Source organism: Sinosporangium siamense (genome assembly GCF_016863435.1).
Taxonomy (GTDB): domain Bacteria; phylum Actinomycetota; class Actinomycetes; order Streptosporangiales; family Streptosporangiaceae; genus Sinosporangium; species Sinosporangium siamense.
The window spans coordinates 57,672-111,702 of the sequence record NZ_BOOW01000049.1; the positions used below are offsets into that span (position 1 = coordinate 57,672).

A 54,031-nucleotide genomic window follows, 5' to 3' on the forward strand; every position below is an offset into this window, starting at 1 on the left:
ACGGCGCTCTTCTGGTGGGACGGATGTCGTCATCCACGGCTGCCCCCGGTCGCTGGCAGCTTCCCGGTGGCTCGCTCGAGCCGCCGGACGCCGGTGAACAACTTGATGAGGCGGCCCTGCGCGATCAGGCCGCCCGGGAGCTGGCCGAGGAGACCGGCAGCGACCTGGAGCCCGCGGAGCTGACCCTGTGGGCGGTCACGCGCGGCGAGAACGGCAGCATCGGCGTGTTCTTCCGTGCCGAGGCTCGGCCGGAGCCGCTACTGCGAGAGCGGTTCACGGCCCTGCTGGCTGCCGAGGCGGCGCGAGGGCGTGACCCTAAACTGGAGGAGATCACACTTGTCCGCTCCGTCATCGAGGTGGCACACCTTGCCGGCCCTCAGGTGGACTACCTGGAGCCGATCCTCCGCCGGCACAGCCGGGCATAGCTGCAGGCGGCGCGCTCTAGTCGGCTCGCTGACTTCGCGCCGGGCTCACCGGACCTTACTACGGTCGTCGGCGTCCTCAACCGAATCGCGGTCCCACTCTGCACGAGGTCGCCGGGAGTGGCGGGAGACACGGTGGGACCGCTTCGCCGACGGAGAGGACGCCACCCTGTTGCAGGGCGGGTGCTGCTCTACACCGCCGTCAATCCCGGCAACCTGCTGGTCGGAGAGCTGGCGCGTGGGCGGTGGATTCGTCATGGCCGGCCCGGGGCGCGGCGTGGATCGGCCCGGCATGTCTAGTTGGGCAGTTGGTGGTCGCCGGGCATAGCGCCAAGTCGGCCGACTCATAGGCGGCCCGCTGCACGGTCTGGCAGGCAGCAGAACGCAAGGCGGTTATGCACGTTCTACCGGGTGGCGGAGGCCGCTCATGAGCGTCGTTCCGTGGTGGTGACGAGCAACATCCATCTGTCGACATCGCACATGTTCGCGAGCCTGTGTCGGGCGCTGCCTGAAACGCACGGGGTTCAGCGTTGGTCGTCGCTGAGCAAGTTGGTGGCATCGGGGAGAGTCACGACGAGGTGGGGGTTCCAGCAGTCCGATTCCTGGGTGCCGATCTCGGCTCCGCACCCGGAGCAGACGAGGTTGGGACCGTCCAGCCCGGAGGGGCCGCAGCATCCGACGAGACGCTGGAGATCCGGATGCCGACGTGCGCCCGTGACGTCATCGGGATGCAGGACGAAGCCGTGGTTCCAGCTCGACGCATAGGTGCCTTTGGCTATGCAGGCTTGGCCAGGAACGTTTCGGATGGCTGGCGGAGTGTCCTCCTGGCTGATCTCTGAGGTCAGGGGCTGGCCGCAGCGGGCGCAGGCGAGGAATGACATGAACACCACCCTCCTGATCGGGGTCGGGGGCTTGGTCAGCGGGTCTTGAGGCCATCGTGTCGGACAGAAGAAGTCCAGGGGCGATCCGGTCGGTGGGATAGATCTTAATGCTCACGGCGGTCATTCCGAAGGCAGCAGCGACGACCTTGGGTCCAGGTGGTCGACCAGCTCGACCAGGCAGGTGCTGGGCAGCCTGCGGGGGCGGGACGCCGCAGGGGGCGAGGACGTGGCTGATATGGGCGCTCGACGCTGATGCCGTCCCTGCTTTGGTGCCGTCCTGCGGGGGCAGGGGTGACGATGACGTGAGGGCTGGTGGTGCGCAGCCCATCGCGGTGGTCCAGGCAGCGTTCCCGGATCTCCAAGCTCGCGGTAGTGGCCGCGAAGTGGCAACGCTTTGGCGTACCGGTGCCACGAAGCGTGCGTCATGGTGGGCCGAGGCCGATATCGGTCCGCGCCGAGGCATCAGTGCAAGGAGATGACCGTGCCCCCGACAACCGCTGAGTTGATCCGCGACTACGACCTGGGAGACCTGGTCGACCATACCGACGTTGCTCTCAGCGGGGGCGCCGCTTTTCAATTGCTCGCCCGACAGCGAGTGTCCATGGCATTAACCCATCGTGCCAGCGCAGAGCAGATCGGTGACGCGGTACTCCTAACCAACGAACTGGTTGGCAACGCCATCAAGCACAGCCGTGGGGTCGTCTGGATGATCTTGGAGGTCTACGAGAAGGGCGTCGTGGTGAGCGCCCTCGACCGTAAAGCCGACGTCAGCTCCATCCCAACGGCTTCGGCGGTGAATCAAAAGGGCGAAGCCGGAAGTGAAAGCGGGCGCGGCCTGTACCTGGTTGCGCAGTTCTCGACCGCTTGGGCGGCCCAGGCGATCGAGAGGGAAAAGACGTTCGATCTGACCGGTGGCGCCCTGCGACGCAGGTATGGACCACGTAGTCACGCTCAGGGGGCAGAAGCCTGTCTAGGACCTGCAGGGACACCCAGCTAATCGGCCCTTGGCAACTCCTCGCCCAGAACCTCAAATCCCCATGTTCCTGCCGACCCGAGGGGAACTACGCCTGAATGAGATGGCGTCTCCTCGGCCCGATGCGACCTGGAGAACCCATGAACATGCAGACCAGAGCCGTCATCCCACCGCGGGAAGGCAACTTGATAGTGGCGGAGCTGTTCGGCCCCACCTTGCAGGGCGAAGGGCCCAGCCTCGGCACACACGCGGCCTTCCTACGCCTGTCCCGGTGCAACCTGACCTGCAGTGAACGGATGCCGTGCGATTCCCCCTACACCTGGGACACCACCCGGTTCGATTTACGAAGAGAGTCGTCCCGGCGCAGTATCACTGGAGTGGGGGACGAACTGCTGCTCCTGGACACCGCCCTCGTAGTGATCACTGGCGGGGAGCCGCTGATCCAGCAAAAGCAGCTTGTTCCGCTGGTACGCCGCCTGGTTGACGCCAACCGCCGAGTTGAGTTCGAAACCAACGGCACATTCACGCCGCTCCCCGAACTTCTCATCGAGGGCGTCCGGTTTAACGTTTCGCCCAAGCTGTCCAACGCCGGCATGTCGGAGAGCTTGCGTATCGTCCCTGAGGCGCTGACCGCCCTGGTCGGCAGTGGCAGGGCAGTTTTTAAGTTCGTCGCCAGCGAGAGGTCGGACCTGGACGAGATCGAGGATCTCGTTCAGCGCTACGGACTGTCCCCGGTGTACGTGATGCCGGAGGGCAGGACTCCCGATGCTGTGATCACCCGGGCCCGCGAACTGGCCGACGACGTAATCGCCCGCGGCTGGTCCATGACTCAGCGCCTCCATGTCCTGCTGTGGAGCGACGAGCGCGGCCGCTGATCCCGCGAATCCCTTCAAGACACCTTATCTGAACAGTCACGTGGACCAAGCCCCTGTCAAGTTATCCACCGCTCCGTGCTTCCCGCCGTTCCTCCACCGCCTCAAAGGATCAGCAACCAGCCCAGTGCACTAAAGACGAAGCGTGGGAGTACATCGCTGTCGTACGGCCTTCCTCGCTCGCATCACCGAATCCCCGTCACACAGGAGGAGTCCATGGACCTCAGTACGGTGCCACTCCCGTCCGGCAAGCACACCATCGGCAAGCTATTCGACTTCGAGGCCGGACACCAGCTACCCAGCCTCGCGCCTGACCACAAGTGCTCGCGGCAACACGGACACAGCTACGTAGTCGAGGTGATTCTCACCGCCCCTGTCCTGGCAGACCCGGGCTTCGTCACCGACTTCGGAGACCTCGTGCCATTCAAGAAGTTCCTGGACACCGAATTCGACCACCGCAACCTCCACGAGGTCATGCCCTGTGAGCCGACCTCAGAGCGCCTGGCTCACTTCCTGGCCGGATGGTTCATCCAGAACGTCGAACCTGGCATTGCCGGTCGGCTCATCGCCGTCCGGGTTCGTGAAACTGGGCGTAGTTGGGCTCGTTTCGACATAGGGGATCGATGACCCGGTCCTTAGCTTGATAGGTAGATAGATCGACATCGGGTTCCGGCTGATCACCGCCTTGTGCATTCCCAGCCGAGTTTCAGCACGGCAGGCCCAAGTGGCCGTGATGCTAGAGGGCTCTACGGCAAAAGCTAGAGACCGAGGCCGCCCCCGCTCACAGGCGCCAAACTCAGCCGGCCGCTGACTAATGGCACATCACTGAGCCCCTGCACCTCGCGGCGTTCGCACTTCTCGGACGCTGGCACACCCCCTTGATCAGCCCTCTGTCCCAGCTCTTGGAGGCGAAATCCATGACGAAGGCCGTCTACTGTCCGGCGTCCGGCCAGGGTCCGGTCGTGCGACCCCAACCCGACCCGGTGGCTCCAGGACCGGTCGACATCGAGCGCGTCACCGAACTGATCGGCCAGCTCTTGGTCGCGTTCGGCGAGGACCCTGGGCGGGAGGGACTGGCTGAAACGCCGCCACGGGTCGCAGCCTGGTGGAACTCGTTTCTGTCGGCGGAGCTGTCGGCGAGGGGCGCGTGTTTCACCGAGGCCCGCCTGAGCAACCAGCTCGTCGTGGTCAGCGGCATGAGCGTGTGGTCCCTCTGCGAGCATCACCTGCTGCCCATGAACCTGGAGGTCGCGATTGGCTACCTGCCTGACGGCGAGATGATGGGGCTGTCGAAGTTCGGGCGGATCGCTCTGCGTTACGCCGGACGGCTCCAAGTGCAGGAGCGCTTCACCCGGCAGGTCACCGAGGAGATCGGCGGCCTGATCGGCAGCAAGGACGTGGCGGTAGCCGTACGCGGCACCCACTTATGCATGAGCATGCGTGGGGTGCGGATGGAGGCTGCCCGTACCACCACGCTGCAGGCGAGCGGCCGGTTCCAGGACGATCCGGTGCTCTCCCAACAGTTCCTCGTCCTCGCCATGGGGCAGCGGGGGGCGGCGTGATGGTCAAGAGCATCGACTTCTCCGTGATCGCCCCGCCCAGATATCTGGAGGCGTTCGTCGCCCAGGAACCCGCCCGCGTGCACCACGTGGCCGCTCAGCATGTCCTGTCCGACTCCGCCTACCGGAAGTTCTTCCGTCGCGAGGCCGAACGCGGCGCGGAGATCATCGTCGATAACGGCGTCTTCGACCTCGGCCATGCTCTGCCGGCCGCCGACCTGGTCTTGGCCGCTCGTGCGGTTGACGCTCGCGAGATCATCCTCCCGGACGTATTAGGACACGGCATCGCGACGATCAAGGCCGGCGACGAAGCCGCCCGCGAGATCCGTGAGCTGAGCGATGAGTTCCACCTGTGTGCCGTGCTGCACGCCGCAGACGACCAGGAATGGCTGCGATGCTACGACCACTTCGCCTCCAGTCACTACGTGGGCGCGATCGCACTGCCCGCCTCCAGGCGGCCCGCCCCTGAGGAACAGTTGTGCCGTACTCGCTGGGCGGCTACCCGTTATCTGGAGGACCACGGCATGGTCGAGGAGCGGATCGTCTACCGGCTACTGGGCCTCGGCCGTACCGGACATCTGGAGTTGGTCGAGCAGCGCGAGCATGAGTGGATCGCCTCTGTTGACGGCGCCGCCCCGGTCAGCCTCGGCGCGATGGGCATCGCGATGCTGCCTGACGGACCGTACGACAAGCCCAAGACCGTTCGCGTCGAACACATGGACCCTATCCCCGAGAAGCGGTTCGACCTGATCAGGCAGAACATCGCCGTCGTTCGACGGGCGGCAGGCAGCAACGTGCGGATCCCGGAGGGTCCTTCATGAGCCCCCTGCCCGACCAACTGTTCGCCGACGGTGCCGGTGCCGTGGTGCCCGTCTCGCCGATCGAGGTAGATGGGCACACGATGAGCCCGGACAGGCTGCTTCGCTATCTGCGGATTAAGGTTCACCACCTCATTCAGGAGCAGCCCTGGGACAGCATCCACGTCGTCGGCGACTACGATCGCCTAGCCGTGATCTCTCGATACGAGAAGCACGGCAAGCTGTTCAACTGGGAGCGTCCCACCGTGGAAGTCCGTGGCCGCGACCTAGCGGTCAAGGCGTTTCCCGGCGCCGACTATGTTCACCACTACGGGCTGATCATCTCCACGTATCTCGCTATGACTGGCCGCTCCGCTGACAACGTCGCCTACCAACTGCCCGATCCCGTCCTGTGCCGAGCGGCCGTCGAACAACTCGACCTCGCGCTCGACGGTGACCTGGTGATCGTCGGCTGGGCGCTGGAACATCTGGCACCCACCGGCGCGGTTTGGACGCACGGACCGGGCTACGCCTGGCACGCCGCGAGACTGCATGGCCAGCGAGTGGTCTACCTCGGCTTCAGGCACAGCATCTGGGGCGACGTCGCCGGCTGGGTTGTCGGCCGGCTGGCCGAACTCGGTGCTCGCGCTGTTGTCTACGTCGGCAAGGTGGGCGCTTTGACGGCCCAGACGGAGCCCAACGCGATGCTCGCGACCGGCGGGGAGAGCCTGATCGACGGCTCCCTGATCGCGTGGAACGACTTCTTCGGCGGCTTCGCCGCTGCCCAGCCCGGTGTGCAAAGAGGTGTCCATGTGACCTCGCCATCAATATTGCTGGAGAACCGTGACTGGCTGGCCAGGCACGCTGAGCACGCCTTCGTCGATCCCGAGATCGGCCCCATGGGGGCGGCCGCGTGCCGGGCGGGGATCAGCTTCGGCTACCTCCACGTCGTTTCCAACAATCTCGCTCACCACTACGCCGCAGACCTGTCCAATGAACGTCACCGCGACGTTGTACAGCGGCGCACTGTCTTGGTCGGCCGGATCCGCGACATCATCGCGGGCCGCCTGGCAGTCCGCCCCAACTGAGGCCTCCATGGAGGAACACGACCATGACGATCGCAACAAAGCTCACTGGCCCTGCTCGCGGGCGGGAGACCACGGTCACCGGTATTGACGGCGCGGGCAAGTCCACTCTCGCCGCTCGCCTGCGTCAGGCCCTGGTCGGCGCTGGCCACCCGGCGATCCTGGTCGGCAAGCACACCACGGACGTCCCCATGAATCCTGAGCTGTCCGCCTACCTGGCTCGGCTCAACGAGGTCGTCTACCGCCGCGATGCCCGCGTCGCCCAGGCTTGTGGCGACCACTACTGGCTCCTGGCTTTGGCCGCCTGGTACTCCCTCCATGACGAACTCGTGATCCGGCCTGCCCTCGCGTCCGGTACCCACGTCATCCTCGACAATGCGCACCACAAGATCCTCGCCCGCTACGCGGCCAACCCCGAGGTCTCCACTCACCTCGCCAAACAGGTCTTCGCCTACCTCACTGACCCCGACCTGGTGATCTTCCTGCGTATCGGCGCTCGCGAAGCCCTGCGTCGTAAGGGTGAGTTCACCTCCCTGGAGACCGGCCACTCCGGCAGCAGTGAGGAGAACTTCATCCGCTACCAGGACACTGTCCTGGCCAAACTGCGCCAACAGGAGCAGAACGACGGTTGGCTGGCCCTGGACGTTACCGGCATGGACCGCGACGCCGTTTTGAAGACCGCCGCCGACGCCATTGCCGACCGGCTCCAGCTCACGCTCTGACTCATCCCACTACAGGAACCGCCATGCCAGTGCCCATCCCCATGCCCAAAGACACTGAGTACGTGTGCCACGGCGTCACCTGGGCGACCGGGGACCCCCGGCTGCTGCTCGCTCCGCTACCCGGCGGGCCACTGGCGTACGCCGAAATCATGCACCAGCGACTCGGCTTCCAGGTGACCGGTATCGGCCGATGGTGCACTGGCCGGTACCGGTTCGCTGACACGGTCTGCGTCGAGGCCCTCGCCTGCCCCGATCGTGCGCCTGCGGAGCAGAGCGGACAATGCGCCCGATGCGCCAGCCGCGACGACTTTCGTTTCGCCCACCAGTTCCAGCACGGAGGCCACGCTCCTGAGGCCCTCATCCGATATATGGCCCAGCCGCACTGGCTGTACGTGGCGACCTTCGCTGACGGAACGACCAAGGTCGGCACTGCGGCTGAGCCGCGCAAACGCTCCCGCCTAGATGAACAAGGAGCGCTGTTTGCCACCTATCTGACGAAAATGCCCGACGGTCGCGCCGTGCGCCAGCTCGAAGACGCTCTCACCCGCCGTCTTCAACTGTCCCAGGCGATACGGGCTGCGGCCAAGCTCAAAGCCCTAGCCTGTCTGACCGACTTGGCTACCGCCCGTGCTGCTCATGAGCACCACGTCGCCCGCGTCACCGACGCGCTCGACGACATGGGCGTCCCCTCGATGCTGGAGGCATGGACACCACCAGCAGAAGGCAGCCTGCTCTGTACCGCTGGCCGCGAGCGGATTCTTTACCCGCACGATCTGCGGGAAGGCCGGCACGGCTTCACCCTCGTCTCCTGCATCGGCTCTCAGTTCCTCGCCGTCTTGGACCACGACGACGCGATGGGTTACCTCCTCGATCTCGGCATGCTCGCGGGTCGCCGCATCACTCTTGGCCGATTCTCCTCTCCGGGCGTCGAAGTCCAGACAACCCTGTTCTGAACCCCAGGCCCACCCTTCAGTGCTCCGCCTACCGATGGGCTCGGGCCGTCATCACGAAGCGAGGCATGCCATGTCCCCCCACGACGCTCTCGAAGGTTGGGATGAGGACGCCACTGCCGAGGCATATGCTGCCTTCACCCGCGACTTCCCCATGTATAGCGCCACCAGCCGCGACCTTGCCGACCGTGCCCACCTGACCGGCAGCCGACTGGTTATCGACCTGTGCGGCGGGGCCGGCGCAACTGCCAAGGCGATCCTCGCCCTGGTCCCGGCCGAGGCCCGAGTCATCTCACTGGACAGCGCCGCCGCGATGCAGCGGGTCGGGCGCCGTACTGTGACCGACCCGCGCCTGTCCTGGATCACCGCCCGGGCCGAGGACCTGGCCGAGCACGTTTCCGGTACGGCAGACGCCGTGGTATGCAATTCGGCGATCTGGAAGACCGACGTCCCGGCCGTGTTCGCTGCGGTCCGCAGCGCACTGCGGCCCGGCGGGCGGTTCGTGTTCAACATCGGCGGCGGCTTCGCGGGGATTGCCCACCTGGACGAACAGTCCGTCCGCACCGGCCCTTCGCTCAACACACTGATCCACAAGATCGCCGCCCGAGAGTACGGCCATACGCCATCCTTGGCCTCCCACAACCATCTCAAGCTGCCACCGGAGACCGTCACCGAACACCTGAACGCCGCCGGGTTGGCCATTCTGGGCACTGAGGTCACCATTCAGCACAGCACCATGGCGGAGAAGAAGGCATGGCTGTCCATCCCCGTGTTCGCCCGCCCCCACGGCGACTTCACCAATGACGAGCGGATGGCGATCCTGGAACAGGCGTACGCTCTGACCACGCCAGAAACTCCGACCGTGACCAGCTGGCTCATCGTCGTTGCGGAACGGTCCGAGGAGAAGTCCTGAACGCTCCGCTGCCCTCCCACTGGCGACGTTCTTCGGACCCGCGCAAGAGTTGAAGCGGCCATAACGCCACTGGGCGCGCTTTCGCAGTACGGCTCAGCACACCTCATCCGAGCGCTCGGACGCCAGACGACGCACGTGTGCTCGGATTCGGCCGCGGTCCTCGGGGAAGACGCTCTCCCACTTCTCGCCGAGGCCGAACCACCTCGGCGGCTGGTCGCTCTGCCCACCGAGCGAGACATCGAGGCTGATGATCGCGCTGTAGGACAGGCCGAGCGTCGGGGCCCAGTCGGCGCGGTAGGAGCGGACGGACACCGCCGCCGGAACAGGCAGCAAATCGGCGCGTACGCCGGTCTCCTCGGCAAGCTCACGGGAGGCGGCAGTTCGCGGCGTCTCACCCGGCTCGACCTTGCCTCCTGGCGGTACCCATCCACGCCAGCGATGCCTCACCAGCAGGACGCGTCTGAAAGCAGGATCAGTCACCCAGACTTCGGCCGCCAGTGGCTCCATTGGCCTGTGACGGGCACGCTCCAGCCAGCCCCGCGCGTCATCGAACTCCAGCTCCGCGAGACGGGCATCCAGGATCGCCGCATCCAAGGTCACTTGTCCAACCGCACCGTGAATCACCTGCCACACCCTATGCCGCTGCAAGGTATAGCCGACGGATGCGACCCGCTGGTGCCCGCGTACGCAGTCTGGCTGACAGTCATGCAGTGGGAAAGGTTGCAGATGCGCCAGGCCACGTTGCACCATCTTGTGGGCCCGGCGCTCCGCACTACTCAGCCCGCTCAGCGCTGCTCGTCAAAGGTGAGCAGTGGAACGTCGAACAGACTCGGCTGCCGAGGCCGGGTCAGGCTGGGGCTCGTGATCTCCACGATGACGAGTTCCGCAATGAACTGCACCTGAGCAGCGAGCAAGTGGCTGGTCCGTCCGTCGGCGGAGTCGGCCTTTAAGCCAGTGGACACATGGATGTGTGGTGACAGGCAGTCCCTGTCGGGGTCCCAGGCCAAGGTTCCGGTGCCGAGTGCCTCGAGCGTTTCCAGCTCTATGTGGTCCCACAAGGGTGCCTCGGGATTCTCCAGCGGACCACAGGTACCCACCAGCTTGGCGGAGCTGAACCCACCGACAAAGGCGGGGATATAGCCCGCGCGGATCGCATGCTCGGCGCAGACTTTCTCCAGTGAGGCGAAGAAGTCCTCCCCGTGATCGAAGGCGACGACGAACTCCCGTCCTCGGACGAACTGTGTAGCGCGCCATTCGGATCTCCTGCCCGTGGTTCGACTAGCGACGTTCGCTGAAGGCGGCTTCGACCCTCGCGCGGTCTGCCCCCGCGCCCAACTGGGCCAAGAGCAGCAGCCGCGCCTTGTAGGGATCCAGCGAGCCGGCGCTGATCAGCCCGCGGGCCAGCAGGTCGCTTTCGGAGCCGGGGAAAGCGTAGGTGGCAGCAAGGACGCTGCCGGCCCCGGTGCGAGATGCCAGCACGACCGGGATGCGCTCCGCCAATTTCTGCAGGGGTTCAACCCAGGTCTCCGGCACGTGGCCGACACCGAATGCGGCAACGACAACTCCATCCGCGCGCCGGTCGAGGTCGTCTAGCCCTGAGGCGTCGCCCCCCAGGGTCGTCGACACGAGCTCGACCACGGCCGGCTGCAACGGCAGCGGCAACGCGCGGTGACGTTGCAGCCTGAAGTGCAGCCGCGGAACTCCTTCGATCACGTGACCGATCGGACCGGCGCTGGGTGAGGAGAAGGCCGCGACACTCGTGGAGTGGAGTTTCCGGACATGGCGTGCCGCGTGGATTTCATCGGCGAAGACCACTAGCGCACCCATGCCGCAAGCATCAGCGCTGGCGGCCGTGCGTGTCGCCGCCAGCAGGTTCGCCGGGCCGTCGGCCCCGGGCATGGCGGCATTGCGCATCGCTCCAGTCAGCACCAGGGGAGCGTCCGCGTCATGGAACAGATCCAGAAGGTAGGCGGTCTCCTCGAGTGTGTCGGTCCCCTGCGTGACAACGAATCCGTCTGTGCCAGACGCTGCTGCCTTTTGGAGCAGCTCGATGAGCTCGGCGATGTCGTCGACGGTGAGCGAGGCGCCCGGGATCCGGCGGAAGTCCTCGACCTTGATCGTGGCTCCCTGGTCCAGGCCGGGCACCGCGGCCACGAGGTCAGCGCCGGTCAAACGCGGCGACACCCCACCCGCCTCGCCGGAGGCCCTGCTCATCGCGATGGTGCCGCCGAGGGTGACCACCATGATTCGGCGGTTCTGCCCTGAGGTGTCAGGAGACACGGAATAGCCCTTCTGAGAGAACGGTTGGCTGCTTGTTATAGGGATCAGCTTCTCGGGCCTATCAGACGACGGCAAGGCTGCCCAGGAAGCGCAGCACCTGGTCGACGGCCTCGATGCTGACCAGTCTGCTGCGCGGGCGCACCAGGTTTGATAGCCCGCAATCGCCCAGGTCACGGCACCTGCGGGTGACCCATCGCCAATCAAGGTCGAGATATCCGGCCATGGCACGTAACCGAGCCTCGGGGTTGGGGCCCGTCATAACGCTCTGATCGGTAACCTCTCTGAGGGCCTCGTGATAGCCGCGCAGGGCTGCCCGGGCTGTGGTGGTGTCCGCTTGCCAGAGCGCCTCGGTGCGCACCCAGGTCGCCACGATCGCGCGCTGGCCTGGCACCAGCGCAAACCCATCGACAGCGGAGTAATCAGGACACGCCGTCACCTGGACGCGGATGCCAAACATCTCCATCAAGGCGATGGCCAGGAAGAGCAGAACACGCTCGTACTGGCTGCTGCGGGCGACTTCAGCCTCAGGAACACAGAACGTCCGCGACAGCGTGCCCGCCGAACCGCCGAATCGCTGCCCCAGGGCCTGGAGGTAGGCGATCTTGTGTCGGAAGAACAGCCAGGCGGCGGCCTCCTCGCCCGTTTACTCCCTGGTCCAGAACAGCGGTATTTCCGACGCTCCGTCGAGTCGACGCTGAATGTGCTGTGCGCAGAATGCTGACCCGAGCCAGGATGCTCCAACCGTCGTGAGCATGGGAAGCGCCATCCGGCTGGGGGCCGAACGCGGAAGCTGCAGATAGGTCTCAAGCACCTGCTGCTCGTCATCAAGGGTCTGGTCATCGGCTAGGAGCCCGTCATCGAGCTGTATCAGGGACCACAGAATGCCGTACGTGAGGTCGTCCAGTTCGTAGGCAGTTGGAATCGTGAGTCTTTTGTCGCGGGTTGTGAAGGCGGCCAGGTTCTTGCGGACATTCGCAGAGTCGATGACATAGAGGCGCAGGTCGTCTTGCTCCTCTACCCCGACAAGCAGGCCACGGCGGGCCGGTCGGAGGAATCTCTCCAAGCCTGAGGGATCCGAGGGGCAGAGGCGGACCTCCTCACCGTGCCTCGCCACTGGAAGGAAGAGGACGGCCGAGGTAGTGCCGTCCAAAACGTTGCGGCCCATCAATTCCCAGGAGTCCGCCATGTTATTGTCCGCAGAGAGGAACAGGCGCGAGGTGGACCACCGCTCACCGATGACAAGGGACGCCTGTAAACCGTCACGATCGTGGACGGTCTTGCGGGCATGGAATACATCGGGAGCCGGCGAGAACAGTTCCGTCCAGGGAAAGCCTAAAAGGCGCTCCAACACCCGAGCGGCATCGTTGTGTGGACGTCCGTACCAGTAACCGGTGTACCAGCGGTCGAACGTGCGCCGAGCGACCGTGGCGTTGGCGAGCCGAGGGGCGCCAGCCTCTTTGGCGAGCGTGCGCGCCGTATCCTCGAAGTGACCGGAGAACACTACCCAGTTATCCCAGTGACGCTCCTGGACCAAGAGGCGGAACAATGAGGGGCGAGGCATTGCGGCGGCGCTCCTGCGGTCGAAGGTCGGCGGGTGTCGACTGACGTAACCAGTGGATAGGCCATGAGAGGTGATGAGCTCCCTGTTCCATGTCCCTGGTCAGCCTATACGGCGTCCTCAAGCTATTTGCTCGTACTTTGACGTGATTCGCTCCGCGGCGTATATCCAAATGAGTTTAGCAGGATCCGGCTGATTGAAGGCGAGAGTACTTTCACTTATTGTGCGAATTGTCCGAAACGGGCTCTCGTCGGTTCTTGAAGACTTACCGTTAGGAGGCCAATAGCCTTCTGAGAGGTGCGTCCGCCCGTGAACGAGAGCGCTGTCGACATTCTTCTTTCCCCGCTCCTCGCCCTCGATGAGATCGGATCGCTCGCGGAGATCCACATCACCTACGAGGTCAAACAGAACGGCCGTTCGCACAGCCCGTCCTGCCGACAACGAGGCAAGCGCACCAACAGCCCGATGACCACCAGCGTGCGGGAGTTCCGAGCTCAAGGCCACCATGAACAGGCCTGCCGGACGTGTGGCGGGGGAGATCTGCCCGTGCTGACTCCCGACCAGGAAACCAGCGTGCGTCAGCTGGCAACCCTTCTACCCGAACGTGAGAAGGCAGCCCGTCGCGAGCGGGAGGCCCAACGTGCGGCCGCAGTTCGCCTACAAGTCGCAGAGGTTATCGACCGGCGGGCACATGAGGTCCTCCGCGGCTGGGCTTCACGACTGGCCGATGAACGACGCCGTATCCAGGGACAGCCCGTGCAGGTCCTGACCGCTACGACAGCGTGCTCCCAGGAGGGCGAATGCGTCGCCGAAGCCGAACTTTCGATCAACACGCAGACACTTGAGATGCGTTTCCGATGCCCTGACCACCCAGGGCATGGCCGGTACGAACTGGGCGGCGAACCGAAGGAAGTGTGGATGTTCAGCGCCCCTGCCAAGTACGACGCGCTCGCCCTCATTGTCGCCGTAATCGCTGAGGATGCCGGCGTATGGAACGAGGTGTATGCCACTCGCGCCCACGACTACCGTGTGACCGTTGCCGCTCTTCAGGCTTTCGACGAGGCGAACCCGCAGCCGTTGGATCTCGGCCTGAAAGTCACATGCGGGCTGTGCGAGCGGCGGATGTCCTTCCACGACGAAGAGCTGAATTCGAGACTCCCGCCGACGTACTACTGCGACCACAAGCATGACGATGGCCGCTACCACCACGTCAGCAAAGAGGACGTCGACGACGCGATCGACCGGCACCTCCGCTCTCGTCTGAGAGGGCGGCGCCATTGGCTTATGGCGCCGGAACTGTCCCCGGCGCCCGAGCTGGTGGCCGCATACGCCGACCACCTGAAAGCGAAGATCAAGACGTATGACGACCATATCGGTGCCGCCAAGGCGGACCGGTTCCTCGCGCACGAACGAGCCCGGATCGCGACGCGACTGGAGGAGGTTCGAAGGATTCAGGAGCACGGCGTCTTCGTGGTCGCCGGCTTGGACACGTTTGCGGACGGTCATTGGCGCAGCACCCCCGCATCTGACCGCGCAACAGAGCTGGGACGTGCTCTACTGGTCGACCGTGTCGTATGCGGCCGATCCAACATTCGAATCGTGACCCACTTCGACGACCACACCGCCCTCTACCGCAGATTACGAAGTGAAGAGCTCCAGCGCGAGATCGCCACTGCCCGTGTGCATCTGTCGGAGTTGGAGGAAGAGCTGGCCGAATTGAGCGGTCCATTGGCCTGAACCCATCAGGAGGCCACGGTGTGAGTGCAGGGTGTTCAAGCCGATTCTATGCCAAGTGATGTTGGTAGTTCATGCGCGGGATCCCGGTCCGGCACGGCTTCTTTGATCGCGAGGGCTTGGCGGGAAAACTGCATGCCATTGGCAGCCGCAGCCTGCGGCCTCGGGGAAGTGAGCGGTCTCCATCCCCGAGGCCGAGGCCGGGGCCGAAACGGCTTCGCCGTACGCAGGTGCGCTTCCTCCGCCCCCGCGCAAGGGAGCGCACCCGGGCAGGGGTAGGGCCTACTTGAGCCCGGGGGTGTCCACCACCTTGGTCTCCACCCGTGACGTGAGGACGACCGGTGTGCCGGGCCGGTAGACGGTCGGCGGGTTGCCGGCCCCGTTTTCCACCCTCCGCTCGCTGGTGATCTCGCCGTACTTACCGAGGTACTGGAAGTCGACAGGGTCCAGGATGAGGTCGTAGCGGGCCCACCCGGTGTGGCTGAACGCGATGCCGACCCTGCCGGAGGCGTCGGTCACGTCTCTCCGGATGCTCACGCCGGGAATGGTGGGCAGGGCGCGGAAGAGGGCCGCGCGCACCTCGGGCGGGAGGGCCTGGGTGCTCATTAGCTGGCTGACGGCGCTGAAGAGTTCCTCATCCAGGCTGAGCTCCTCGCTCCCCATTCCGATCACTCTGCGCTCCCGGAACTTCTCCACCTCTCGCCGGACCTTCGCGAGGACACCTTCCGGTGTGACGGGCTGCTCGCTCAGCTCGGCCGTGCCGATTCCCGGGGAGTTGCCCTGGACGAGCAGTTCGCCGTTGGGCTGCCGCCAGGCGATCTGCCGCCCGTCCACGCTGGTCCACTGCTCGAAGTTCTCGCGCTTGGACAGGTCGACGCCGTTGCCGGCTTCTCCCGCCGCGGGTGCCTGGACTTCCTTGATGTAGAGCCATTTGCCGCTGATCGGCACCATGCCGGTGTTGGCGTATGCGGCCTGGGCGGCGCGTTCGCCCAGCTCCTCCACGCTTGACACGGTGACCACCCGTGGCTGGTCGCGCACCACGACCACGCCGACGCCGAGGGCCACCGCCAGTGTGCCGGCGGCGGCGAGGCGCAGGCCTAGCCGCATCGTACGGCGGGGCCGCGGCTGCGGTTCCCGCATGGCGGCCAGCAGCCGCGCCCGGGCGGCGGCTTCGGCCTCCGCTTTCATCGGGGGGGTGTCGCGGCGAAGGTTTCCGAGTGTGTTCATGCGAGCTCCTCCTCGTCTCCCAGCACGACGCGGGATTTCTTCCGCGCCCGGTGCAATCGCGACCGCACGGTCCCCAGTGGTATGCCGAGGGCCTGTGAGACCTCCTCATAGCTGAGGTCCCCCCACGCCACGAGCAGCAGCACGTCGCGGTCGCCGCGCGACAACGACGCCAGTGCCGCCGCCAGCTCGCGCTCCTTGTCGCTCGCCGCGACCCGGGACACCACCGTGTGGTCCATCGCCTCCGGCAGTGGGTCCACGCCGGTACGGCTGAGCGCCCGCAAAAGGCGTTCCTCACGGCGCCGGTGCCGGGCGACGAATGTCGTGGCGATGCCGTACAACCAGGGGCGGGCCAGCGGCACCGACAGGTCGTAGGACCCGCGCCGCCGGAACGCCGCGAGGAAGGTCTCGCCCACGACGTCGTCGGCGGCCTGCTCTCCGATCCGGCGTGCGGCATAACGATGGATCTGCCGGGCATAGCGGTCAAACAGCGTGGCGAACTGTTCGGGGTCGCCGACGGATCGCCGGATCAGTTCGGCGTCGTCGAGCTCGGCCGTCTCAATGATCAACGGCACTCCTTCGTGATGTCGGTCGGTCACCCCCTTGTCTCCCGCAGGCCGCGATCGAGTTCTCGGTTTTCAGGGGCGTTCGCCGGGTTCGTCGACGATGGCGGTCTTGAGCAGGCCGTCCCAGTCGAGGATTTCGCCCTTCGTCCAGCTCGCGTCGTGGAACTCGTCCTTCTCCCGGTGGTCCTTGACGACGACGAGCCGGTAGCCGAGGTACTGGTAGGTCTTGGGATCGATGAAGATCTCCTCGCGCTTATAGCCCTCCTGCACGAGGTAGAGCGTCACCCCCTTCCTGCGTGCGATGTCGGAGGCCCGCGCCTCGTAGCGCACGCCGGGGATCTTCGCCATCGCACCGTAAAGGGCGGCCCGGACCTTGGACGGCAGCGCCGCATCGCCCATGCCCTGCGCGATGTGCTGGAAAGCGTACATATCGCGCCGATCGCCGACGAGGGGCGGGAACTCCGAGTCGGTGTTCTCGCGCACCTGCTCGGGCGTGCGCCCCCGCTGCTCCAGTCTCTTCGCGAAGTTCTCCCGGGACCGGTTGTATTCCTCCTCGACCGTCGCATACACGCGGGCGAGCGTGTCCGCGGGATCGTGGGGCATGGACAACAGGTAAGGGTAGGCCACCTCGAACTGCGAGGCCCCGACCTGCAACTTTCCCCCCTCGAAGTAGGCGAAGCCCTTGTCGTCCGCGCGGCGCCACTGCTCGTGGGTGCTGGTGCGCTTCGGCCTGCCGTACAGCGGTTCCCCGCCGCCGACCTGCCGGGTCTGGGCCGTGACGGACTTCATATAGACCCACTCGGTCGGCTGAGGCGCGCGTTCGCCTTCGCGTGTCGCCGTCACCGCCGCGTTGTGGGCGAGGTCCTCGGCGTCGGCGACCGGCCGCATGCGCTCCGCCGCGACCGTCGCCTGCGCCTGCGGCGGCGCCTCCGGGACTACGGGGGGCGGGGGCGCCGTGCTCGTGGTCACCGCGAAGACGGTGACCCCCGCCACCCCCGCCAGCGCCCCCCACAGGGCGGGAGTACGGCGAAGCCAGGTGAACCGCGGCCCGGAATGCCGGGGTGCGCCGCGCATGCGGGAGTTCAGCCGGGCGCGGGCGGCGGCCGTGCTCTCGGGGGTGGGGGCCGGGAGCGCGTCGTGGTGGTCGCGCAGCTGTCGCAGCTCATCCATGGTTCATGACCTCCTGTCCCGTCGTGCCGAGGGTCTTCCTGAGGCTGCGCCGGGCTCTGCTGATGCGGGAGCCGACGGTGCCCACGGGGATGCCGAGCGCCTGCGCCGTCTCCGCGTAGCTGAGTTGCGCGCAGGCCACCAGCAGCAGCGCGTCGCGGTCGCCTTTGGCGAGTTTCGCGAGTCCCTGTGCCAATGCGGGACTGAGCCGCTGGGCGGCCACCCGATCGGTCACCTCGGTGTCGTGGCCGCCCGTCTCCTCAGGGGAGGTCGAACGTCCGAGGGCGCGGTAAAGGCGGACCTCGCCGCGCCGGTGGCGCCCGACCAGGTTGGTGGCTATGCCGTACAACCACGCCTTCGCCTCGGGGTATGCCTGGTCGTACCGGTGCCGCTGGTCGAACGCGGCGAGAAAGGTCTCCGCGGCGACGTCGTCGGCCGCGGCGGGCCCGAGCCGGGCGGACACGTAGCGGTGGATGGCGGCGTAGTAGCGATCGAAGATCGATGAGAAGAGTTCGGGCTCGTGGAGTGAGCCCTCGATGATTGACGCGTCGGGCGGCGCGCCGGGCACGTCAGGCATCGGCGGGCGGATTGTCCGCACGGGATGAGGCTGGGCCAAGGACATGCATCCGGTGCCTTTCTTCGGGCGCGTCTCCACTGTGGAGTGTGCACGGCGGAGTGTGTACGGCGCTGATTGCCCGAAGCCGGATTTCTTCTTCACACCGCCCTCTCCGTCCTGATGCCGCCAAAGCCAGAGCAGTGCGCCGCCCACTGGGGCGGCGCACTGCTCTAACGGTTGCGTGGGCGCCGGCGTGCTCAGCCGGGCTCGCTCAGCGGATGTGGAAGGCGGGGTTGCGGGCCTTGAAGGTGCACTCGCCCACGAACTTCACCGTCTTGCCGGGGGCGACCTTCTTCCAGCCGGTGCTGTGCTGCTTGGAGCCGTTGCCGATCATGTTCTTGCACCAGTAGACAAGGCGCGCCTTGCCGGTGCGATTGCCGTTGTTCCAGCATTTGCCCCACACGGTGGTGTTTCCGGTGCCGGGGTTGTTGCAGACGACCCTTGGCCCCCGCAGCTCCGCGGCCGATCCCGCGGCCTGAGCGACACCGCCCCCGAAGACCGCCACCATGGAAATCGTGCCCGCCACGACGGCGAGCGGGCGAAGAACCTTGGACACAGTCGATTACCCTTCGTAGACGGAATGCGGCACAGCGCGAAAAGCACGGCCCCCGAGTGCGTGTGCCGCGAGACTTATTGCGCCAGGGGCGCTGCGGCCTCACTCAGCATCGCGCGCCTCCTGCCACACCGCCAAGCGATCTTTATCCAGAGGTTGTCCAATCGTCCCTTGGACAATGAGCGCCGCAGGTCAGCGGCTGTCGCTGGGCGTGCCGTACGCGCCGTCCCCGGTGAGCCGTTCGGCGCGGCTGCCGAGCGGGGGAGTGGGACGGCGGGGTTCCCGGACGCCGCCGGGGTCGACGACCGAAATTCGGCCGATGGTTTCACGGGAGCCTTTTCAAGTCGGTGTGAATTCATTTCGGTCCTAATGAGGTCGTGGAATCCGCCTGTGGTCAATGCTGGTTTCGGGGGGCCTGTTTTCTCATTCCCCGGCGTGGGAGCGCTGCTCCGGGCAAGTCTGCGGGTCAAGGTCGTGCGGGCACGTCCTGCCTCGCAGTAACGGTGGATCGCTCCACCTCGCGGAGTGTCACCGAACAACTTCACCAAAAGGCAACAATCACCTACGCAGGATATTTATCCGCATATTCGGCCGTGAGAGAACGGCATCCCGCAGGTCGGCGCGGTGGATGTGTACTGCCGGGCATCTCCGCCGGTCGTTAGCAACGATCCCAATCCCGTTATCCGGTCGAGAGGTTATCTCGCGTGGTAAACAGAAATGCCGACGCTGTCAAGGCATTGATACCCGTGTTGATTCATGACATACCAAGGGCGACTCGAAATCGACCACGGCGCAGGAGGAGCAGTGCCAGTCGCCTTACGCACCAACCGCCCGAGGTACGTCCGTTTCCTAGCGGTCGTTCTAGGGTTCGCGCTCACCGCCACGGCGTTCACCAGTGCGCAGGCGGTCGCCCGCGACCCGGGCAAGGAGATCACGTCAGGGACCATCGACCAAGGGCCCGTGCCCGGTGGCTTCGCCACGTGGGAGGAGCTGCTGAAGGTACAGGATGCGCTGGTCAAGGCCGCCGAACGCATAACCAGGGCGGCGCAGGCGGAGGCCGGCGCCGGGTTCGCCGGCGTGGAGCTGAAGTCGGAGCAGCGTGAGCTGCATGTCTACTGGAAGGGGAACGTCAGCCAGACCGTCGACTCCCTGATCGCCGGCCTCCGCAAGGATGTGCGGATAAGTGTGCTGCCGGCGCGCCACTCGGAGGCGGAGCTCGCCGCCGAGACGCGCAGGCTCGCCGCGAAGACCAGCGGAGAGCTGACGTCGATCACCGCGCAGGTCGACGGCTCGGGGCTCGTGGTGACCACCGCGTCCGAGAACCTCGCCAAGGCCAACGCGGCCGTCGCCGGCGCCAAGGTCGCGGTGACCGTTGAGACCGGCGTGTCGCCCAAGCTGGCGGTCCGCTGGAACGACTCACCGCCATGGTGGGGCGGGGCCGCGTGGCGCAACTCCGCCACCGGGGGTGGCTGCTCGACGGGCTTCGCCGTACGGGTCGGCACCGTGACCGGCATCGCGACGGCCGGCCACTGCGGCGCGCTGGGTCAGGTCGCCACAGACCCGACGGGCGAGGTCATCGGGCCCTTCGCCGGTGACAACGACAGCCAGGACTCGGCGTGGATCCGGACAAACGCCGCCGGGCGCGTCTACAACAATCCCACGCCCGCTACCAGTCCTGAGTTCAGCAACCCCGTGATCGGCCCGCTCTCGAGTTTTGTCGGGCTGTGGATCTGCACTTCCGGTGCCTACTCCGGAACCCGGTGCGGCATCCAGGTCCGGCAGGTCAGTGTGGCGATCTGGGTGGGTTACTGGATCAACAACACTGTGCGTGCCGAGAAGGTCGACCTGACCAACGCCATCGGGCAGGGTGACAGCGGCGGCACCGTAGAGGTCGTCGACCCGGTCAGCAGCCCCGCCTATCCGGTGCCCGCCTCGCGGGTCCACGTCGCCGGTGTCAATACCGCCATCGACACCAGCACCGCTGTGCCCTGCACCGGCTATGTGCTCACCGGACGGACCTGTGCATGGCGCATGTACTACGCCCCGTGGAAGAACTTCCTGAAGTATGCGGGAATCACCGTGATCCCCGGCTAGTCCCAGGTTAGGGGGACGGTGGGGCCGGTACGCGAGTGCCGGCCCCACTCACGGCCGAGATGGGGGACGACCACAGGTCAACCGTCCCCTATCTCGGCCAGCACCCGCTGGGCGACCGCGAACCCCGCGTTGGCGGCAGGCACCCCGCAGTAGATCGCGTTGTGCAGCAGCACCTCCCCGATCTCCGCGGGCGTGAGCCCGTTCCGTACGGCGGCGCGCACATGCATGGCCAGCTCCTCCATGTGGCCGTGGGCGAGCAGGGCCGTGAGCGTGATGCAGCTCCGCGTGCGGCGGGACAGGCCGGGACGGGTCCAGATCTCACCCCATGCGTAGCGAGTGATCAGATCCTGGAAGTCGCGGGTCAGGTCCGTGGTGCCGGCGACCGCCCGGTCCACGTGGGCGTCTCCAAGCACCTCCCGCCGCACCCGCATGCCGGCGGCCACGGGCAGGTGGGCGAGCAGGGCGGCGGTGACCGCCTCAGGCCGGTCGACGCCGGCCAGGTGGGCGGCGCCGGGCACCTCCGTGAGGGTGGCCGCGGGGATGCCGTCGGCCAGCTCCCTGGCGTGGGCGGGCGGCGTCGCCGGATCGTCGCGTCCTGCCAGCACCAGCGTCGGCACCGCGATCTCGCCGAGGCGCGCCCGCAGGTCGTAGCCGGCGAGCGCATCACAACAACCCGCATAACCCGCCGGATCGGCGTTCGCCAAGTCTTCCAGGAGCCTCGTCTCGACCGGCCCCGCGAACCAGCGCCCGGCCGCCGAGGGCACCAGCGGCGCGGTGCCCTCGGCACGCACGAGCTCCGCCCGGTCACGCCAATCCCGGGGCTCGCCGAAACGTGCCGACGAGCAGATCATCGCCAAAGAGCGCAGCCGCCCCGGCCGGTGCACCGCGAGCGTCGCGCCGACGGCGCCGCCGATCGAGATGCCCGCGTAGTGGAAACTCTCCCACTCCTGCGCGTCCGCCAGCTCCAGCACCAGCCCCGCCAGCTCCTCCATGGTGCGTGCGGGGAGCGGGGCGGAGCCGCCGTGTCCGGGCAGGTCGAACCTCAGCACCCGGAACGCACGGGTCAGCGCGGGGAGCTGCGGCTCCCACACCGCGAGGGAGGTGCCGAGCGAGGGCCCGAGGATCAGCGGGACCGCCCCCTCCGGTCCGTCCAGCCGGTGGTGCAACATGGTCACTCCTCTTTCAACGCCCGGTCGACGAGAGCGCCCGCCGCTCCCGTGCCCCCGTGCACGGTCAGGTTCGCGTGCATACGCTCGGCATGCACCCGCAGGTCTCCCGCCAGTTCGACGGCGTCCCTCGCGGCACCCGCCACCAGGCGCAATGCCGTACGCAGCGGTTGCCACTCGGCGTGCCAGGCCCCCGCGGGCCGCTCGTCCTCGGCGGCGAGCGAGCCGTAGAGGACGGCGGCGAGCGCGGGCACCTGCCGGGCCGCTGCGGCGATCATGGTGGCGCGCACCGGGTTGTGCTTGTGCGGCATGGACGACGAGCCGCCGCCCACCCCCTCCGACAGCTCCCCGATCTCGGTGCGCGACAACACCAGCACGTCGGCCGCGAACTTCCCGAGCGCCCCCGCCGCGAACGCCAGCGCATTCGCCAGGTCGGCCACCGGGGTGCGCAGCACATGCCACGGCAGAACCGGCTCGGCCAGCCCGAGCGCGGCACAGAACCTTGCCGCCACCGCGAGGCCGTGCGGCTCCTCCAGGGTGCCGGCGGGCCCGCCGAGCTGCCCGGGAAGCGCGAGCCGTACGGCATGAGCCCGCGCGTGGGCGTCGAGCGTGAGTTTGCGCCATCCCGCGGCCTTGAGGCCGAAGGTGGTGGGGACGGCCTGCTGGGTGAGGGTTCTGGCGGCCATGGGGGTGTCGCGGTGCTCGGCCGCCAGGCCGGCGAACATGGTGGCCAGCGTGCGCAGGTCCGTGAGGACCGGGCCCAGGGCGCGGTGGCTCACCAGCATGAGCGCACTGTCCAGGATGTCCTGGCTTGTCGCGCCGCGGTGGACGTGGGAGGCGTGTTCGCCCACCGCCACCGCCGCCCGGAGATCCTCGACGAGGGGGATCACCGGGTTGCCGCCCGAGCGCGACCTGCGGATCAGGTCCGGCAGGTCGAAGAGCTCCACCAGCGCCGCCCGCTCCACCGCCGCGGCGGCCTCGGGCGGCGCCAGGCCGAGTGTGGCCCGCGCCCGGATCAGCGCGACCTCGGCGTCGAGCATGGCCCGAAGCACGGCCAGGTCGCCGGTGTCCTCCCAGGCGCTGCCCATGGGGGACAGCAGCCCAAGATCGGCACCCCGGGTGAGATCGTCATCCGAAGTCAAGGAAAGCCGTCTCCTTCTCCCCTTGCAGGTGAATGTCGAAGCGGTAGATGTCTCTTCCCTCCGCCACGGGGGTCAGCGTCCGGCTCCGCTCCGGCGGCAGAGAGTCGAGGAAGCTGTCGCGGCCCAGGTAGATCCGTGTGTAGAGATGGTGGAGCAGGCCGCGTGCGAAGAGGCAGACGCTGATGTAGCCGTTGCCGGGGACGACGGTGCGCAGCGTCCAGTGCCCGTCCGCGTCGGTCGCCACCCTGCCGAAGCCGGTGAAGGACGCCGGATCCCTGCCGGCGACGGCGCCGGTCACGGGATCGCGGCGCATCGAGCCCGGCGCCCCGCCGAGGCCGCCTGCGGCGTCGGCCTGCCAGAACTCCAGCAGCGCGTCGGACACCGGCACCCCGGCGCCGTCGTAGACGTGACCGTGCACGACGATGCCGCCACCGGCGATGTCGCCGCCGCCGGTGAAGGGCAGGGCGTAGCCGTAGAAGGGGCCGATGGTCTGCGCGGGTGTGGGGGTCAACGTCCCTCCTCCGTCCAGGTGGCGGCGGGCCCGTCGAGGACGATGTCCCACCGATAGCCGAGCGACCACTCGGGGACCGACAGGTCGTGCTCGTAGGCGGCGACGAGGCGCTGCCTGGCCCGTTCGTCGGTGACCGCGTGAAGCACGGGGTCGTGGGCGAGCAGGGGGTCGCCGGGGAAGTACATCTGGGTGACCAGGCGCTGGGTGAACGCCGTGCCGAACAGGGAGAAGTGGATGTGCGCGGGCCGCCACGCGTTGACGTGGTTGCGCCACGGATAGGCACCGGGCCTGATCGTCGTGAAGGCGTAGCGCCCCTCGTCGTCGGTGAGGCAGCGGCCCGCGCCGGTGAAGCCCGGGTCGAGGGGCGCGGAGTGGTCGTCGCCCTGGTGGCGGTAGCGTCCGGCGGCGTTGGCCTGCCAGATCTCTACGAGCTGACGGCGCACGGGGCGGCCGTCGCGGTCGGTCACCCTGCCCTGCACGGTGATGCGCTCGCCGAGCGGCTCGTGCAGGTGCCGGCGGGTCAGGTCGGCGTCCAGCGGGGTGACGTCGGTGACGCCGAAGACCGGGCCGGTCAGTTCGGCCGCGTCCGGGTCCCGCACCGCGACAAGTGCCCGGCGGGGGTGGCGCAGGCGGCTGCTGCGGTAAGGGGGGAAGTCGCGCAGCGGGTGGACACCGCTTTCCGGGTGGGCGGCGTGCAGGCCGGCGATCTCCCGGTCGATGTCGGCCTGGGTGACGGTTCCGGCCGGGGGCCGGTCCGGGGCGCCCTTGAGGCCGGCGTCGGCCTGGGTATGCGGCAGGTCGGGGGTGGTCGCGCGTGGGGGCATGACGTCTACCTTTCGAGGACGACGGCCAGGCCCTGGCCGACGCCGATGCACAGGGCGGCCAGGCCGGTGCCGGAGCCGTTTCCGGCCAGCCGGTGGGCGGTTGAGCCGACGATGCGGGCGCCGGAGGCGCCGAGGGGGTGGCCGAGGGCGATGGCGCCGCCGTCCGGGTTGACGAGGGCGGGGTTGAGCTCGGGGAGTTCGGCCAGGCAGCCCAGTGCCTGGGCGGCGAATGCCTCGTTGAGCTCGATCGTCGTGAGGTCCTCGCCGCGCACGCCGGCCTTGGCCAGGGCCCTCCGCACGGCCTGGACGGGGCCGAGGCCGAACAGGCGTGGTTCGAGGGCGCCGGCGGCGCTCGCGGTGATCCTGGCCAGGGGTTCGCGGCCGCGCAGCCCGGCCTCGTCGGTGAGCAGCAGCGCGGCGGCGCCGTCGCTGAGCTGGGAGGAGTTGCCTGCGGTCACCGTGCCGCCGGGGCGGAAGGCGGGCTTCAACCGGGCGAGCGCCTCCGGCGAGCTGTCCGGGCGGATGCCTTCGTCGCGGGACAGGTCGCCGATCGGCACGATCTCCCGGTCGAACCGGGCCTTGGCCGCCTTGTGGTGGCTGGCGAGTGCGAACGTGTCCTGTTCCTCGCGAGTGAGACTGTGGAGGTCGGCGATCACCTCGGCGCCCTCGCCGAGGGATGCCGTGTGCTCGGCGGGCATGCGGGGGTTGACCATGCGCCAGCCGATGGTGGTGGACAGGAGCTCCGCGTTGCCCGCGGGGTGGGCGCGCTCCGGTTTCCGCAGCACCCAGGGGGCGCGGGTCATGGACTCGACGCCTCCCGCGATGACGGTGGAGGCGTCGCCGAGGGCGATCGCCCGGTAGGCCTGGATGACCGCCTCCATACCTGAACCGCACAGCCGGTTCACGGTCACGCCGGGGACGGTGGCGGGCAGTCCGGCCAGCAGCACGGCCATGCGTGCCACGTTGCGGTTCTCCTCGCCGGCTCCGTTGGCGTTGCCGAGCACGACCTCGTCGATCTCGCCTGGGCCGTGCCGTTCTGCCAGGGCGCGGACGACGTGCGCGGCCAGGTCGTCGGGGCGGACGGCGGCGAGTGCTCCGCCGTACTTGCCGAAGGGGGTGCGAAGGGCGTCGACGATGTAGACGGTTTTCAAAAGGGAGCCTCCACGTCGGGGAGATGGTGCGGTCTGTCCGGGGCCTATATGAGGATGTCGGCGTCGGTGCGGGCGCGCAGTTCGGCCTGGGTGACGCCGGGGGCGATGTCGAGCGGGGCCAGGCCGTGCGGGGTGATGTCGAAGACGCCCAGCTCGGTGACGATGCGGTGCACGCACGCCCGGCCGGTGAGGGGCAGGGTGCACTCGCGCACGATCTTCGGGGAGCCGTCCTTGGCCGTGTGGCTCATGATCACCATGACGGTGCGGGCGCCGTGGATCAGGTCCATCGCCCCGCCCATGCCCTTGACGAGTTTGCCGGGGACCATCCAGTTGGCGAGGTCGCCTCGGGCGGAGACCTGCATGGCGCCGAGCACGGCCACGTCGATGCGGCCGCCGCGGATCATGCCGAACGACAGGGAGGAGTCGAAGAACGACGCCCCGGGCAGCACGGTCACGGTCTCCTTGCCGGCGTTGATGAGTTCGGGGTCCACCTCGGCCTCACGAGGGTAGGGGCCGACGCCGAGGATGCCGTTCTCCGAGTGGAGGGTCACCGCGACGCCGGGCGGCAGGAAGGAGGGGATGCGGGTGGGGAGCCCGACGCCGAGGTTCACGTAGTCGCCGTCGCGCAGCTCCGCCGCGGCCCGCGCGATCATCTGCTCACGGGTCCAGCTCATGGGATGACGGTCCTCTTCTCGACGTATTTGGCGGCGGCCTGCTTGGGGGTGAGGGGCACGACCCGGTCGACGAACACGCCGGGCAGGTGGATGTGGTCGGGGTCGAGGGCGCCGGGCTCGACCAGCCGCTCGACCTCGGCGACGGTGATGCGGCCGGCCATCGCGGCGAGCGGGTTGAAGTTCCTGGCCGCCCTTCTGAAGACGAGGTTGCCCTCGCGGTCGCCTGCGGCCGCTCTGACCAGTGCGTAGTCGGTGGTGATGGCGCGTTCCAGGATGTACGGCACGCCGTCGAACTCGCGCACCTCCTTGGGAGGGGAGGCCACGGCCACCGTGCCGTCGGGGGCGTGGCGCCACGGCAGCCCGCCGTTTGCGACCGCGGTGCCGACGCCTGCGGGGGTGTAGAAGGCGGGGATGCCGGTGCCCCCGGCGCGCAGCCGTTCGGCGAGGCTGCCCTGCGGGGTCAGCTCGACCTCCAGCTCGCCGGCGAGATATTGGCGGGCGAACTCCTTGTTCTCCCCGATGTAGGACGCGATGACGCGGCCGATGCGCCGGTCGGCCAGCAGCACGCCGAGGCCGCCGCCGTCCACTCCGCAGTTGTTCGACACCACGCTGATGCCGCTCACGCCCGAGGCGTGGAGCGCCTCGATCAACACGGCGGGGATGCCGCTGAGGCCGAAGCCGCCGACCGCGAACGACGCGCCGTCGCGCACGTCGGCCAGCGCCTCCCCGGCAGTGGCGATCACTTTGTCTCTGGGCACGACGCTCCACTTCGGTGTTCGCTGAGTGAACTAAAGTTCACTATTCTGGTTCGAGTATGTGGAGCGGAACGACTCCTGTCAAAGTGCTTGCAGCCGATTTCGAGGAGGACGCCGATGGAGCAGGCCGGCACAGTCGAGCGCGGCCTGGCCGTGCTGCGCGCGACGGCAGCCGCGTCGGGGCGGCGGATGCGCGCGACCGACCTGGTGCGCGACACCGGCCTGGCGCGCTCGACCGTCGACCGGGTGCTGGCGACCCTCGCCCACCTCGGCTATGTGCGCGCGGAGGGGCGCGACGTGCTGCTCACCCCGCGCCTGATGGAGTTCGGCGAGGCGTACCTCGCCTGCGGCGGCCTGCGCGACCTCCTCGCCCCGCAGGCCGAGGAGCTGGCAGGGAAGCTCGACGAGTCGGTGTCGCTGGCCGTGCCCGACGGCGACGGGGTGCGTTTCATCGCGCAGTTCACCCGGCGGCGCGCCATGTCGGTGGCGTTCCGGGTGGGAGACCTGCTGCCGGCCCGCCGCTGCGCCGCCGGTCTGGCGCTGCTCGACCCGGACGCGCCGTTCGCCGTCGACGACCAGCTCGTCGAGCCGGGCCTGATCGCGGTCGCCGCCCCCGTCCGGGACCCCGCCGGTCGGCCGGTCTGCGCGCTCAGCGTGGTCAGCCACACAAGCAGGCACACCGTCGCCGGCCTGCGCGACCACGCCCTGCCCCGGCTCCGGCAGACGGTCGAGGCGATGGAGGCGGCGCTGCGCCGTCCCGCGCCGCCGCCTCGCCTCGCCGCCGCCGTGGACACCTCGCGGTCCGTCAAGGAGGAGCTCGGGGCGGGCTATCTACAGTCGCTGGCCCGCGGCCTGGCCGTGCTGGTGTCGCTCGGCGCGGCGCGCGGCGGTCTCACCCAGGCCGACGCCGCGAAGGTCACCGGTCTGCCGCGAGCCACCGTACGGCGGGCGATCCAGAGCCTGGAACAGGTCGGATACGTAGGTCCCGGGGAGCAGGCTCGCTATGTCCTGCTGCCGCGCGTGCTTGAGCTGGGATATGCCCATCTGTCCGGCCTGTCCTTCGCCGAGGTCGTGCAGCCGCACCTCGCCGACCTGGTCGCCCGCATCGGCGAGTCCGCCTCGATGGCCGTGCTCTCCGGCCAGGACGTCGTCTACGTGGCGCGGGTGCCGGTGGCCCGCATCATGAGCGTCGACATCACCGTCGGCACCCGCTTCCCGGCCCACGCCACCTCGATGGGCCGGGTCCTGCTGTCGGAGTGGCCCGCCGACCGCCTCGCCGCGCTCCCGCTGCGGCGGCTGACCCGGCACACGATCATCACCCACGACGAGCTGGCGGCAGCCGTACGCCGGGCGGCGCGCGACGGCCACGCCCTCGTCGACCAGGAGCTGGAGGAGGGGGTGCGCTCCCTAGCGGTGCCGGTCCGCGACGGTGGCGGCACGATCGTCGCGGCGCTCAACGTCGGCGTGCACGCCGGGCGCGTCAGCGTGGAGGAGCTGCACGACCGCGTCCTGCCGGCCCTCACCGCGACCGCCGCCGCCATCGAGGCCGATCTGGCCCTCACCCGCGCACTGCCGTGACGCGTGGCCTGTCAGGTGGCGAACGGCAGGCCCGTGTAGTTCTCGGCCGGCTCGGCCGCCGCGTGCGGTGAATCCGCCAGCCGCTCCAGTTGCGAGAGCTGAAGCCGGGTGTCGAACGGCGACTGGCCCGGATCGGTGTGCATCGTGGTGGTCATGGAGTAGGAGAAGTGCTCGGCCCGCCAGACGCGCCGCAGACAGGTGCCGGAGTAGGCGTCGAGCAGTTCGGCCGAGCCCGTGTCGCGGTGGAGGATGAGGGCGCGGGCGAAGACCGTCACGTCGGACACGGCCAGGTTGAGGCCCTTGGCCCCGGTCGGGGGGACGATGTGGGCGGCGTCGCCCGCGAGGAACAGCCGGCCGAACCGCATCGGCTCGGTGACCTGGCTGCGCATCGGGAGGACGGCCTTGCCGCTGATCGGGCCGCGCTTCAGCCGCCATTCCGGGTGGGAGGTCAGGGCGAGACGGGTGTCGAGTTCGTCCCAGACGCGTTCGTCCGGCCAGCCGGCCGGGTCGGTGCCGGCCGGGACCTGGAGATAGAGGCGGCTGACCTCGGGTGAGCGCATGCTGGCGAGGGCGAAACCACGCGGCGAGTGGGCGTAGACGAGCTCGCCGTAGACCGGCGGCGCCTGGGCGAGGATGCCCAGCCACGAGTATGGCTAGGTCCGCTTGAAGGTCGTGCGCACCCGCTCGGGCACGGCGCGGCGGGCCACGCCGTGGAAGCCGTCGCACCCGACGACATAGTCGCAGCTGCGAGTGTGTTCCCTGCCCTCGTGGAGATAGCGGATCACCGGGCGCTCGGTGCCGGCTCCCTCCACCGCGCGCACCTCGGCCTCGAAGGCGAGCGGACCGCCGTCGCGCAGTTGGAGCGCCACGAGGTCCTTGACGACCTCGGTCTGGGCGTAGACCATCACGCGCCTGCCGCCGGTGAGCGCGGGGAAGTCGAGGTGGTGCGCCCGGCCGGCGAACCGGAGGTCGATGCCGTCGTGGACCAGCCCCTCGCGGTCCATGCGCTCACCCGCTCCGGCCGCGCGCAGGATGTCGACCGTGCCCTGTTCGAGGATGCCCGCGCGCTGGCGGCGCTCCACGTAGGCGCGGTCGCGGGCTTCCAGGGTCACCGAGTCGATGCCCGCGTTGTGCAGCAGCCGGGCCAGCAGCAGCCCGGCGGGCCCGCGCCGACGATGCCGACCGTGGTGTGGGGTGTCATGAGGGGAATCCGCGTTCGCTCAGTGAACTAGAGTTCATTTTTATCCGGAGTGTGGATTCCCGCACCATGTCGTGTCAATGGCCGCAGGGGGAGGCGGCATGCTCGGGGGATTTATCTGTTCTCGGTGGCGGTGCGGGCCGGCAAGCCGATGTGACGGAGGCTCGACCTGCGCGGCACCGGCACCGGGGTCTGCGTCGCGGGGCGACTCCGCCTGGGTCTCAGGCGCGCGGGCCGAAGGGTCTCCGAGCCGCGCACCTTCGAGGGCAGGCAGCCTGGCTCTCAGGCGCGCGGGCCGAAGGCGCGGAGGACGGCCTCGACCAGGCCGTCGGCGAATTCGGGGGTGAGCGGGCCGGAGCGCAGGAGCCACCGCTGGTAGAGGGGCCCGTAGAGCATCTCGGCCATGAGGTCGAGATCGGCGTCGGGGGAGAGCTGCCCGGCATGCCGTGCGCTGCGGAGCCGGGCCCGCATGACCTCGTCGGTGGGGGCCGCCAGCTTTTCGTTGTAGGCCTCGGCGAGGGCCGGATCGTTGATGATCTCGGTGTTGAGGGCGCGGATGGGCGCCTCGAAAGCGGGTGTGGCGAACTCCTCCATGGTCTCGCGCATCACGAGCTTGAGGTCCGCCTCGATGTCACCGGTGTCGGGCAGCTCGACGGCCCCCTCCTCGGTCTCGATCAGGGCGACGAACGATTCCAGGACCACGAACCCCTTCGACGGCCACCAGCGGTAGATCGTCTGCTTGCCCACACCGGCCCGGGAGGCGATGGCCTCGATGGTCACCTTGGCGTAGCCGACCTCCGCGATCAGCTCGCGGGTGGCGGTGAGGATCGCCTGCCGGGACTGCTCGTTGCGGCGGGCGGAGTTTGGGGCCTTGTGCGCTTTCATGGCGCACACGCTACGACAAAGACGAGGCGAGACGACTCGTCTTTACAGCGGGCCGGGGGCGGGTCAAAGGCATCTGACGACGCCGACCCCGCCAAGGCGGCCGATGAAGGTGGTCGGCATGGAGACCCCGCCGAATCGACTGATCGTCGGCGGCGTCGCCTACGGCAAGGTCCGCCGGCTCATCCGGGACCGCGAGGCGGAACATGCGGACTGGGAGGAGCTGAGCCGCGAAGGCGACTAGCCCAGCACGCCGAACCACGACAACACCAGCAGGCTGAGGCCGAGCATCACCGACGCCGACATCATGAAGGTGACGGCGGCGAGGCTTCGCCGTACGACGACATAGCCCAGTGGAGCACTGCCCTCGGGGCGGGGTCTGGCGGTCCACGGGGCGGCATGGGGGCCGCCGGTGGTCAGCTCGGGAGGACGGGAGGCGGCGTCGTTCAGGGGGAGCCCGGTCAGCCAGCCGATGAGACGGGAGATCTGCCCCGGCTCCGGAGGAAACCCCGACAGGTGGTAGCGCGCCTCGACCCCCCGGTTGGCGAGTTCACGCACGATGTTGCCGAGCCCCATGGCGGTCAGCCAGCCCGCCAGGTCGTCGTCCACGCCCGCGCCGAGGCTCGTCTGGCGCAGCAGGTCGGCCTTGGAGAGCACGACCGCCACCCGCCGCTGGCCGCCGCCGTCGGCGCGGCCGGACAACTCGTTGTGCAGCCGGTTGAAGGTGTCGGAGGGGTGCTCGGGGGACAGGCTCACCCCCTTGGCGGTGAGGGCGCGGCGTTCGTCGTCGAGCAGCCGCTCCTGGATGTCGGGGAGGGCGAAAGGGTCGATCACCATGATGAGGGCCTCGCCGTGCGCTAGGTAGCGCAACTCCTCGACCTTGCTCGCCCCGGTGTAATGCTCGCCTGAGGGGTCGAACAGGTAGATGATCCTGTCGTTCCGCTTCAACGTCACATCCAGGATCACCGCTCTCGGCAGGTCGGGCGGGGTCTTGGTGACCCTGCCGGTGGCGAGTTCGCGGCGGAGCTGCCGATAGGCCCGTTCGTCGCCCTCGTCGGCGAGGCGCACCCGCCCGCCGGCGGCGTCGACCGCGCTGTGCAGGGCGTCGACCGCCATGGCGAGGAAGGTGGTCTTGCCCGCGTCGGGCCCGCCGACCAGCGGCATCGGTTCGACGCGGACCCGGCCGATGCGGCCGGGCAGCCGCCGGTCGCAGTCGGGGCAGTAGGCGTGGAGGCGGTGCCTGCCGAGCACGACGGAGGTGGGCAGGCGGGTGCCGCACCGGCAGACGTGCCACAACGCGCCGTCGAGGTTGGCGGTCAGGCGCCGGTGCCTGGCGTCGCAGGTGGGGCACGCGTAGACGGGAAGCGCGAACCTCGCGTAGCACCGGGGGTAGGGGCACGCCTGCAGGATGCGCCTGACCAGCATGTGGCCCTGTTCGACGAGGCGGAGCACCCCGGCGCAGGGCAGCCAGACGAGCAGCCCGCAGGCGACCGCGACGCCCGAGCCGGCCGCGGCGAGGAGCGCGGTGGCGGCCACCGGCAGGGCCGAGGCCACGATGCCGCCGCTGACCCCGGCCCAGACGGGCAGCAGCAGCCACGCGGTCTTCTCCCGGGGCAGAATCCGGCCTGCCGCCGCGAGCGCCTGCGCGGCCTTGCCCGACAGCACGGGGCGCGCCTGCCGCACGATCGACCGCCAGTCCCGCCAGACCTGGGCGGTCAGATAGTGGCGGTAGGCGGGATCCCGGTCCTGCTCCTGCGGCACAGGAGACAGGCCCGACGCCGTGCCGGGCAGCAGCACCATCGCGACCTGCCGGCAGTAGAGCACGATCAGTGTGGCCGTGGCGGCGAGCAGAGAGAGCGGAAACAGCACCAGTCCCGCCATGACGGACAGGCCCATGACGAGCACCCAGAAGAAGATCAGAGGCCCGTACCCCATCAGCGCCGGCCCCACTTCGGCCACCGCGACCTGGTGAACTCCTTCAACCCGGCCGCGAGGTCCGGGTCCTTCTTGAAGCGGCCCTCCAGCGAGGTGAACGCCGTCCAGCCGTTCACCAGGTCGTGCGCCCACCCGGCCAGCCGGGGGATGTCGGCGCCGGCGCGGCGGAGCCGGATCGCGATCTCCAGCAGCGCCGCCTGCTCGTCCCGGTTGTGCTTGGCGGCCAGCCAGCTCGCCAGGAGCCAGTCCTGTGCGTCGTCGTCCAGCCGGCGCAGCAGTGTGGCGCGGACGGCGGGGGAACAGCGGGTGAGCACCTTGGCCGCCGCCGCGTGGACGGCGCCGGCGAAGCCGGCGTCGGCGCGCTCCGTCAGCCGGGTGAGCCGCTCGACCTCCTTGACGATGCGCTCGACGGCCCGCAGCTCGGGCAGCTTCATCACGATCAGCACCGCCTCGGCGTCGCCGACGGGCAGGTCGGGAACGCCGGCCTCCAGCACCGCCCTGGCGATGCTCCTGCTCTCCGCGGCCGTGACGCCGTAGTGGGTGAAGACCCGCGCGGGCACCGCGGACAACGTGGGGGAGAGGCGCAGCAGACCACCCCACTCCGCGAGGAGGTGGCGGCACTCTTCGGCCTTCGGGCGCTCGCGCCAGACGCCGGCGAGGGCCGCCTCACGCTCCGCGGGCACACCCGGCGAGGGCGGCAGCCGTATCAGCCCCTCGGTGGCCCCCGCCCGGTCGATCATGCCGGCCGCGAACAACGCGCGGATCACCGTGATGAGGGTGAGCGGCGCCGACTCCAGGGACATGCCGTCGAGCAACCCCCGGACCTGCGGCGTGAGCAGGCGGGCCCGGACGTCCGGCGGAGTGCGTTCGAGCCCGTCGATGAGGCCGTCCACCAGCGGCTCCCGCCATCGCGGCGGCGCCGCCGCGATCTCCTCGGCGAGGCCGGGGCACTCACGCACCACGAGCACGGCCGTCGCGCGGGCCAGCTCACCGGCGGGAAGCGGCAGGTCGCCGCGGTCGGCGACACGCAGGACCGCACTGAGGTCCGCGAGGCCGGCGGCGGAGCGCAACCGCCCGCACGCGGCCTCGACCAGCTCGCGGACGTGATGCCCGGGCAGGCGGCGAGTGGGGACGGGGACGTCCGGATCCCGCAGGGCCAGCAGCATCAGCCGCGCGGCGCACGGGTCGGCCGCCTCGGGCGGCCCGTGCTCCACCGCGGCGGCGGCCAGGACAGGCCCCAGCCGGTGCGCCTGCTCCCCGAGGGCCGACCACACCCACTCGGGCACCGGCGCCGCGAGCAGCCCGGCGACCGCCTCCTGCTCCTGGGGTGAGATCTCACCCCCCGACACGCACAGCGTGACCAGCGCCGCCGCGGTCTCCGGGTCGGCCGGGCCGAACGCCCCGAGCTCGTCGAGGCCGTCGAGGTTCATCGCCCGCCACAGCTCGACCGCCGTCGCGGCGAACCTGCCGAGCTCGACCGGCGCCGCCGCCCGGTCGAGCATCACCACCGCGGCGTCGAGGTCGGCGGGCAGCCACACGTCCGGCGTCGTGCCGATCACGATCTGCGGGGCCGAGGCGGGGTCGCCGCTGTAGGTGACGAACGTCAGCCGCCGCACCACCTCCCACGGAAAGGAATAGGAGAGCGCGGCGATCCACCGCACGATCTCCTCGACGTCGGCGGCGACCAGCAGCAGGCGCCCGTGCCCGCCGACGAGGGCGCGGCGGGAGAGTTCGAGCAGCGCGCCGAGCCGATGATAGGCGGCGGGCCCGCCGGACCGCAGCCACAGGCCCACCGACTCCGGGTCAAGCACCGGTCCCGGCGGCAGGTCGTCCAGCACCGGCAGCGCCGAGCCGGGAGCGCCGGGGGAGTCGGCCCAGAGCGGGGCCCGCCACAACTCGATCGGGCGCAGCCCCACGAGGTCGTCCTCCTCCAGCACCAGCGCGTGCCCGAGGAAGTTGCCGAACCTGCCGGAGTAGTCCTGCCCGAGGTAGACGCAGCGGGCGAGGGCGAACCTCTCCCCGGCCGGGCCGTATGCCATCGCCGCCGGCATGGCGCCGATCTGCGCGGCGGAGGGCGCGGTCGGCGCGCTGGGCGGAGGGCGATAGCTCAGATAGGGCGCGACCTGGGCCGCCGCCCCGTCGGGCAGGCCGGGGGAGGCCGCTGTGAACTGGAATCCGGCGCGGCCCGTGGGGCCGGCCTCGGCCGAGGTGTAGTGGAGCTGCCAGGCCACCGGGCTACCTCCGCGTGCCGTCGAGCATCTTGAACCGGTGGAGCAGCCACAGCAGCGGATCCTCGATGCGGTAGGGGCGGATGCCGCTCTGCGCGACCGCCTTGGTGTCCGGCGGGGTGGCACCGAGCGCCGAGAAGCCGAACAGCGCGTAGTTCGCGTATTGCTGCCCCAGATAGCGGTCGATCTCCCCCGCCTGCCACTCGTGCAGCAGCCCCCGGATCTGCTCGTGCACGGCTTCCCGGTCGTCGAGGTCGAGGGCGCCGACGGGCGCGCGGGCCCGGTGCAGCGCCGACTGGCGTTCCATGGCGGGCTGAAGCGTGTCGATCTTGCTCAGCGCCACCGCGACCGGGACGGAGAGCCGCCCGCGGTCACGCGTGCGCAGCAGCTCGGTCACCCGCGTGATCACGTTCATGGCGTCGCTCATCGGGTCGTTGCGCAACGTCGCACTGCGCTCCCTGGCCGCGCCGTGCAGCGCGGGGTTCGCCCCCGGCAGCTCAAGCGGGTCGAGCAGGAAGATGACGGCGTCCGCCGCGCCGAGATAGCGCAGATGCAGCTCGCTCACCTCGCGCAGCCGCAGATCCTCACCCGCGGTGTCGAAGAGCACCAGTGTCAGCGACCGCGTGCGGCGGAACACCCCCCGGCCGACCGTGCGCGTGAACAGGTAGACGAGCGGGTCGCGCGTCTCTGCCGCCGCCGACTGGGTGGCGTGCAGCAGCCGCCGCTCGGTGTAGAGAGGACGGGCGAAATCCTGCTTGTAGCGCTCGATCGTGCGGTCGTCGCACGCCACCAGCGACGAGCCGAGCTCCGCGCCGACGCGGTTCATCAGCTCGTGGATCAGCACCGCGATGAACGTGCTCTTGCCCGACCCCTTCGCCCCCACCAAGGCGACGATCTTGCCGGGGTTCGCGCAATAGTCGGGTGACAACCTGCTGTGGCACGACGGGCAGACCCGCCACCCCGTCTCCCGCCGGCACATCGGGCACGGCACCCGCCGCCGCACCCGCTCCGCGGTGAACACCGGCGGCAGCGAGGGAACGGCACCGCCGCGGAATCCGCCCAGCACCTCGTCGGGCACGGGGTCGCAGCCCGCCGCCCGATTGCTCTTGCCCATGCAGCGGAACCCGATGTCCCGCCGCCGCACCCTGTCGAAACAGTAGGGGCATGTCAACAAGATCAGTCCACCTTCAGAAACCGGACGGGAGGATCGACGAGGACGGCGTCGCCTTCGGCGAAACACCGCAGCCAGTAGGGCCTGGCGTGCCGTGCCGGCCGCAGCGCCAGCCGGGCCGGGGCGGCGACCGCCGACCACTCGCCCAGCACGAGGCCGTCGTCGGCCGAGCGGGGCTGCACCCCGCCCGCCTTGAGCACCAGCACAAGCCGGTCGAGGCACACCGGCCGGTCCGACGAGAGCTCCACGACGAGCTCGCGCCGCCACAGCGGACCGGTGGTGCGCACCGTGTAACGCACCGCCACGACCGCGGGCAGCCGCACCGACGCCGAAGGACCCCGCACCCGCTCACCCTGCAAGGGCACCGTCGCGGCCACCTCGACCGACGCCTCCTCGCCCTCGGGCACCTCAAGCCGGATGCCGCCCTGCGAGCGGTAGGCCGCCGCGCTCACCGTGAACCGCTGATCGCCGCACCGCACCTCGACCTCGTTGACGTCGGGCGGCCACTCCATGCCCACGTAAACCGCCGGCCCTCGGCGCATGGCCGTCAGACGCTCGGGGGCGGGGAGGTTGACGTGCTCGCGGTGCGCGCCGACGGTCGCGAGGTCGCCCGCGACGGTGACCGCGAGCAGCACGCCGGAGGAGCGGCCCGGCCGGATCAGGAAGCCGCCCGTCGCGCAAGCGGCCTGCACCGCGCGGCCCGCCGCCCGCACCTCGTCGACGTGCAGCGTCGTGCCCTGCGGCCAGGGCGGCGGCCCGGCGAGGGACAGGAACTCGACCGCGCCCGCCCGCGGCTCCGCGCACCGCACGAGCAACTCGCCCTGGGCGCGGGACTCCACGCTGAACTCCGCCACCGCCTCGGGTCGCGCCTGAGGCGACGCCGTACGGCGGAGCCCGGCCGTGGCGACCTCCCCGCTCCCGGCGGGGTAGACGACCTTGACGAGGTATTCGTGCCCTGCGCCGTTGCGCACGCCGCGGTCGCGGAACCCCGAGCCCTCCGTCGGCACCGCGATGCCGTCGCGGGTCACCACGACGCGGGCGGCCTGCGCCGGGGCGGTCCACCGGCCCGTCACCACGCCGTCGCCCGCCGCCACCTGAAGCCCGCGCACCTCAGGGCGCAGCACGACAGGCGGCGCCGGAACGGCCGGGGAACAGGCCCTCCCGCGCCGCGCGGTCACGGCATAAACCGTGCGGGCGTTGACCGGCGGCCCCTCGTCGCGGACGCCCGGACTCGCCGCCTCGGCCAGCCGCACCCCGTCGCGGTGCACGTCGTAGTCGATCTCGCCGCTCCTCGACGGCGACGGCTCCCACGTGACGACCACCGCGTCACCCCGGACCCGTGCCCGCACCTCCACCGGCGGACGCGGCGGCAGCCCTTCGAGCAGCGCCTGCGCGCCCGGCAAGTCGGGCACCTGACGCAGGGCGTCCTCCAGCATGATCCACGCCGCGTCGGGGTCGGGCTCGTCGCGGGCCCGGTCGCGCAGCGCCACGGCCTTGCCGACCCGGGCCCGGACCTCGGTCGCGAGCTCACCCGCCTCACCGGCCAGCGCATCGGCGGGAAGCGCCTCGGCGAAGGCCGCGGCGGCCTGCACCTCACCCGCCTCGATCAGCTCGCGCAGCCGCGCCGCCGGCCCGCCCACCACACCGCTCTCATGGCGGACCGCGAAGACGAGCCTTCTGGCGTCCCCATCGTCGAGCCGCAGATCGACGGTCGCGTGCCGCAGCAGCGTGTCGTCGTAAGGGTGCTCGCGGATGCGCTCGCGGAGCCGGGACACCACGTCGTAGCGCACCAGCTCCATCGGGTCCTCCACCGCGCGCAGCGCCGCGCACACCGTGTCGGAGTGCTGCGACCACACCCCCCGCGTCCTGCGCTGCGCCGCCGCCTCGATCTCGCCGAGCCGCCGCGACACCCCCTCGACCCGCCCGAGCACCCGCAGCCCCGTGCGTTCCCCCTCGAACAGGAACACACCGAGATGAGGCACCTGCAAGGTGTCGAGAGCCGCACGGACCTTGCTCCACGCGGGGTACGGCGCGGCCTGCGGAAGCCGGTCGGGCTCACGCACCTCGACGCCGAGCTCGGCGAACAGCGCCGGCGCCCGCTGCGCCTCGACCCCCGACGACGTGACGATGCTCTCGGCGAGGTCGGGCGGCAGCATGCGCAGCTTGCCCGCCGCGTCGGAAAGCCGCCTGCGCGCCTCCGCGAGCAGCTTCTTGTCGCGCCTGCCCTCCTCGGCGACCTCCGCGCGCAGCGGGCCCAGATCACCGCCGGCGGCGGCCTGGAAGACCGCGGCGTAGCGGCTCGTGTGCTCGACCTCCAGCCGGTCGATGACCTTGCGGTATTTGAGCATCTGCCGGGAGCGCCGCCAGCACTGCCGGACCTGCCGCACCGTCTCGGTCACCTCGGCGGCGCCCGCCTGCGGCGTGAGCTGATAGCGCCGCAGCACGTCGGCGGGCGGCGCCCCGCCCGCCGCCCGGGCCGCGTCGAGCACCTCCCGGATGTAGCGCGCCTCGTCGAACGCCACCTGTCAGCTCACCTGGACGGCAGACAGCGAGGTCCGCGACATGAGCACCTCTTCCTCCGACATGCCGCCGATCTGGATGTCGAGGTCGAGCCGCTCACCCGTCTCGTTCTCCCGCGCGGTGACGTGGAGAAGCCCCGACGGGTCGAGCGTGAAGGTCACCTCCAGTGGGAACCCCGCACGCTTGTTGGGCGGGATGCTCAGATCGCCCTTGCCGATCTCGTTGTTGTCGTCGAGCCGGTCGGACTCGGCGCTGCCCGCCTGCTCCATGACCTCTACGGCGACGCGGCGCTGATCGTCGTCCAAGGTGTAGAACGTCTGCGTCACGTCGGCCGGCAGCGGGTCGTTGGCGTGCACCAGGTGGGTCACATATTCCCTGCGGGTGCGCTTGTCGGTGGTGACGATGCCGAAGGCGCGGGAGGCGACCGTCTTGATCGTGCGCTTCTCGATCTCCATCTGCTGTGTCGCCGACAACCCCGCGCCGAGCGCCATCTCCTCGGCCTGCTCCCGTTTGCCCGAGCTCAGCAGCCGCCGGTAGGTCTCCTCGAACGCATATAGCGCCGCCCCCTTGGCCACCGCCAGATCGGGGTCGCGCAACTGCGGCACGATCGCGAACTCCTGCTCCAGCGCCGCCGCCACCGCCGGCATCTTCGACGAACCGCCCACCAGCACCAGATGGTCGAACTCGGTGACACCCCGGGAGCGGGCGGTCTCCAAGGTGCGCCGCGTGATGGCGATCGTGCGGTCGAGCAGGTGGCGGGTGACCGACTCGAACTCGGCGCGGCTCATCTCGACCGAGGTGACCCGGCCCTCGTGCATCACCCGGACCGCGTGCTTCATCCTGGACGACAGCGTCTTCTTCAGGTCCTCGGCGAGCCTGCGGAGGTCCTGTTCGGTCTGCTTGTTGTCCAGCGGGTCGCTCACCTCGGGGTGCTCCTGCCTGAACCGCTCGGCCAGGAACTCGACCAGCTCGGAGTCCCAGTCGGTGCCGCCGAGCTCGTGGTCGCCGTCGGTGCAGACCACCTCGATGTCCCCGCCGCGCAGCGTGATGACGGTGGTGTCGAAGGTGCCGCCGCCGAGGTCGTAGACGAGGATGCGGCAGTCCTGCGAGGGGTTGAGCACGCCGTAGGTGATGGCCGCGGCGATCGGCTCGGAGACGATGTCGATGACGTTGAGCCCGGCGATCCGCCCGGCCTTGCGGGTGGCGTCGCGCTCGGCTGCCCCGAAGTAGGCCGGGACCGTGACGACCACGTCGCACACCTCGGCCCCCTCGGTGACCTTCACGTCCTCGACGAGTTTGCGCAGGATGAAGGCGGAGATCTCCTCCGGGGTGTAGTCACGGCCGTGGAGGGTGCGCGTCGTGCCGTGGCCCATGTCGCGTTTGACGAGGCTGACGACGTCGTCGGGGTAGACCGCCGCGCTGTCCTTGGCGGTCTGGCCGACGATGACGTTGTCCCAGGTCTCGAAGAAGACCACCGACGGGGTGGTGTCGGACCCCTCCTGGTTGCGGTGCACCTCGGCGCGGCCCACCTGGTCGATGCTCGCGATGCACGAGTATGTGGTGCCGAGGTCGATCCCGTGAACAGCCATCTTCATCCCTCCGTCTCGTGCGGCGCCGGGGCCTCGCCCGCCGTTCCCCGCTCCCCGCCGTGTGCGCTTTCGCCTGCCGCCGCCCGGTCTCCTCCGCGGGCGGGCTCGTGTGCCGGCTCCCGGCCTGCGCCATGGGTGGCCTCTCTTGGCGGCTTCCGGTCTCCGCCGTTTGTCGTCTCGCCCGGCGCCCCCTGCTCAGCGCCGGGTGGGATCTCGGGTGTCATCGGGGCCGTGCCGATGGTGACCTCCGTCTTGCGGAGCACGCGGTCGCCGAGGCGGAAGCCCTCGGCGTGCACGGCGGTGACATGCCCGCCCGGGCCCGCGTCCCGCGCCACGGCGCGGTGCCGCGCCGGGTCGAAGGGCTCGCCTGGAGCCGTCTCCAGCCGCTCGGCGCCGGTCCTGGCCAGCACCTCCGCCACCTCGTCGGCGATCGCGGACAGCAGCACGCGCATGTGGGCGAGCTCGCCGCCCTCGCCCGCAAGGCGCGCGGCCTCGCGCGAGGCCATGTCGTAGAGCCGGTAGAGGCCGGCGCGGACCGGGGTGAGGGCCTCCTGGAGAAGCCCGTGGCGCAGCTCCCGGTTGTCGGCGTGCAGCCGGTCGATGATCGCCTCACGGTGTGCGGCCCGGTCGTGCTCACGTTTGAGCTCCGCGGTCAGGTGGCCCAGGGCGAGTGTGATCGGGTCGGCCGCGGTGGACGGTGGCGAATCCGGAGAGGGGGACGTTCCATCGACAACGGGGGGCATTTCTGACATTTGGCATCCTGGGGTGCAGGGGTTTTGCCGGATATGTGTGATTGGTGAGGCAATCGCCGATGTCGTGAAGAGGCGGTATGAGGCGGGTGGGCACTAACGAAGCGAGTGGCGCTGCTGAGACGACGAGCATTGCCGGAGTGGCAGGCGCCGATGAGGTGTCATCCGCTTATGGGGCACCGGGCGCCGGTGCCGCGCACGGCGCTGTTTCCGCAGCACCGATGCCACTTCAATCACCAAACAAATGCGGATGTCAGGACTTCGTGTGCAAACGGAGGTCAAACGCGACATGTGGATCCGCCGTTGAGGGGACGGGGGTGGGCGTGGACTGTTCACGTGATGAACGGAGGGCCAGTATAGGTCGCCAATCAAAGCAGGGAGGTAGGGCAAAGCTCGGCCTACCTCCCATATAACCCTATTCCCGGCGCCATTCTTTACCCGGTACCTCGATCGGCGTCCGCCACTTCAAGAGTGACCTGGACGGTCGTCACGCGGGGGTGGACTCCGGCCTGCTGTGCTCGCGTGCCGCCGGCTTCTCCTGCGGGGCGCGGTCGCCGGGGTTGAGGGCGAGGAACGCCGCGGCGCCGCCGACGAAGTCGGCCACCTGGGCCACCCAGTAGACGACGGCGCCGCCCACACCGATGCGCCGGCGCAGGAGCTCGGCCAGGGTTGCCGCGGGGTTGTAATGCGCGCCGGACACGTGGCCTCCGGCATACGCCATGACCATCAGCACCACGCCGATGGCCGGGAAGGGCGAGCTGCGACTGCCCGAGAGCGGTGCAGCCGATGGTGAACACGAGGAATGAGGAATTACGTGCCGATGAACTCGGTTTCGTATCTGCGCACGGCTGTTCCTCCCTGCGGGGGGTGGATAAGGCTTGGTCTGGTGCCGGGGGCGACGATAAACCACCAGGTCAGAAAAGGTGCGTGTGGCTAAACGGGCACACCGCGCGACCGGAGAACGCCCGGAGATGAAAGCGCTCCCACGCTTCGCCGTACTTCGCGTTTGCGGAATTTTCCGGTAATTTTCCTGGTGCGCTCGCCGTCGAGCGGGGTCGCAAATCACCTTATAAAGGGGAAAGGGTGCACCCCGCCGTACGGCGGAGCACACCCTGCACAGCGGACGGCGAGCGCCGTCAGCGCCACCCGGACGGGTCGACCCCGCCGGGGATCGGCGCCCCCGCGTCGTATGGCTGCCGCGTGAAGACGAACGTGTTGATATCGAGATGCGTGACCCCGTGCGCCCCGCGCACCACACGGAGGGTCTCCCCGGCGTAGTAGCCGTCCAGCCCGATCCACGCCCCCCGCCCGTCCGGCATGAACCGCGACGCCCGCCCCGCGCCGGCCACCGGCGTCAGCGACAGGCCGCTCCCGGGCAGCACCCGCAGCACATATGCCGCGGGGCCCCAGTACCAGGGGCCGGTGAGCTCAAGCAGATCGGTGTCGGTGGGGGCCGGCACCCACGGCTCCGGCAGCCGCGGCTCGTGCTCGTCGAGGATGGACAGCAGATCCATCACCAGCGCCCGGCTCACCCCCGTCGTCGTGTTGGCCAGGAACAGCACCCCTGTGGAGTCGGCCGGGTCGGCCCACACCGTCGCGAGGAAGCCGGGCATCGACCCCGTGTGCCCCGCGAGCCGCCTGCCGCGCTCCCGGGTGAGCTGCAACCCCAGCCCATATCCGGAGGTCCAGGCGTCGCCGTCCTCCACCACCGCGGGCTCACGCATCTCCGCCAGCGTGCACGGCTCAAGCACCCCGCCGACGTCCCCGGCGACGAACGCCGCGAACCTCGCCAGGTCGGACGCCGTCGACCACATCTGTCCCGCCGGCGCCATCGCTCCCGCGTCGTGCTCCGGCTCCGGCAGCAGCACGTCGGCCCACGGGTGCACCGCGTAGCCGTGCGCGTGCGGCGCCCTCGGCCGCGGGGTCGTGGAGAACATGCCGAGCGGCTCCAGCACCTCGGCCCGCACCGCCTGCTCCCACGGCATGTCCCGGTGCCGGGCGACGAGCTCGCCGAGCAGGCCGAACCCCAGATTGGAGTAGTGGAACCTGCGCCCGGGCCGGTGCCGCATCGTGTCGCCGCCCATGCCGCTCATCAGCTCGTCGGCGGGCACCCCCGGCGTCCGCTCCCACCACTCGGTCGGCGGCTCGGCCGTGAGGCCGCCGCTGTGCGACAACAGCTGCGCGATCGTCACCTCGCCGGCGGCGGGCAGGCCCGGCAGGTGCTTGGCGATGGGGTCCAGCAGGTTGAGGAGGCCCTCGTCGCGCAGCCGCATGACCACCACCGCCACCAGGCTCTTGGTGATCGAGCCGATGCGGTATTGAGTGTCCGGCGTGGGCTCCACCCCGTCGACGTAACCCCGCCCGCCGAACCAGACCGCCTCGCCGCCACGCACGACCGCCGCCACCACCGACGGGATGCGCGCCCCCGCCTGCTCCGTCGCGAGCCTGCGCAGCAGCGCCCGTGACGTGCCCTCCCCGACACCCGTCATCCGTGACCCTCTCGTTCATGTCGCGCGCGTTGCAAACGCGTGTGCTGGTTTCGCTCGGTAATCGCCCTCGCCCGCGGGAGTTAAGGCTACTGGTATTCGGCCCGGTCCTCCGGCCTTCCGCCTAGAGGTGAAGACGTGGAAGGAGGCGGGAACTATGCCGGGGAGAGTGGCATCTGCGATGACCGGCCGAGGCAGTCGGGGAAGCGGGGCAATTGCCGGAAAACATGTGGATCGCCGGAAATACCCGTCCCCGCACCGCCTCCGTCACGTACGGTGACCAGGCGGTTGGACGCCCGCCCTCTGCCGGAGGCCCATCCCGCGATCGGCGGGCGGCAGGAGGTCTCATCCGGCGAGACAACTTGTCTACCCCAGGACGCTATTCCTTGCTAAGATCCCGAGCGATTCGTGCCCTGGTGTTTTGCAATGAGCTATTTTTCATGCCCCCTGAGTGACCGCCCGGTCGGCGCAGGATCGGCCTGCCGTCCCGGGCGGCAGGCGGAGCCGGTGCGGGATGGGGCAAAAATGCTTGCTGCTCCCTGCATTCGCTTTTCTTCTCTAATGCGAGATTTGCTGGAGCTTTCATCCTGGGGGACCAGGTCGCGCTGACGGTTCGCCTTGATACGGATTGTCACGCGGCATAGCGCTCGGCGGCGAGGCTACGGATTCCACACGCGCCACTACAGTCCTTGTACGGAGAAGTCACCGAAAGCCGGTACGGCTTTCGCACGTCCTTGTCCGAGCGCATACATGGCCCAAAGGCCGGTCATTGCCGTCTGTGCCCGCATTTATCAGCAATAATTATTGCCGTAGATAGATGTGTGTGAGATGATCCGCTTGCGTGACGAGGGTACGGGCCCGAGTCGCATCCTTGAAAACTTTCACGGTGCGCCAGGAAAGGATGTCGGCAGCATGCAGTCTTGGCACGTTGAGGCCGCCTCAATCACCAAGGAGCCCCTTGCCGCGGAGGAGCGCGATCAGCTCATCAGGACTCTGCCCGGCCTCGCCGCCATAGCCGACGACGAGAAGACACGCTGCATGACCATCACCTTCCGGGTGCGGGCCCCCGACTGGGACGCGGCGGTCACCGAGGCGTCCTCGGTGCTCACCGACGCCGCACGCGAGGTTCTCGGCGACGTCCTGCCATTTCTGGGCGTGACCGTTGGCAAAGACAAGGAATCCCTCGCGGGCGCCGCGCCATTTCTCGTGGGTTATGTGGAGATCGCGGCGATGTTCGGTTTCTCCCGCCAGCGTGCCCGTGAGATCGCCGAGACCCACGATATTTTCCCCGCCCCCCTGGCGAGGCTGGCGACCGGCCCGGTGTTCACCTTGGCGGGCGTGCAGGAGTTCATGGCGAAATGGGAACGGCGCCCGGGGCGTCCGCGGAAAATATAGCGGACACCTTCCCATCCTCCGGCTGCTTTCCCGAATCCCGCTCAGCCGGACGAGTGCAGCGCCGGGGTGCGGCCGGGCCGTCCTGAGGATTCCCGCCACAGTGTGAGGAACTCTCGCGAACCGGTGCGCGGAATGCCTCGCCGGGTAACCCTTCGCAAAGGTGACATGCAATAATACCGGGAAAGTGCTTCACCGAATCCGGAGTCCGGGTTGGGCCGTAGCCGATAATCCCGGGAGTTCGCCCCGCACCACATCGGTTGCACGCCTTTCCCTCCCACCCCTCTCGGCACACCGGGTTCGATCCAGGCAGGTCACACGCGGGACCACGCGGGCTCGGCGGACCCCCTGTCCCGCCTGCCGCTTACCCGGCCCAGGGGCCGGCTTCCGCCGTACGATGCGAGTGTCGCGCGGAACCCGCATATGCAAGGGGCCGGGTTCTTATCCCCTGGGTTCCGGTCGCGTATCGGGCCTGGTCGCGGGCATACGGTGAAGGTGTGCTCGGGGGCCGCCGGTGGCGGCCGTCCGGCGCGGAGAGCACTCCCGCTCACAACAACTTGCACCTACGGGGTCGGAAACGTCTGGCGCGTCGTATATACCAGGCGTGAGTGGTGATCGACTAAGAAGCGTCCACCGCCGCGGCCCCGCCCCGGCGCCGGTGGATCAGTGGGGAGGTTGGGGTCGGTGTCAGAGGAGCAACCCAGGGGTGCCGGCACGAGTCTTTCCGCCGTTCTTGAACGCATTACCTACGCCAACGAGGAGACGGGTTACACGATCGCCAGAGTCGCGACCGAAAGGTCGGGCAACGAACTGGTGACGGTCGTCGGGCCGCTGCTCGGCGCGCAGGTGGGGGAGTCGCTGCGGCTGACCGGGAGATGGATCACCCACCAGCGATACGGCAGGCAGTTCGAGGTGTGGTCCTATGCCACCGTGCTGCCGGCCACGGTGACGGGCATCCAGCGCTACCTCGGGTCCGGGCTGATCAAGGGGATCGGGCCCAAGATGGCCGAGCGCATCACCGAGCACTTCGGGGCCGACACGCTGCGCGTGATCGAGGAGGAGCCCAAGCGGCTGGTCGAGGTGCCCGGCCTGGGGCCCAAGCGCACAAAGATGATCGCCGCTGCGTGGGAGGAGCAGAAAATCATCAAAGAGGTGATGATCTTCCTGCAGGGCGTCGGCGTCACGACCTCCATCGCGGTGCGCATCTTCAAGCAATACGGCGAGAACTCGATCGGCGTCGTCCGCTCCGAGCCCTACCGGCTCGCCGCCGACGTTTGGGGCATCGGCTTCAAGACCGCCGACACCATCGCCCAGGCCGTCGGCATTCCCCACGACAGCCCCGAGCGCGTCAAAGCGGGCATCCGCCACACACTCTCCGAGGCGGCGGACGACGGCCACTGCTACCTCCCGGTGCCCAACCTCGTCTCCGACGCCGTCAAGATCCTTGAGGTCGACCCGGCCCTCGTGTCCGCCTGCCTGGAGGAACTCGCCGCGGAGGAGGGCGTGGTGCGCGAGGAGATCCCCGTCGCCGAGGGCACCGTGCCCGCGGTCTATCTCGTGCCCTTCCACCGCGCCGAACGATCGCTCGCCTCGGCCCTGCTCGACCTGCTCGACACCCGGGCCGACCGGCTGCCGTCCTTCGCCGGCGTCGACTGGGACAAGGCCATGGCCTGGCTGCGCGAGCGCACCGGTGCCGACCTCGCCGACGAGCAGGCGCAGGCCGTGCGCCTGGCCCTCACCACCAAGGTCGCGGTCCTCACCGGCGGGCCCGGCTGCGGCAAGAGCTTCACCGTGCGCTCCATCGTGACCCTGGCCCGCGCCAAGGGCGCGAAGGTCATCCTCGCGGCCCCCACCGGGCGGGCGGCCAAACGCCTGGCGGAGCTCACCGGCCACGAGGCGGTCACCGTACACCGCCTGCTGCAACTCCGCCCCGGCGGCGACGCCCTCTACAACCGCGAGAACCCCCTCGACGCCGACCTGGTCGTCGTCGACGAGTCCTCGATGCTCGACCTCCTGCTCGCCAACCGCCTCGTCAAGGCGGTCGGGCCCGGCGCCCACCTGCTCTTCGTGGGCGACGTCGACCAGCTTCCCTCCGTCGGCGCGGGCGAGGTCCTCCGCGACCTGCTCGCCGCCGGGCACATCCCGCGAGTCCGGCTCACCCAGATCTTCCGCCAGGCCCAGCAGTCCGGCGTCGTCGTCAACGCCCACCGCGTCAACACCGGCCTGTCCCCGCACACCAGCGGCTTCCCCGACTTCTTCCTGTTCCCCTGTGAGGACGCCGACGAGATCGCCGCCCTCACCGTCGACGTCGTCGCCCGGCGCATCCCCCGGAAGTTCGGCCTGGACCCGCGCCGCGACGTCCAGGTGCTCGCCCCCATGCACAGGGGCGCGGCCGGCGCGGGCAACCTCAACCTGATCCTCCAGGAGGCCCTCACCCCCGCACGGGAGGGCATGCCCGAACGAAGGTACGGCGGCCGCGTGTTCCGCGTCGGCGACAAGGTCACCCAGCTCCGCAACAACTACGACAAGGGCGCCGCCGGGGTTTTCAACGGCACCGTGGGCGTGGTGGTCGGCCTGCGCCCCGACGACCACGCCCTCACCGTCCGCACCGACGAGGACGAGCTTGTCGACTACGCCTTCGACGAACTCGACGAACTCGCCCACGCCTACGCCGTCTCCATCCACCGCTCACAGGGCAGCGAATATCCCGCCGTCGTCATCCCCCTCGCCACCAGCGCCTGGATGATGCTGCAACGCAACCTCCTCTACACCGCGATCACCCGCGCCAAGAAACTCGTCGTCATCGTCGGCTCCCGCCGCGCCCTCGGCCAGGCCGTCCGCACCAAGGGCGCCGGCCGCCGCCACACGGGCCTCACCCACCGCCTCTCCCTGGAGGCCTGACGCCGCCGGAGGGTACGGCGGAAGCCGCCTTGCCCCGGGCGCCGGGGCGTCGCCACGTCCGCCGTGACCGGTGCGCACATGAGGGCCGCCCGGCCGGTGGGGCCGGCCGGCCCGGCGGGGTGTCCTGGCGGTGTGAGGCCCGCCTGTTTGGGCGGGTGACATTCTGGCGGCGTGACCTCCGCACGCCTGGGCCGGTCGGTCGGGCGGGGCGTCCTGGCGGTGTGAGCCACCGGCGGCTTCCCTGCCCGCCTTGTGACCTGACCGAGTGGCGGCCCGCCTTTCCGGGCCGCCACATGACCTGATCGGTATGACGGCCGCCACTCCCGGGCCGCCTTATCGTCCGAGCGGAGGGGCGGCTCACGGCTGCGCGAGCATCCGGGCGCCGACCGCCGGCTGCTCTACGGCGGTTCGTGGGGCACCTACGGCCAGGCCCGTCCCGGGCGGATGTCGGAGTTCGTGATCGCCGGTGTCACGATGTCGCGCCGCAGCGATCTCGAATGGCTCCAACGGGGCGTCGGCAGGTTCCTCCCCGAGCAGTGGGGGCGCTTCCGTGACGGGCTTCCCGCGCCGGACCGTGACGGCGATCTGCTCGCCGCCTACGCGCGGCCGGCCGGGGACCGGGATCCGGCTGTGCGGGCGAAAGCCGTACCCGGCTGGGTGACCTGGGAGGACACGGTGATCTCGATGGAGGTCAACGGCTCGCCCGGCGCCTGCAGTGAACGTCCGCCAGATGACCTGGTGGCCTTTGTGAGGATTTGTACGCATTACTTTTCCCTCGGCGTCTGGCTGGAGGAGGAGGTCCTACTGCGCGACGCGCACAAGCCGGCGGGGATCCCCGCGGTGCTGATTACGGGCGGTTCGATCTGGGCAGGCCGCCGGAGGTCGCGTGGGATCTGGCCTAAGCGCGGCTCGTCGTGGGGGAGGATCCGGGGCACACCGGCAGCCCCACGATGTGCACCGAGATCGTGGCCGCTCTGGATGGCTTCGCCGCTTAACGCGCACCCATTCGCCGGGGCCGCGGGGAGGTCGCCCGCGGCTTTCTCACGTGCGGAGGCAATGGGAAATGGTAACCATTTGCGGGTGATTTTCCCGGCCGGGGTCACACGATATCGAAGCGGCTTCGCCGTACATGACCGCCCTGGTCCAGACAGGTGAGACGGCGTCGTCACGGAGGGTGAAAACGTACTCCGCGCTCTTTCTCGGCCTTCCGATGGCGTCTTGACCGGATCGTGACCCCCCGATCACGCCCGGCACCAGCGGTAATGTGCTCGAACTCACCCAAACAATGTGCACTCTACTTAGCTCGCCTATTAAGGTTTTTGAATGCACTTTGCTGTTATGGGGGAGTGAACCATGCTTACGCTTGACCAGCGACTGCGGCTGCCGTTGGCAGGACTGGCCGCTGCAACCGCTGTTGTGTTGACAGCTTCGTGTTCGGCGGACGGGAGCACCAAGAACGCCGCCGCGGAGTCGAAGGCCACCACGCCGGCCGCGCCGACCATCACGATCAGCCCCGCCGAGGGCACCGACAAGGTGCGGCCGGACAAGCCCGTCGTGGTCTCCGCGACCGGTGGCGCGTTGGACGAGGTCGTGGTGCAGGCCGGTGGGAAGACCCTGGAAGGGGAATTCGACGAGGCCCGCACGCGCTGGGAGTCCAAGGAGCGGATGCGGCCTTCGACGGGCTACAAGGTGTCGGCCACGGCGACCGGCCAGGGCGGACCGGCCACGGCGACCAGTTCGTTCACCACGTTGAAGCCGAAGTCGGAGTTGTCGATCATCGATGTGACACCGGCGGTGAAGGGGGAGAAGGTCGGTGTGGGGGCACCGATCATCGTCACCTTCAACGCCCCGGTCAAAAACCGCGCCGCGGTGGAGAAGGAGTTGAAGGTCAAGGCGCAGAAGCCGGTGCGCGGCGCCTGGCGGTGGGTCGACGACACCAAGGTCATCTACCGGACGGCGAAGTATTGGCCGGCGCACCAGAAGGTCGTCTTCAGCGCCGACCTCACCGGGCTGCACGCCGGCGGCGGCAGCTTCGGCGTCAAGGACCACAAGAGCACGATCAGGATCGGCGCCCGCCAGATCAGCACGGTCAACACGCGCAGCAAGACCATGACCGTCAAGCGCGACGGGAAGACCGTGCAGCGCATGCTCATCAGCGCCGGCCGGGCCACCACGCGCGAGTACACCACGACAAGTGGCGTGCACCTGACCATGGACAAGCGCAACCCCGAGCGGATGATCTCGCCGAACCGTAAGAAGGGCGATCCCGGGTACTACGACCTGATGATCAACCACGCGGTGCGGATCTCCAACTCCGGGGAGTACGTCCACGCTAAGAACAACGTCTCCGACCAGGGGCGCAGGAACGTCAGCCACGGCTGCGTCAACGCCCGGCCCGACCAGGCGCGCTGGTTCTACAACCAGTCCCAGCGCGGCGACGTCGTGCTCATCACCGGCACCAACCGGGCCCTTGAGTGGAACAACGGCTGGGGCTACTGGCAGATGTCCTTCAAGGAATGGAAGAAGGGCAGCGCCCTCAAGTAGGGCACTCCGGCGACCGCACAGCCCCGGAACTCCCGCAGATTTCCGGGGCACTGTGTTGTGAAGGGGCAGCACTGTTGTGAAGGGGCAGCACCGTGGTCAGAGGACGCGGCGCTCCATCACCCGCCCCGGCCAGTCCCGCACCGTGAAGTGCGATGCCGGGGCGAAGCCCACCGACTCGTAATACGCCATCAGCCGTCCCCCGCCCCCCGCGTAACAGTCGAGCCGCAACAACCCCACCCCGGCCGCCGCCGCCTCCTCTGCGGCGTGGTCCAGCAGCGCATGGCCCACCCCGAGTCCCGCGTACGCGCGGTCGACCACGAGCCACCGGACATACAGCTCCGGTTCGCCGGCGGGCTCCACATACTCCAGTGGCTCGCCCAGCGCGGCACATCCCGCCGGTCTGCCGTCAACCTCGGCGATGCGCATGCCGTCCCCGGAGGCGAAGGCCGTCACCATCTCGATCCGCTCCGGTTGCAGGGAGAACGGCTGGTCGCCCCACTGCCCGGTCAGCCCCTCGCCGACCAGCCACGCCACGGCGCTGTCGAACATCGACAACACCACGGGGATATCTCCCAGCCCGCCATGACGGATCTTAACTGCCTTTGTCACGCCGCGGAGCTTATCGTGTGACACCTTCACAAGGATGGCGATAGCCGTACCCGATTCGGGAGCATGTCTGCGTGAAGATCCATCACCTTAATTGCGGTTCCATGCGCATCGTCGGCACGCCGACCATGGTGTGCCATTGCCTGCTCGTCGAGACCCCCTCCGCCGGCCTGGTGCTGGTCGACACCGGCTTCGGCGCCGGTGAGGCCGCCAAGAGACGTCTCGACCCCCTGGTACGGCAGATGCTGCGCCCGGCCCTGACCTTCGAGGAGGCGGCGTCGCACCAGGTGCGCGCGCTCGGGCACGACCCGCGCGACGTCCGCCACATCGTGCTCACCCACCTCGACTTCGACCACGCGGGCGGCCTGCCCGACTTCCCCTGGGCGACCGTGCACGTGCATGCCGCCGAGCTCCAGGCCGCCACCCGCCCGTCCACCGCCGCCGAGGCGCGGCGCTACCGCGCGTCGCAGTGGGCGCACGGCCCCGCGTGGGCGACCTACGAGGACACCGGGGAGGCGTGGCTCGGGCTGCCCGCCGTCCGGCCCATCGACGGCCTGGACGACCTCGCGCTCATCCCCCTTCCCGGGCACAGCCGGGGCCACACGGCGGTCGCGGTTCCGGTGGAGGGGCGCTGGCTCGTGCACGCCGGCGACTCCTACTTCCACCGCGGCGCGCTGGACCTCCCGCCCCGCGTGCCCATGCGGTTGCGCGCCTTCGAGCGCGTCGTCGCCCAAGACCACAGGCTGCGCCTGGCGAACCTCGACCGCCTACGCCGCGTCGCCTCCCGCACCGACCTGGTCGAGGTGTTCTGCGCCCACGACCCGGGGGAGTTCGACCGATACAGGTGAGCACGCCGTACCGCCCGGCGGTGCACGCCCACCGCGCGCTACACGGTGGGGACGCGCGACGATCACGCCGCGCGCCCCCACCGGTAGCGTGACGGTGCGGATCTCGCAGAGCGCACGGTGCAGCATGGCCCGGGAGCTCTCCACGGCGACCCATATCTCGCCCACCGTCTTCTGCACGTTGGGATGGTCGAGGACGGCGCGACCCCCGCGCCGCCGGGTGGCCGGCCGCACCACGCAGGCCTCGAAGAGAATGTCATGTGCCTCTATCGCGTTCCTCCCCGGCGCACCGGTCGAGGTCTTGGAGCAGATCCGTCAGGCGCCGGGCGATCTCCTCAAGGCTGAGGTCGCCGGAGAACTCGTTCATCAACAGCCCGACGCCCAGATGCTCCTGGATCGTCACCGACATGGAGGCGATGGTCAGCGAGTCCAGCCCGAACGTGTCGAGTGGCGCCGTCAGGTCGATGTTGTGCGGGCTGATCCGCAGATGGCGGGCGAAGAGCCCGCGCAGATACTCCGCGGTGAGCTGCTCGGGCCTAGCCATGGGCCAGGCCGGTGAGTGAGGGCCGCCGTCCCTCGTGTACGGCTTGCGCCACGGCGCCGAGCAGCCGTTCGGCGTCGTGGTCGTCCGCCGCGGCGGGGGCTCGCAGCCCCGCCATGGCCGGCAAACGGTCCCAGCACATAATCAACCACCGTCCTTCTTCGAAGAAAGAGCCGAGCAGGGCGCGGTTGCCGAGCCACTCGCCGACCGCGCACGCCCCGGAACGCCCCTCCCGGATGTGCCGGGCGACGACCTCGCGTTGCTCGGCCTCGCCCCACGCCCACACCGGGAGCGCGGCCGGCAGGGTCGATCCGTACCCGACGGCCGGCACCGGGTCTCGCGCGGCGAGTGCGCGGAGCAGGTTCATCAGCTTCTCGAAGCACGACAGCCTGCCGCCGTCGCGCACAGGGACCAAGTGGTGCGGCACGCCACCCGTCCACCGCCTCGAACGCCCAGGCGGGCGGCCGCTCGTGTTCGTCGTCGGTCGGCAGCCGGGCGAAGCCGATCCCCGCCGCGGGGTCGAAGGGGTCGCCGAGGGCCGCGTCCAAGGCGGCAGCCGTACGGTAGGCGGGGAGGATCACCACTGCTCCACCACCACCCCGTGCCTCGAACGGCCGGAACGCAGTTCGTGCACGAAGACCGGCCCCTCGGCGCGGGCCCAGGCGGACGAGACGACCACGCCCCGGTCGAACAGATAGAAGGGGCGTTCCAGCAGGACGTCCACGATCCGGACCGGTCGCCTCAATCCATCCCGCACGTGGCCGGGCACACCGGTGTGGCGGCGGATGAGCCCCTCACGCCCGGTCGCCGCGAGCGACAACGCCGTCGGCCAGAACCACTGGTCGGCCATTTCACACATGTGGCGGCCGATCAGAAACCGGGTCCTCGTGCGGGCCTGCGGCCTGGCCGGCAGTGCGCGCCGCAGCCGGGGCACCGGCGAGGTTTGCACGCTGGGCAGCCGCTCGTCGGGGCGGAACCTCGCGAGCAGGTCCTGGCCGAGCACCGCGGGCGTGCCCCCGAGCGCGGGTCCGCCGCCGATCCGCAGCGGGATCAGCACCAGCGAGGCGCGTACGGCGGGAGCCGGCATGAGCGGACTCCTGTCGGAACCGGAGCCGATCCCCACGTCGCACTGCACCTGGCCCCCGCCGTGCCGGACCTTCATCACCGCCCGCACCCGCAGCTCGTCGGCGTCGGCGAACCGCAGGGGCCGCTCGTAGCGGAGCCGCGCCGACCACACCGCGAGCCCCGTGCGGTGCTCGGAGAGCAGCGCACGGTGGCTGACCAGGTGTTCGCGCAGCCAGCGGGTGCCGGCGTTGAACGCGATGTGGCCCGCCGCCGCGGGGTGGAGCTGGAGCGGATCGAACAGCCCCGCGTCGGCCGTGAACAGGAAGTCGCAGTTGCGCGGCACGGCTCACCCACCGGAGATCGCGAGCAGGAGGTCTACGTGATCGGCCGGCCCGATCGGCGTGTCCAGCGGGTCCTTCCCCAGCACCTCGCCGTTCAGGCAGACGCGGAAGGTGCGCCGCAGCGCGCCGTCCCTGCCGTAGAGCACCTCCGCCATGGCCGGGTGCGCCGCGATCACGTGGTCCAGCGCGGCCCGCAGCGTGCCGCCCTCCACGGTGAGCACCGATTCGTAGTCGGTGAACCGCAACATCGAACCCGAGACTCTGACCGTGG

General features: G+C 69.4%; 51 protein-coding genes and 1 pseudogene (1 of these 52 running past the window's edge). 18 read left to right on the forward strand and 34 right to left on the reverse strand.

All coding sequences use genetic code 11. The features are described 5' to 3' along the window. Positions 1–425, forward strand: partial view of an NUDIX domain-containing protein gene (locus Ssi02_RS34015; RefSeq protein ID WP_239130240.1) — the 3' portion only. The gene continues 313 nt to the left of window position 1, outside the view; only the last 425 of its 738 coding nucleotides appear in the window; the start codon falls outside the window, past its left edge; the stop codon is at positions 423–425. 521 nt (positions 426–946) lie between these two features. Here the strand turns inward: Ssi02_RS34015 and Ssi02_RS34020 are convergent. Beyond that, the gene (locus Ssi02_RS34020) at positions 947–1,303 is read right to left on the reverse strand and encodes a hypothetical protein (protein WP_204031709.1); all 357 of its coding nucleotides are present in this window, start codon (positions 1,301–1,303) and stop codon (positions 947–949) included. 481 nt (positions 1,304–1,784) lie between these two features. On the opposite strand from Ssi02_RS34020, the gene Ssi02_RS34025 reads away from it, so the two are divergent. From Ssi02_RS34025 to Ssi02_RS34065, 9 genes are all read left to right on the forward strand, one after another. Continuing rightward, a complete protein-coding gene (locus Ssi02_RS34025; RefSeq protein ID WP_204031712.1) occupies positions 1,785–2,300 on the forward strand; it encodes an ATP-binding protein in 516 nt (171 codons plus the stop codon). 116 nt (positions 2,301–2,416) lie between these two features. Further along, on the forward strand, positions 2,417–3,151 hold the full coding sequence (locus Ssi02_RS34030; protein WP_239130241.1) for a 7-carboxy-7-deazaguanine synthase QueE: 735 nt from the start codon (positions 2,417–2,419) through the stop codon (positions 3,149–3,151). A gap of 213 nt (positions 3,152–3,364) precedes the next feature. Continuing rightward, positions 3,365–3,775, forward strand: coding sequence for a 6-pyruvoyl trahydropterin synthase family protein (locus Ssi02_RS34035; RefSeq protein ID WP_204031714.1), 411 nt, complete (start codon positions 3,365–3,367; stop codon positions 3,773–3,775). 335 nt (positions 3,776–4,110) lie between these two features. Continuing rightward, entirely contained in the window at positions 4,111–4,710 is a 600-nt protein-coding gene (gene folE / locus Ssi02_RS34040; protein WP_239130242.1) for a GTP cyclohydrolase I, read from the forward strand. Continuing rightward, positions 4,710–5,528 (forward strand): hypothetical protein, encoded by an 819-nt coding sequence (locus Ssi02_RS34045; RefSeq protein ID WP_204031719.1) that lies wholly within the window; start codon positions 4,710–4,712, stop codon positions 5,526–5,528. Before folE ends, Ssi02_RS34045 begins: the two co-directional genes overlap by 1 nt. Continuing rightward, positions 5,525–6,592, forward strand: a complete 1,068-nt coding sequence (locus Ssi02_RS34050) for a hypothetical protein (protein WP_204031721.1) — start codon at positions 5,525–5,527, stop codon at positions 6,590–6,592. Before Ssi02_RS34045 ends, Ssi02_RS34050 begins: the two co-directional genes overlap by 4 nt. A gap of 23 nt (positions 6,593–6,615) precedes the next feature. Then, the gene (locus tag Ssi02_RS34055; protein ID WP_204031723.1) at positions 6,616–7,311 is read left to right on the forward strand and encodes a dTMP kinase; all 696 of its coding nucleotides are present in this window, start codon (positions 6,616–6,618) and stop codon (positions 7,309–7,311) included. Positions 7,312–7,334: 23 nt separating this feature from the next. Next, on the forward strand, positions 7,335–8,264 hold the full coding sequence (locus Ssi02_RS34060; RefSeq protein ID WP_204031725.1) for a DUF2797 domain-containing protein: 930 nt from the start codon (positions 7,335–7,337) through the stop codon (positions 8,262–8,264). Between the two features lie 151 nt (positions 8,265–8,415). Further along, on the forward strand, positions 8,416–9,174 hold the full coding sequence (locus tag Ssi02_RS34065) for a class I SAM-dependent methyltransferase (RefSeq protein ID WP_239130243.1): 759 nt from the start codon (positions 8,416–8,418) through the stop codon (positions 9,172–9,174). Positions 9,175–9,267: 93 nt separating this feature from the next. Here the strand turns inward: Ssi02_RS34065 and Ssi02_RS39495 are convergent, their stop codons facing one another. The 5 genes from Ssi02_RS39495 to Ssi02_RS34090 all read right to left on the reverse strand — a co-directional run bounded on the left by Ssi02_RS39495 (position 9,268) and on the right by Ssi02_RS34090 (position 12,988). Next, the gene (locus Ssi02_RS39495) at positions 9,268–9,798 is read right to left on the reverse strand and encodes an NUDIX hydrolase (protein WP_275410783.1); all 531 of its coding nucleotides are present in this window, start codon (positions 9,796–9,798) and stop codon (positions 9,268–9,270) included. 161 nt (positions 9,799–9,959) lie between these two features. Continuing rightward, positions 9,960–10,544, reverse strand: coding sequence for a PPC domain-containing DNA-binding protein (locus Ssi02_RS39500; RefSeq protein WP_204031817.1), 585 nt, complete (start codon positions 10,542–10,544; stop codon positions 9,960–9,962). Further along, positions 10,453–11,418, reverse strand: coding sequence for an asparaginase (locus tag Ssi02_RS34080; RefSeq protein ID WP_239130244.1), 966 nt, complete (start codon positions 11,416–11,418; stop codon positions 10,453–10,455). Before Ssi02_RS34080 ends, Ssi02_RS39500 begins: the two co-directional genes overlap by 92 nt. A 97-nt stretch (positions 11,419–11,515) precedes the next feature. Further along, positions 11,516–11,845 carry a hypothetical protein gene (locus Ssi02_RS34085; RefSeq protein WP_204031733.1) on the reverse strand — a complete coding sequence of 110 codons (330 nt, stop codon included), beginning with the start codon at positions 11,843–11,845 and terminating at the stop codon, positions 11,516–11,518. 252 nt (positions 11,846–12,097) lie between these two features. Continuing rightward, positions 12,098–12,988, reverse strand: coding sequence for a hypothetical protein (locus Ssi02_RS34090; RefSeq protein ID WP_204031735.1), 891 nt, complete (start codon positions 12,986–12,988; stop codon positions 12,098–12,100). Between the two features lie 333 nt (positions 12,989–13,321). On the opposite strand from Ssi02_RS34090, the gene Ssi02_RS34095 reads away from it, so the two are divergent. Beyond that, positions 13,322–14,749, forward strand: a complete 1,428-nt coding sequence (locus Ssi02_RS34095; RefSeq protein ID WP_204031738.1) for a recombinase zinc ribbon domain-containing protein — start codon at positions 13,322–13,324, stop codon at positions 14,747–14,749. 279 nt (positions 14,750–15,028) lie between these two features. Here the strand turns inward: Ssi02_RS34095 and Ssi02_RS34100 are convergent, their stop codons facing one another. The 5 genes from Ssi02_RS34100 to Ssi02_RS34120 form a co-directional block, all read right to left on the reverse strand. Then, a complete protein-coding gene (locus Ssi02_RS34100; protein WP_204031740.1) occupies positions 15,029–15,973 on the reverse strand; it encodes a CU044_5270 family protein in 945 nt (314 codons plus the stop codon). After that, positions 15,970–16,545 carry an RNA polymerase sigma factor gene (locus tag Ssi02_RS34105; RefSeq protein ID WP_373870238.1) on the reverse strand — a complete coding sequence of 192 codons (576 nt, stop codon included), beginning with the start codon at positions 16,543–16,545 and terminating at the stop codon, positions 15,970–15,972. The genes Ssi02_RS34100 and Ssi02_RS34105 overlap by 4 nt, the downstream gene beginning before the upstream one ends. A 63-nt stretch (positions 16,546–16,608) precedes the next feature. Further along, positions 16,609–17,706, reverse strand: a complete 1,098-nt coding sequence (locus Ssi02_RS34110) for a CU044_5270 family protein (protein ID WP_204031745.1) — start codon at positions 17,704–17,706, stop codon at positions 16,609–16,611. Continuing rightward, a complete protein-coding gene (locus tag Ssi02_RS34115; protein WP_204031748.1) occupies positions 17,699–18,280 on the reverse strand; it encodes an RNA polymerase sigma factor in 582 nt (193 codons plus the stop codon). Before Ssi02_RS34115 ends, Ssi02_RS34110 begins: the two co-directional genes overlap by 8 nt. A gap of 250 nt (positions 18,281–18,530) precedes the next feature. Further along, positions 18,531–18,875, reverse strand: coding sequence for a hypothetical protein (locus Ssi02_RS34120; RefSeq protein ID WP_204031750.1), 345 nt, complete (start codon positions 18,873–18,875; stop codon positions 18,531–18,533). Positions 18,876–19,676: 801 nt separating this feature from the next. Here Ssi02_RS34120 and Ssi02_RS34125 point away from each other — a divergent pair. Beyond that, positions 19,677–20,966 (forward strand): chymotrypsin family serine protease, encoded by a 1,290-nt coding sequence (locus tag Ssi02_RS34125; protein WP_204031752.1) that lies wholly within the window; start codon positions 19,677–19,679, stop codon positions 20,964–20,966. A gap of 77 nt (positions 20,967–21,043) precedes the next feature. On the opposite strand, the gene pcaDC is transcribed toward Ssi02_RS34125, so the two are convergent. The 7 genes from pcaDC to Ssi02_RS34160 are packed head-to-tail and all read right to left on the reverse strand — an operon-like array spanning position 21,044 to position 27,192. Next, positions 21,044–22,135: a bifunctional 3-oxoadipate enol-lactonase/4-carboxymuconolactone decarboxylase PcaDC gene (gene pcaDC / locus Ssi02_RS34130; RefSeq protein WP_204031754.1), complete on the reverse strand. Its 1,092-nt coding sequence runs from the start codon at positions 22,133–22,135 to the stop codon at positions 21,044–21,046. Positions 22,136–22,137: 2 nt separating this feature from the next. Next, a complete protein-coding gene (gene pcaB / locus Ssi02_RS34135) occupies positions 22,138–23,274 on the reverse strand; it encodes a 3-carboxy-cis,cis-muconate cycloisomerase (RefSeq protein ID WP_239130245.1) in 1,137 nt (378 codons plus the stop codon). Beyond that, entirely contained in the window at positions 23,261–23,785 is a 525-nt protein-coding gene (locus tag Ssi02_RS34140; RefSeq protein WP_204031756.1) for a dioxygenase family protein, read from the reverse strand. The genes pcaB and Ssi02_RS34140 overlap by 14 nt, the downstream gene beginning before the upstream one ends. Continuing rightward, positions 23,782–24,609 carry a protocatechuate 3,4-dioxygenase subunit beta gene (gene pcaH, locus Ssi02_RS34145; protein WP_204031759.1) on the reverse strand — a complete coding sequence of 276 codons (828 nt, stop codon included), beginning with the start codon at positions 24,607–24,609 and terminating at the stop codon, positions 23,782–23,784. The genes Ssi02_RS34140 and pcaH overlap by 4 nt, the downstream gene beginning before the upstream one ends. A gap of 5 nt (positions 24,610–24,614) precedes the next feature. Continuing rightward, positions 24,615–25,760, reverse strand: a complete 1,146-nt coding sequence (locus Ssi02_RS34150; protein ID WP_204031761.1) for a thiolase family protein — start codon at positions 25,758–25,760, stop codon at positions 24,615–24,617. A 44-nt stretch (positions 25,761–25,804) separates the two neighbouring features. After that, a complete protein-coding gene (locus Ssi02_RS34155; protein ID WP_204031764.1) occupies positions 25,805–26,434 on the reverse strand; it encodes a CoA transferase subunit B in 630 nt (209 codons plus the stop codon). Continuing rightward, positions 26,431–27,192: a CoA transferase subunit A gene (locus Ssi02_RS34160; protein WP_204031766.1), complete on the reverse strand. Its 762-nt coding sequence runs from the start codon at positions 27,190–27,192 to the stop codon at positions 26,431–26,433. Before Ssi02_RS34160 ends, Ssi02_RS34155 begins: the two co-directional genes overlap by 4 nt. A 114-nt stretch (positions 27,193–27,306) precedes the next feature. Between Ssi02_RS34160 and Ssi02_RS39680 the strand changes: the two genes are divergently transcribed. Then, complete coding sequence (locus Ssi02_RS39680; RefSeq protein WP_204031767.1) at positions 27,307–28,767, forward strand: IclR family transcriptional regulator domain-containing protein; 1,461 nt, start codon at positions 27,307–27,309, stop codon at positions 28,765–28,767. A gap of 11 nt (positions 28,768–28,778) precedes the next feature. Here Ssi02_RS39680 and Ssi02_RS34170 read toward each other — a convergent pair. Together Ssi02_RS34170 and Ssi02_RS34175 are read right to left on the reverse strand one after the other, a co-directional pair. After that, positions 28,779–29,879 (reverse strand): annotated as a pseudogene (locus Ssi02_RS34170) (4-hydroxybenzoate 3-monooxygenase). A gap of 368 nt (positions 29,880–30,247) precedes the next feature. Next, positions 30,248–30,850 carry a TetR/AcrR family transcriptional regulator gene (locus Ssi02_RS34175; RefSeq protein WP_204031769.1) on the reverse strand — a complete coding sequence of 201 codons (603 nt, stop codon included), beginning with the start codon at positions 30,848–30,850 and terminating at the stop codon, positions 30,248–30,250. A gap of 118 nt (positions 30,851–30,968) precedes the next feature. Between Ssi02_RS34175 and Ssi02_RS39505 the strand changes: the two genes are divergently transcribed. Beyond that, positions 30,969–31,091: a hypothetical protein gene (locus Ssi02_RS39505; protein ID WP_275410784.1), complete on the forward strand. Its 123-nt coding sequence runs from the start codon at positions 30,969–30,971 to the stop codon at positions 31,089–31,091. On the opposite strand, the gene Ssi02_RS34180 is transcribed toward Ssi02_RS39505, so the two are convergent. The 8 genes from Ssi02_RS34180 to Ssi02_RS34215 all read right to left on the reverse strand — a co-directional run bounded on the left by Ssi02_RS34180 (position 31,088) and on the right by Ssi02_RS34215 (position 43,528). After that, positions 31,088–32,782, reverse strand: coding sequence for a TRAFAC clade GTPase domain-containing protein (locus tag Ssi02_RS34180; protein ID WP_204031771.1), 1,695 nt, complete (start codon positions 32,780–32,782; stop codon positions 31,088–31,090). The two genes, Ssi02_RS39505 and Ssi02_RS34180, sit on opposite strands and share 4 nt — an antisense overlap. Beyond that, on the reverse strand, positions 32,782–35,013 hold the full coding sequence (locus tag Ssi02_RS34185; protein ID WP_204031773.1) for a GAP1-N2 domain-containing protein: 2,232 nt from the start codon (positions 35,011–35,013) through the stop codon (positions 32,782–32,784). The genes Ssi02_RS34180 and Ssi02_RS34185 overlap by 1 nt, the downstream gene beginning before the upstream one ends. A 4-nt stretch (positions 35,014–35,017) precedes the next feature. Continuing rightward, positions 35,018–36,184 (reverse strand): TRAFAC clade GTPase domain-containing protein, encoded by a 1,167-nt coding sequence (locus Ssi02_RS34190; RefSeq protein ID WP_239130246.1) that lies wholly within the window; start codon positions 36,182–36,184, stop codon positions 35,018–35,020. A gap of 2 nt (positions 36,185–36,186) precedes the next feature. After that, complete coding sequence (locus tag Ssi02_RS34195) at positions 36,187–38,703, reverse strand: hypothetical protein (RefSeq protein WP_204031775.1); 2,517 nt, start codon at positions 38,701–38,703, stop codon at positions 36,187–36,189. A 3-nt stretch (positions 38,704–38,706) separates the two neighbouring features. Further along, positions 38,707–40,290 (reverse strand): Hsp70 family protein, encoded by a 1,584-nt coding sequence (locus tag Ssi02_RS34200; RefSeq protein WP_204031778.1) that lies wholly within the window; start codon positions 40,288–40,290, stop codon positions 38,707–38,709. 2 nt (positions 40,291–40,292) lie between these two features. Then, positions 40,293–41,042, reverse strand: a complete 750-nt coding sequence (locus Ssi02_RS34205; protein ID WP_204031780.1) for a nucleotide exchange factor GrpE — start codon at positions 41,040–41,042, stop codon at positions 40,293–40,295. 484 nt (positions 41,043–41,526) lie between these two features. Beyond that, positions 41,527–42,150 carry an aquaporin gene (locus Ssi02_RS39685; protein ID WP_307825855.1) on the reverse strand — a complete coding sequence of 208 codons (624 nt, stop codon included), beginning with the start codon at positions 42,148–42,150 and terminating at the stop codon, positions 41,527–41,529. Between the two features lie 25 nt (positions 42,151–42,175). Then, positions 42,176–43,528 (reverse strand): serine hydrolase domain-containing protein, encoded by a 1,353-nt coding sequence (locus Ssi02_RS34215; RefSeq protein ID WP_204031785.1) that lies wholly within the window; start codon positions 43,526–43,528, stop codon positions 42,176–42,178. 909 nt (positions 43,529–44,437) lie between these two features. Here Ssi02_RS34215 and Ssi02_RS34220 point away from each other — a divergent pair. The 3 genes from Ssi02_RS34220 (at position 44,438) to Ssi02_RS34230 (ending at position 50,362) form a co-directional block, all read left to right on the forward strand. Then, positions 44,438–44,920, forward strand: a complete 483-nt coding sequence (locus Ssi02_RS34220) for a hypothetical protein (RefSeq protein WP_204031788.1) — start codon at positions 44,438–44,440, stop codon at positions 44,918–44,920. A gap of 681 nt (positions 44,921–45,601) precedes the next feature. After that, a complete protein-coding gene (gene recD2, locus Ssi02_RS34225) occupies positions 45,602–47,818 on the forward strand; it encodes an SF1B family DNA helicase RecD2 (RefSeq protein ID WP_204031790.1) in 2,217 nt (738 codons plus the stop codon). A 1,353-nt stretch (positions 47,819–49,171) separates the two neighbouring features. Beyond that, on the forward strand, positions 49,172–50,362 hold the full coding sequence (locus tag Ssi02_RS34230; RefSeq protein ID WP_239130248.1) for a L,D-transpeptidase: 1,191 nt from the start codon (positions 49,172–49,174) through the stop codon (positions 50,360–50,362). Positions 50,363–50,458: 96 nt separating this feature from the next. On the opposite strand, the gene Ssi02_RS34235 is transcribed toward Ssi02_RS34230, so the two are convergent. Next, positions 50,459–50,971 carry a GNAT family N-acetyltransferase gene (locus Ssi02_RS34235; protein ID WP_239130250.1) on the reverse strand — a complete coding sequence of 171 codons (513 nt, stop codon included), beginning with the start codon at positions 50,969–50,971 and terminating at the stop codon, positions 50,459–50,461. 71 nt (positions 50,972–51,042) lie between these two features. Here Ssi02_RS34235 and Ssi02_RS34240 point away from each other — a divergent pair, with 71 nt between their 5' ends. Next, entirely contained in the window at positions 51,043–51,816 is a 774-nt protein-coding gene (locus Ssi02_RS34240) for an MBL fold metallo-hydrolase (RefSeq protein WP_204031792.1), read from the forward strand. Here Ssi02_RS34240 and Ssi02_RS40025 read toward each other — a convergent pair. The 5 genes from Ssi02_RS40025 to Ssi02_RS34260 form a co-directional block, all read right to left on the reverse strand. After that, on the reverse strand, positions 51,736–52,050 hold the full coding sequence (locus Ssi02_RS40025; RefSeq protein ID WP_373870237.1) for a hypothetical protein: 315 nt from the start codon (positions 52,048–52,050) through the stop codon (positions 51,736–51,738). The genes Ssi02_RS34240 and Ssi02_RS40025 overlap by 81 nt on opposite strands. Before the next feature lie 19 nt (positions 52,051–52,069). Further along, complete coding sequence (locus tag Ssi02_RS34245) at positions 52,070–52,357, reverse strand: acyl carrier protein (protein WP_204031795.1); 288 nt, start codon at positions 52,355–52,357, stop codon at positions 52,070–52,072. Beyond that, positions 52,350–52,781 (reverse strand): hypothetical protein, encoded by a 432-nt coding sequence (locus Ssi02_RS34250; RefSeq protein WP_204031797.1) that lies wholly within the window; start codon positions 52,779–52,781, stop codon positions 52,350–52,352. Before Ssi02_RS34250 ends, Ssi02_RS34245 begins: the two co-directional genes overlap by 8 nt. Positions 52,782–52,931: 150 nt before the next feature. Next, entirely contained in the window at positions 52,932–53,762 is an 831-nt protein-coding gene (locus tag Ssi02_RS34255) for a hypothetical protein (RefSeq protein ID WP_204031799.1), read from the reverse strand. Positions 53,763–53,765: 3 nt separating this feature from the next. Continuing rightward, positions 53,766–54,031: MoaD/ThiS family protein (locus Ssi02_RS34260; RefSeq protein ID WP_204031801.1), on the reverse strand; the 266-nt coding region annotated here is incomplete at its 5' end.

Bases quoted from the DNA above. Each gene is read 5' to 3' on its own strand.
- Ssi02_RS34020 (WP_204031709.1), bottom strand. From the start codon at position 1,303: ATGTCATTCCTCGCCTGCGCCCGCTGCGGCCAGCCCCTGACCTCAGAG.
- Ssi02_RS34030 (WP_239130241.1), top strand. From the start codon at position 2,417: ATGAACATGCAGACCAGAGCCGTCATCCCACCGCGGGAAGGCAACTTG.
- Ssi02_RS34035 (WP_204031714.1), top strand. From the start codon at position 3,365: ATGGACCTCAGTACGGTGCCACTCCCGTCCGGCAAGCACACCATCGGC.
- Ssi02_RS34045 (WP_204031719.1), top strand. From the start codon at position 4,710: ATGGTCAAGAGCATCGACTTCTCCGTGATCGCCCCGCCCAGATATCTG.
- Ssi02_RS34050 (WP_204031721.1), top strand. From the start codon at position 5,525: ATGAGCCCCCTGCCCGACCAACTGTTCGCCGACGGTGCCGGTGCCGTG.
- Ssi02_RS34055 (WP_204031723.1), top strand. From the start codon at position 6,616: ATGACGATCGCAACAAAGCTCACTGGCCCTGCTCGCGGGCGGGAGACC.
- Ssi02_RS34060 (WP_204031725.1), top strand. From the start codon at position 7,335: ATGCCAGTGCCCATCCCCATGCCCAAAGACACTGAGTACGTGTGCCAC.
- Ssi02_RS34065 (WP_239130243.1), top strand. From the start codon at position 8,416: ATGTATAGCGCCACCAGCCGCGACCTTGCCGACCGTGCCCACCTGACC.
- Ssi02_RS34080 (WP_239130244.1), bottom strand. From the start codon at position 11,418: ATGGTGGTCACCCTCGGCGGCACCATCGCGATGAGCAGGGCCTCCGGC.
- Ssi02_RS34100 (WP_204031740.1), bottom strand. From the start codon at position 15,973: ATGAACACACTCGGAAACCTTCGCCGCGACACCCCCCCGATGAAAGCG.
- Ssi02_RS34110 (WP_204031745.1), bottom strand. From the start codon at position 17,706: ATGGATGAGCTGCGACAGCTGCGCGACCACCACGACGCGCTCCCGGCC.
- Ssi02_RS34115 (WP_204031748.1), bottom strand. From the start codon at position 18,280: ATGCCTGACGTGCCCGGCGCGCCGCCCGACGCGTCAATCATCGAGGGC.
- pcaDC (WP_204031754.1), bottom strand. From the start codon at position 22,135: ATGTTGCACCACCGGCTGGACGGACCGGAGGGGGCGGTCCCGCTGATC.
- pcaH (WP_204031759.1), bottom strand. From the start codon at position 24,609: ATGCCCCCACGCGCGACCACCCCCGACCTGCCGCATACCCAGGCCGAC.
- Ssi02_RS34155 (WP_204031764.1), bottom strand. From the start codon at position 26,434: ATGAGCTGGACCCGTGAGCAGATGATCGCGCGGGCCGCGGCGGAGCTG.
- Ssi02_RS39680 (WP_204031767.1), top strand. From the start codon at position 27,307: ATGGAGCAGGCCGGCACAGTCGAGCGCGGCCTGGCCGTGCTGCGCGCG.
- Ssi02_RS34175 (WP_204031769.1), bottom strand. From the start codon at position 30,850: ATGAAAGCGCACAAGGCCCCAAACTCCGCCCGCCGCAACGAGCAGTCC.
- Ssi02_RS39505 (WP_275410784.1), top strand. From the start codon at position 30,969: ATGGAGACCCCGCCGAATCGACTGATCGTCGGCGGCGTCGCCTACGGC.
- Ssi02_RS34180 (WP_204031771.1), bottom strand. From the start codon at position 32,782: ATGGGGTACGGGCCTCTGATCTTCTTCTGGGTGCTCGTCATGGGCCTG.
- Ssi02_RS34200 (WP_204031778.1), bottom strand. From the start codon at position 40,290: ATGGCTGTTCACGGGATCGACCTCGGCACCACATACTCGTGCATCGCG.
- Ssi02_RS34205 (WP_204031780.1), bottom strand. From the start codon at position 41,042: ATGTCAGAAATGCCCCCCGTTGTCGATGGAACGTCCCCCTCTCCGGAT.
- Ssi02_RS34215 (WP_204031785.1), bottom strand. From the start codon at position 43,528: ATGACGGGTGTCGGGGAGGGCACGTCACGGGCGCTGCTGCGCAGGCTC.
- Ssi02_RS34220 (WP_204031788.1), top strand. From the start codon at position 44,438: ATGCAGTCTTGGCACGTTGAGGCCGCCTCAATCACCAAGGAGCCCCTT.
- Ssi02_RS34230 (WP_239130248.1), top strand. From the start codon at position 49,172: ATGCTTACGCTTGACCAGCGACTGCGGCTGCCGTTGGCAGGACTGGCC.
- Ssi02_RS34245 (WP_204031795.1), bottom strand. From the start codon at position 52,357: ATGGCTAGGCCCGAGCAGCTCACCGCGGAGTATCTGCGCGGGCTCTTC.